This window comes from uncultured Nostoc sp. (genome assembly GCF_937863485.1).
Classification (GTDB): domain Bacteria; phylum Cyanobacteriota; class Cyanobacteriia; order Cyanobacteriales; family Nostocaceae; genus Nostoc.
Window position 1 is genome coordinate 1 of the sequence record NZ_CALMFY010000183.1, and the last position, 44,199, is coordinate 44,199.

General features: G+C 42.9%; 36 protein-coding genes and 3 pseudogenes. 17 read left to right on the forward strand and 22 right to left on the reverse strand.

Going from position 1 to position 44,199, the window contains the following annotated elements; translation table 11 throughout:
• Positions 1 to 53: 53 nt before the first annotated feature.
• The 5 genes and pseudogenes from Q0541_RS24180 to Q0541_RS24200 all read left to right on the forward strand — a co-directional run.
• Positions 54 to 194 (forward strand): annotated as a pseudogene (locus Q0541_RS24180) (YjbQ family protein); the annotation flags it as partial.
• Positions 195 to 377: 183 nt separating this feature from the next.
• The gene (locus Q0541_RS24185) at positions 378 to 1,430 is read left to right on the forward strand and encodes an aromatic ring-hydroxylating dioxygenase subunit alpha (RefSeq protein ID WP_298916611.1); all 1,053 of its coding nucleotides are present in this window, start codon (positions 378 to 380) and stop codon (positions 1,428 to 1,430) included.
• 362 nt (positions 1,431 to 1,792) lie between these two features.
• A complete protein-coding gene (locus Q0541_RS24190) occupies positions 1,793 to 2,506 on the forward strand; it encodes a 2Fe-2S iron-sulfur cluster-binding protein (protein ID WP_298916614.1) in 714 nt (237 codons plus the stop codon).
• Positions 2,503 to 3,498, forward strand: a complete 996-nt coding sequence (locus Q0541_RS24195) for a xanthine dehydrogenase family protein subunit M (protein WP_298916617.1) — start codon at positions 2,503 to 2,505, stop codon at positions 3,496 to 3,498. The genes Q0541_RS24190 and Q0541_RS24195 overlap by 4 nt, the downstream gene beginning before the upstream one ends.
• Positions 3,495 to 5,609, forward strand: coding sequence for a xanthine dehydrogenase family protein molybdopterin-binding subunit (locus Q0541_RS24200; RefSeq protein WP_298916620.1), 2,115 nt, complete (start codon positions 3,495 to 3,497; stop codon positions 5,607 to 5,609). The genes Q0541_RS24195 and Q0541_RS24200 overlap by 4 nt, the downstream gene beginning before the upstream one ends.
• A 35-nt stretch (positions 5,610 to 5,644) precedes the next feature.
• Here Q0541_RS24200 and Q0541_RS24205 read toward each other — a convergent pair whose 3' ends face one another.
• From Q0541_RS24205 to Q0541_RS24225, 5 genes are all read right to left on the reverse strand, one after another.
• Entirely contained in the window at positions 5,645 to 6,322 is a 678-nt protein-coding gene (locus tag Q0541_RS24205) for an SDR family oxidoreductase (RefSeq protein ID WP_298916623.1), read from the reverse strand.
• 11 nt (positions 6,323 to 6,333) lie between these two features.
• Positions 6,334 to 7,314, reverse strand: coding sequence for a dienelactone hydrolase (locus tag Q0541_RS24210; RefSeq protein WP_298916626.1), 981 nt, complete (start codon positions 7,312 to 7,314; stop codon positions 6,334 to 6,336).
• A gap of 437 nt (positions 7,315 to 7,751) precedes the next feature.
• Positions 7,752 to 8,270 carry a hypothetical protein gene (locus Q0541_RS24215; protein WP_298916629.1) on the reverse strand — a complete coding sequence of 173 codons (519 nt, stop codon included), beginning with the start codon at positions 8,268 to 8,270 and terminating at the stop codon, positions 7,752 to 7,754.
• A gap of 191 nt (positions 8,271 to 8,461) precedes the next feature.
• Entirely contained in the window at positions 8,462 to 9,040 is a 579-nt protein-coding gene (locus Q0541_RS24220) for a hypothetical protein (RefSeq protein WP_298916632.1), read from the reverse strand.
• A gap of 79 nt (positions 9,041 to 9,119) precedes the next feature.
• A complete protein-coding gene (locus tag Q0541_RS24225; protein WP_298916635.1) occupies positions 9,120 to 9,914 on the reverse strand; it encodes a TIGR04255 family protein in 795 nt (264 codons plus the stop codon).
• Between the two features lie 1,065 nt (positions 9,915 to 10,979).
• Between Q0541_RS24225 and Q0541_RS24230 the strand changes: the two genes are divergently transcribed.
• From Q0541_RS24230 to Q0541_RS24255, 6 genes are all read left to right on the forward strand, one after another.
• Positions 10,980 to 11,375, forward strand: a complete 396-nt coding sequence (locus Q0541_RS24230; RefSeq protein ID WP_298916638.1) for a hypothetical protein — start codon at positions 10,980 to 10,982, stop codon at positions 11,373 to 11,375.
• 402 nt (positions 11,376 to 11,777) lie between these two features.
• Entirely contained in the window at positions 11,778 to 13,547 is a 1,770-nt protein-coding gene (locus Q0541_RS24235; RefSeq protein WP_298916641.1) for a WD40 repeat domain-containing protein, read from the forward strand.
• 762 nt (positions 13,548 to 14,309) lie between these two features.
• Entirely contained in the window at positions 14,310 to 17,462 is a 3,153-nt protein-coding gene (locus Q0541_RS24240; RefSeq protein ID WP_298916644.1) for a pentapeptide repeat-containing protein, read from the forward strand.
• A 176-nt stretch (positions 17,463 to 17,638) separates the two neighbouring features.
• Complete coding sequence (locus tag Q0541_RS24245) at positions 17,639 to 18,199, forward strand: Uma2 family endonuclease (protein WP_298916648.1); 561 nt, start codon at positions 17,639 to 17,641, stop codon at positions 18,197 to 18,199.
• Positions 18,200 to 18,318: 119 nt separating this feature from the next.
• Positions 18,319 to 18,510, forward strand: a complete 192-nt coding sequence (locus tag Q0541_RS24250; RefSeq protein WP_298916652.1) for a hypothetical protein — start codon at positions 18,319 to 18,321, stop codon at positions 18,508 to 18,510.
• A gap of 91 nt (positions 18,511 to 18,601) precedes the next feature.
• On the forward strand, positions 18,602 to 19,753 hold the full coding sequence (locus Q0541_RS24255; RefSeq protein ID WP_298916655.1) for an AI-2E family transporter: 1,152 nt from the start codon (positions 18,602 to 18,604) through the stop codon (positions 19,751 to 19,753).
• 565 nt (positions 19,754 to 20,318) lie between these two features.
• Here Q0541_RS24255 and Q0541_RS24260 read toward each other — a convergent pair.
• The 5 genes from Q0541_RS24260 to Q0541_RS24280 all read right to left on the reverse strand — a co-directional run bounded on the left by Q0541_RS24260 (position 20,319) and on the right by Q0541_RS24280 (position 29,773).
• On the reverse strand, positions 20,319 to 21,131 hold the full coding sequence (locus tag Q0541_RS24260) for a DUF928 domain-containing protein (protein WP_298916658.1): 813 nt from the start codon (positions 21,129 to 21,131) through the stop codon (positions 20,319 to 20,321).
• 77 nt (positions 21,132 to 21,208) lie between these two features.
• On the reverse strand, positions 21,209 to 23,539 hold the full coding sequence (locus Q0541_RS24265; RefSeq protein WP_298916661.1) for a CHASE2 domain-containing protein: 2,331 nt from the start codon (positions 23,537 to 23,539) through the stop codon (positions 21,209 to 21,211).
• Positions 23,540 to 23,723: 184 nt separating this feature from the next.
• The gene (locus Q0541_RS24270; RefSeq protein WP_298916664.1) at positions 23,724 to 24,692 is read right to left on the reverse strand and encodes a DUF1822 family protein; all 969 of its coding nucleotides are present in this window, start codon (positions 24,690 to 24,692) and stop codon (positions 23,724 to 23,726) included.
• 212 nt (positions 24,693 to 24,904) lie between these two features.
• Positions 24,905 to 27,628 (reverse strand): CHAT domain-containing protein, encoded by a 2,724-nt coding sequence (locus Q0541_RS24275; protein WP_298916668.1) that lies wholly within the window; start codon positions 27,626 to 27,628, stop codon positions 24,905 to 24,907.
• A 1,188-nt stretch (positions 27,629 to 28,816) separates the two neighbouring features.
• The gene (locus tag Q0541_RS24280) at positions 28,817 to 29,773 is read right to left on the reverse strand and encodes an aldo/keto reductase (RefSeq protein WP_298916671.1); all 957 of its coding nucleotides are present in this window, start codon (positions 29,771 to 29,773) and stop codon (positions 28,817 to 28,819) included.
• Positions 29,774 to 29,852: 79 nt separating this feature from the next.
• On the opposite strand from Q0541_RS24280, the gene Q0541_RS24285 reads away from it, so the two are divergent.
• On the forward strand, positions 29,853 to 30,449 hold the full coding sequence (locus Q0541_RS24285; RefSeq protein WP_298916674.1) for a DUF1802 family protein: 597 nt from the start codon (positions 29,853 to 29,855) through the stop codon (positions 30,447 to 30,449).
• Positions 30,450 to 30,524: 75 nt separating this feature from the next.
• On the opposite strand, the gene Q0541_RS24290 is transcribed toward Q0541_RS24285, so the two are convergent.
• The 10 genes and pseudogenes from Q0541_RS24290 to Q0541_RS24335 all read right to left on the reverse strand — a co-directional run bounded on the left by Q0541_RS24290 (position 30,525) and on the right by Q0541_RS24335 (position 37,960).
• The gene (locus tag Q0541_RS24290; protein ID WP_298916676.1) at positions 30,525 to 30,878 is read right to left on the reverse strand and encodes a hypothetical protein; all 354 of its coding nucleotides are present in this window, start codon (positions 30,876 to 30,878) and stop codon (positions 30,525 to 30,527) included.
• 272 nt (positions 30,879 to 31,150) lie between these two features.
• Positions 31,151 to 33,022 carry an ArsA family ATPase gene (locus Q0541_RS24295; protein WP_298916679.1) on the reverse strand — a complete coding sequence of 624 codons (1,872 nt, stop codon included), beginning with the start codon at positions 33,020 to 33,022 and terminating at the stop codon, positions 31,151 to 31,153.
• Between the two features lie 177 nt (positions 33,023 to 33,199).
• A complete protein-coding gene (locus Q0541_RS24300; RefSeq protein WP_298916684.1) occupies positions 33,200 to 33,883 on the reverse strand; it encodes a GvpL/GvpF family gas vesicle protein in 684 nt (227 codons plus the stop codon).
• A gap of 58 nt (positions 33,884 to 33,941) precedes the next feature.
• Positions 33,942 to 34,181, reverse strand: a complete 240-nt coding sequence (locus Q0541_RS24305; RefSeq protein ID WP_298916687.1) for a gas vesicle protein GvpG — start codon at positions 34,179 to 34,181, stop codon at positions 33,942 to 33,944.
• 14 nt (positions 34,182 to 34,195) lie between these two features.
• Positions 34,196 to 34,930 carry a GvpL/GvpF family gas vesicle protein gene (locus Q0541_RS24310; protein ID WP_298916690.1) on the reverse strand — a complete coding sequence of 245 codons (735 nt, stop codon included), beginning with the start codon at positions 34,928 to 34,930 and terminating at the stop codon, positions 34,196 to 34,198.
• 22 nt (positions 34,931 to 34,952) lie between these two features.
• Positions 34,953 to 35,426 carry a gas vesicle protein K gene (locus tag Q0541_RS24315; RefSeq protein ID WP_298916693.1) on the reverse strand — a complete coding sequence of 158 codons (474 nt, stop codon included), beginning with the start codon at positions 35,424 to 35,426 and terminating at the stop codon, positions 34,953 to 34,955.
• A gap of 113 nt (positions 35,427 to 35,539) precedes the next feature.
• Positions 35,540 to 35,890, reverse strand: coding sequence for a gas vesicle protein GvpJ (gene gvpJ / locus Q0541_RS24320; RefSeq protein ID WP_298916696.1), 351 nt, complete (start codon positions 35,888 to 35,890; stop codon positions 35,540 to 35,542).
• Between the two features lie 237 nt (positions 35,891 to 36,127).
• Positions 36,128 to 36,355, reverse strand: coding sequence for a gas vesicle structural protein GvpA (gvpA, locus tag Q0541_RS24325; protein WP_298916699.1), 228 nt, complete (start codon positions 36,353 to 36,355; stop codon positions 36,128 to 36,130).
• Between the two features lie 321 nt (positions 36,356 to 36,676).
• Positions 36,677 to 37,829, reverse strand: a pseudogene (locus Q0541_RS24330) (IS4 family transposase).
• Positions 37,778 to 37,960: a hypothetical protein gene (locus tag Q0541_RS24335; protein ID WP_298916723.1), complete on the reverse strand. Its 183-nt coding sequence runs from the start codon at positions 37,958 to 37,960 to the stop codon at positions 37,778 to 37,780. Before Q0541_RS24335 ends, Q0541_RS24330 begins: the two are co-directional and overlap by 52 nt.
• Before the next feature lie 401 nt (positions 37,961 to 38,361).
• On the opposite strand from Q0541_RS24335, the gene Q0541_RS24340 reads away from it, so the two are divergent.
• Positions 38,362 to 38,625: a hypothetical protein gene (locus tag Q0541_RS24340; protein WP_298916704.1), complete on the forward strand. Its 264-nt coding sequence runs from the start codon at positions 38,362 to 38,364 to the stop codon at positions 38,623 to 38,625.
• A 55-nt stretch (positions 38,626 to 38,680) separates the two neighbouring features.
• Here Q0541_RS24340 and ggt read toward each other — a convergent pair whose 3' ends face one another.
• Positions 38,681 to 40,492, reverse strand: coding sequence for a gamma-glutamyltransferase (gene ggt, locus Q0541_RS24345; protein WP_298916707.1), 1,812 nt, complete (start codon positions 40,490 to 40,492; stop codon positions 38,681 to 38,683).
• Positions 40,493 to 40,695: 203 nt separating this feature from the next.
• Between ggt and Q0541_RS24350 the strand changes: the two genes are divergently transcribed.
• The 3 genes from Q0541_RS24350 (at position 40,696) to Q0541_RS24360 (ending at position 42,220) form a co-directional block, all read left to right on the forward strand.
• The gene (locus Q0541_RS24350; RefSeq protein ID WP_298916710.1) at positions 40,696 to 41,007 is read left to right on the forward strand and encodes a DUF1778 domain-containing protein; all 312 of its coding nucleotides are present in this window, start codon (positions 40,696 to 40,698) and stop codon (positions 41,005 to 41,007) included.
• The gene (locus Q0541_RS24355) at positions 41,008 to 41,523 is read left to right on the forward strand and encodes a GNAT family N-acetyltransferase (protein ID WP_298916713.1); all 516 of its coding nucleotides are present in this window, start codon (positions 41,008 to 41,010) and stop codon (positions 41,521 to 41,523) included.
• Positions 41,524 to 41,593: 70 nt separating this feature from the next.
• Positions 41,594 to 42,220, forward strand: coding sequence for a Uma2 family endonuclease (locus Q0541_RS24360; RefSeq protein WP_298916719.1), 627 nt, complete (start codon positions 41,594 to 41,596; stop codon positions 42,218 to 42,220).
• A gap of 129 nt (positions 42,221 to 42,349) precedes the next feature.
• Here Q0541_RS24360 and Q0541_RS24365 read toward each other — a convergent pair.
• Positions 42,350 to 43,252: pseudogene (locus tag Q0541_RS24365) on the reverse strand (glycine betaine ABC transporter substrate-binding protein).
• Between the two features lie 183 nt (positions 43,253 to 43,435).
• Between Q0541_RS24365 and Q0541_RS24370 the strand changes: the two are divergent.
• On the forward strand, positions 43,436 to 44,199 hold a 764-nt coding region (locus Q0541_RS24370; protein ID WP_298916716.1), incomplete at its 3' end, for a WD40 repeat domain-containing protein.

Sequence of the window (44,199 nt, forward strand, 5' to 3'; positions counted from 1 at the left end):
TACCTTAATGGATTATTGTCGGTTTGAGGTACTTCAAAAACTGAGATGCTCCCATGGCAATGATGCTGACTACTAGTGAGATAATTCCTGTTGTAGATGGTAAATTAGCTTTGGGAACCTGGCAATCTGTGTTGTTTTTTGAGTTGGATGGGCCGCGCAAAAGAACGGTATTTGTGCAAATTTCTGGCGAATAATGCAACTTCACACCTGGAGCGATCGCAGATTATCCCAAATCTGAGAGAATTACGAACACGACCAACAAGTGTATCAGTTGAATTTACTTACAGCAATTAAAAATTTGAAAGAATGTTTTCAAGCATAACCTTCCTTTCCACAAACCAGGACTTTCGTTGTGTCAAAGGCAGACGCAATTAGCTATGAAAAATAACGATAACTTTGTATTACGTAATACTTGGTACTATGCTCTGCCTAGTAATCAGATCAAGCCAGGTATGATGATCAGCCGCATTTTCTTGGGAGAACCGGTGCTGCTAGTCCGCGACCAGGATGGCAAAGTCTCAGCGATGCGGGACATTTGTCCTCATCGAGCCGTGCCCTTGAGCTGTGGTAGATTTGATGGGCAGGAAGTGGAATGCTGCTACCACGGTTGGCGCTTTAACTCCGGTGGGCGCTGTACTGCGATCCCGTCTCTTGTAGAAGAACAGCAGATGGATTTGAGTCGCTTCGACGTCCAATCCTATGCAATTCGGGAAGCCCAAGGGAATATCTGGATATATATAACTGATCCCGATAACCCTCAGCCTGCTTCTGAGATGGAGATTCCGGTCATTCCAGGGTTTGATGAGCGCTCGCATCAATTCGTAGAGATCATGAAATTCCCCTGTTTTATAGATCATGCAGTGGTAGGTCTGATGGACCCTGCTCATTCACCCTATGTTCATCGCGCTTGGTGGTGGCGAAATGAGCAACTGCACGAGGAAGTAAAGCAATTCGACGCTTCGCCCTACGGCTTCACGATGCGACGACACCGATTACCAGCAAATGGAGGTCGATTATACTGGCTGATTGGCGGTGGTGTGCCGGAAACGGAAATTTCTTTTCGTTTACCTGGAGTCAGAATTGAAGAAACCACGATTGGCAAGCATCGAGTCGTTAATTTAACGGCAGTTACACCCATTTCAGACACAGAAACCGAGGTAACTTTTGCTCTTTACTGGACACTGCCTTGGGCAGGATTTTTCAAGCCATTGATGCACGTACTAACACAAACCTTCCTCGGTCAAGACCGAACGGTTGTGGAAAAGCAGCAGATTGGTCTGAAATATAATCCTGTGCTGCGACTGATTAAGGACTCAGATATGCAGGCGCAGTGGTACTACCAGTTAAAGCGAGAGTATGCTCGGTCTGTCGCTGAAGGACGAGAATTTGTGAATCCTGTCAAGGGTCAAATACTCCGCTGGCGTGCTTAAAATTGAGATTTACGGCGTTGCTCCCTTTGCAGGATTGATTTAGCAACTAAGGCTGATCTTTCCTGCTTGCCCAAATTCATCTCACTGTCTGCAACGCCAGATCTACTTCTCTTGCCACGTCAACAATACTAATGAATGACGCTCCAAAACTGAGAATTTAGCCTCAAACAGCAATATCATCCTAAATCCACGGCTGAGAAGATGATCCGGCTATTTGGGTAAGCATACTTTGTCTGATTTTTTCCTTATTTCCTCAAACTATTACCTGCACTTAACCTGAAATTATGTACACAATACTAAATAGCTATGCATATCCCTAAGTTCTCAGAATTACCGGATTATTCAATCTAGAAGTACGAATTATGGAACACAAAAAAAGGGCAGAAATAACATCCCAACCCGATTTTTCGGGACAGGCACTGACTGCTGCCGGAACAGCTATAGCCGCTCCTTCATTACTCAATCAGGCAACTATAGCAAAGGAAGCTAGCCAAAGTAACCCTGGTGAGATGAGCGTAAAACTTACTGTTAACGGTGAGCAGCAAACCCTTGACCTTGAGCCGCGTGTCACACTCTTAGATGCCCTGCGCGATCGCTTGGGGCTAGTGGGCAGTAAAAAGGGATGCGATCACGGGCAATGTGGGGCCTGTACTGTTCTGATCGATGGTGAGCGAGTTTATTCCTGCCTGGCTCTGGCAGTGATGCAGGAAGACAAGGCGATCGTCACCATTGAAGGGCTGGCGAAGGGCGATACTCTCCATCCAGTGCAGGCAGCATTCATTGATAACGATGGCTTCCAGTGCGGCTATTGTACCCCAGGACAGATTTGTGCTTCTGTTGCCTTACTTGATGAAGTCAAACGCGGCTGTGCCAGCGTTGTCACGCCAGATTTGACTCGTCCCCCACAGTTGGCTGAACTCTCTGAAGCTGAAATCAAGGAGCGACTGAGTGGTAATCTCTGTCGATGTAGCGCTTACAACGGCATTGTGGCAGCAGTCCAGCAGGTAACGGGACAAAAACCGCCCTCTCCTGCCGCAGATGTAATGGTCAATGAACCCCAGGAGATGCTCAGATGAACAACTTCGCTTACACCCGTGCTACCTCTGTGAAAGATGCGGTTCAACGGGCAACGAATGACCAAAATGCGATATTGATTGCGGGCGGTACGAATTTGGTTGACCGTCTCAAAGTCTTCCTAGATGAGCCATCGCAACTTATCGATATTTCTAGATTAGAGATGAAACGCATTGAACGGACAAGTGAGGGTGGTCTGAGCCTTGGAGCGCTGGTAACTAACACAGCAGTGGCAGACCATCCTGATGTTCGCCGCGATTATCCAATACTGTCTCGGGCGATTCTTTCTGGTGCGTCTCAGCAAATCCGCAATATGGCAACCGTAGGGGGCAACCTACTGCAACGCACTCGCTGTCCCTACTACTACGATACCGCCTTCCCTTGCAACAAACGGCAACCGGGAAGCGGCTGTCCAGCAGCAACGGGGATCAACCGGATGCACGCCATTCTTGGGGCCAGTGACCAATGCGTGGCAGTTCAACCCTCGGATATGTGTGTTCCTCTTGCGGCTCTAGATGCTGTTGTTGTTGTGGAAGGCCCCAAGGGTAAGCGGCAGATACCATTGACAGACTTTCACCGACTACCAGGGGACACACCCCAGCGAGATACAAACTTAGAGCCAGGTGAGTTGATTACCTCTGTGGTTCTGCCCCCAGTGCCGTTTGCCAAATCAGGGGTTTACCTAAAGTTACGCGATCGCACTTCCTATGCCTTTGCGTTAGTCTCTGTGGCAGCTGCTATTGACTTGGCGGGTGAGCAGATTCAGAATGTGCGCTTGGCAATGGGTGGTGTAGCCCATAAACCTTGGCGCTCAAAAGAAGCAGAAAAGTTTTTGATCGGCAAGAGTGCCAATACTGCAACGTATCAACAGGCGGCAGAAATTGCACTTCAAGAAGCGAAACCATTAACTTATAACAGTTTCAAAGTTGACTTGGCAAAGCGGGCAATTCGCCGCGCACTCACGGTGTCAGCCAAAGGAGGAGGCGTAGCATGAACAAAGTAATTGGGACTGCCATCAACCGCAAGGATGGACGGGCAAAGGTTACGGGCACGGCAACCTACGCCGCAGAACATGAAATTCCAGGTCTGGTTCACGGTTATCTTGTCACCGCCAGCATTGCCAATGGGCAAATTAAAAATATCGACACCAGTGTGGCAGAAAAGGCAATAGGTGTGATAGATGTTTTCACGCATAAAAACTCGCCTAAAATGTTTATGCCAGCCAACGACTTTATGACCTCGAAAATCTACGAGGCTCGTCTGCCGTTGTCGGATGACAAAATTCACTATGCAGGGCAAATTATCGGTTTGGTAGTAGCAGACACCTTCGAGCGGGCGCGTGATGCGGCGCATTTGGTCAAGGTGGAATACACAAGCCAAAAGCCAGTCGTGGAAGCTGCACTCGCCACCTTCAAGGAGGCACCACCACAGATGGGTGAGGAGCTAAAGTTTGAAAAGGGGAATTTTGCGGCAGGGGTGGCGAGTGCAACAACGAAACTTACAGCTACCTACAAGACAGCCATCGAACTGCACGCGCCGATGGAACCCCATGCGATCATTGCCCACTGGCAAGATGCAAACTCACTCACTGTTTACGAACCGTCCCAGTGGGTGTTGGGAACTCAGCGCACCTATGCACAACTCTTTGGAGTGCCAACTGAACAGGTTCATGTCGTCACACCTTTTTTGGGTGGAGCTTTCGGCTCTAAAGCCTTTCCCTGGCCCCACGGTATTCTCTGTGCAGCGGCTGCCCGTGAACTTCAGCGTCCTCTGAGAGTCGTCCTCAGCCGACGGCAAATGACAGCGAACGCCGGACACCGCTCCGAAACCGAGCAAACTATGCGCTTGGGAGCAACTGCTGATGGTAGTTTAACTGCGATCGCCCATGAGGTTAAATCCTGTACCTCGCCTGTGGATGTCTTTACAGAACCCTGTACTTCGGTCACGCCAGTTATGTACACAGCGCCGAATTTGCAACTGAAGCAGGAACTAGCGGTGCTGAACATCGGTACACCAACATTCATGCGCGCCCCAGGAGAGAATCCTGGGATGTGGGCGATGGAGTCAGCGATGGACGAGCTCGCCTGGATGCTAAAGATTGACCCGGTAGAACTGCGCCTAAAAAACCAAACTAAAGAACATCAGCGCAATGGTCAGCCATTCTCAGCCAAACATTTTGCTGACTGTTTGCTCTTGGGTGCGGAGCAATTTGGCTGGAAAGACAGACCAAAACAGCCGCGTTCTTTGACACGCGATGGCAAACTCGTTGGTTGGGGGATGGCGGCAGCAACCTACCCTGGCAGGCGAGGTGCAGCATCAGCCAAGGTAAGGCTGCTATCAGATGGTACTGCCCATGTTCTCACTGCTGGGAATGACATGGGCACTGGCGCATATACCGTTGTTGCGGCCACAGCAGCAGATGCATTGGGGCTACCCGTCGAACAGATACATGTAGAGTTAGGCGACTCCTTACTACCAGATGGAGGCATGGCGGGTGGTTCCATGATGACAGCATCTCTCCTGCCGGCGGTCATGTCAGCTTGTGAGCAAGTTCTGAAAACTGCTAATGCTAAGACCGCACAGGAGGCGTTTGCAACTCTGAGTCAGTCCGGCCAAACAGCAATTGAAGTCACAGCATCCTCCGCTCCTGGCGATGAAACCAAGAAATGGGCGTTCCAATCTTGGGGCGCACATTTTTGCGAAGTCAGCGTGGATGAAGAAATCGGACGTTTGCGGGTGACGCGCTGGGTGTCAGTGATGGATATCGGGCGAGTGATCAACTCTAAGACAGTAGCCAGTCAAGTTCGTGGTGGCGTGATCATGGGTATTGGGCAAGCCTTAATGGAGGAGTGCCAAGTTGATCCAAACATCGGCTATCCTGTGGTTTATGACCTTGCTACCTATCACTTCCCAGCCCATGCAGATATTCCTCGCATTCAGGTGGCCTTCGTCGGCGAACCTGACCTCAACTTCAACCCAGCAGGTGTACGAGGTGTAGGCGAAATTGGGATCACAGGTGTTTCAGCTGCGATCGCCAATGCAGTTTACCATGCCACAGGTAAGCGCATCCGTGATTTACCTATTACACCTGACAAGTTGATCTAAAAGACATTGGGCATTGAGAAGAAGCTTTAGGGGCACTAATCCAAACTAAATTCTGCAAATTCTCTTTGCCCAAACAGCATGTTTCGGTCTACTGCTGACAAAATTTTATTATTGGCGTGTTGGCTATTTAAACAGCGACCAACTAACTGCGCGACATCTGCACGATTAATGCTACCAATAATCTGCGGATCTTCGGTTAAAACGCCATTGCCCGTTGCTGGTTCTGACTTGAGTCCACCAGGACGGATGATTGTATAAGTGAGTCCACTGGCAATTAAGTGTTGTTCAGCTTTGTCTTTCTCAGCTAAAACTTTTCCTAGTACCTCTAAAACTTGGGGTGACGCTGCAACAACACTATTGCCAGCGCCAATGGAAGATACAAGAATAAACTTTTGCACCCCAGCCTTAACTGCTGCATCGATCAGATTTCTATTACCAGGGTAATCCGGCCTTTCTACATCTGTTGGTAAACCGCCAATTGTACTGATAACAGTGTCAATAGGTTCATCTGTCAGCATTGCCCGTTCTACATCGCCAATATTCAAGGCATCTCCCAGAACTACCTCAATACCGATTCCTTCTAGTTGAGCAGCAACTGCTGCCGTTCTCAGGAGTGCTTTGACCTTTAACTGTTGCGCTGTGAGGGATTGGGCAATTTCTCGACCAACACCGCGACTTGCTCCAGCCAGAAAAATATAAGATGCATTTGTCATAATCAGCCTAACTACTTACGCTCAAAGGATTTTATCAGAGGATTGGCAGTATTTAATAATTGCTCAAGCAACTCAGATGCTTCTGGTTGATAGCGAACATAAGTGTCAATAAACAAACCAATAATTTCACTCATCAGCAAACGCAAGTTTTCTTGGGGTTGAGTAGCTTCTAAGTCGAGAGAGGGTCCAACTGTAGTGGAGTCTGGCTGATCAACTATCGAAAAGTGATTTGCTCCTTCTAAAATTACTAGATAGGTGTCATTTCGTCCCCCAGTAATTGCTTCTTGGAATGTACGGATGACTGGGGTGGCAGCATCCCCAGGACTTACACCATAGAGTTCGCTACTCTTAACCATGAATTCATCACGGGTTCCTCCCATCAGTAGCATTGGTAGAGAATCTGGTAAAGCCAAGATAGTTCCTGGTTCATACCCTATTCTTAAAAGTCCTCTGCTAGTTGCGCCATAAGAAAAAGATGCAGCAACTCCAGGGAAAAACCGAGGGTCAGCATTTTCGATAGATACTATACCACCCGCAGAGTGTCCACCGAGAATGATCCGTTGTAAATCCAGCATTCCTGCTAAAATTCCCTGATTTTGTAACTGTTCGAGTTTAGCTAGAAGTGCTGGCAAAGCCGAAGCTGTGGGAGCAGTACGATAAATTGTGGGTTTCATCTTTTCAAAATCAATCCCAGGTGTGAGGCTAATTACGCCTGGTAGACTTTCGGTAATCCAATTAAACAGAACCACTACTAATCCACGTTCAGCCAATTTAACCGCTAACCATTGGTATTGTTGAGCATCACAGTTAAAGCCGTTGAATAAAATCACTACTGGAAAAGGTGCCTTTTCTGGATTAGCTGGCTCAATTTTGGTACTTTTTTCTAACTGATCCGGTATCTGTGCTGGGTAGAGAATTTTCAGGTGAATGGTATCGTAAGGTGACTGGAAACCCTCAACTTTGGCAGCTTCAAAAAAAGCCCGAACTGTCATCTGTACCTTCCTGACTATCACTTCTAGAAAATCTTCCTCTCAGTTTACAACTGTTCCTTGCAAGCAAAATCTAATCATCTAAAATAACGAAGTAACTAAGTAGAAAGCAGAAGGCAGCAGTGAAGACGCGATTAATCATGTCTGTTTACAGGGCGAACGCATCTAAATATTAAAGATTGATGAGGCAGATGGAATTCCCCAATGCTTGATCACACAGGACTTTCAGAAAATTAGGTATTAAAGCTGGATAATAATGATAATCGTTGTAGGGGGAGTTTGTGGGGGCGGGAATGTGAAGAGTTTCAAGGCTAGATTTATTCTCGTTCTGCCTGTTATTGAATGTAAGCCTTCACTACTACTGCTGGAATTCCGTTATTTAAAGCTTAACGATATCTTCTATAGATATCTCGGTGACAAAATTTTTATACGACCTCGATTTATCCTTGTGCCACGTATTGAAGAGTTTCAATTTGCTCAGATGCTGTCAGGTCTTTACCATTTGCCCAACTAGTAGGAGGTTTAGAGTGATTCAATGCTCCAAACATTTTAAGGCAGTGCGAGTACGTGATGGCCCACATAAGCCGATAATTTACATTGTATTTTTTATCATTTGCAATAAAAGTAGATTTGATAGTTTGATCGCGAATACCATTTAGGATTGTAATTGCTAGTTCTTCCGAATCCTTGATATCTAGATCGAAATGGCGATGGTTAGCTGGATAAAAATTTAAATTATTTTGAGGAGTAAATTCATAGCGGGTTGTTTTTGGGAGACAGTTTACTGGAATAATTAAAGAGCCTCTAGTAGCCTTTGAGTCTCGTTTGTTGCCTTTGCTAGCACGAAGCTTGCTTTGATTTATACCTTCTGCTACTACCCCAAGAGCGTGTCCGATATCAAAAGGATCGATTGTATCGGCTTCATAAGTAGAGATACCTGAAGCTTCACCTCCTAACACTTGCTCAATAACTTGTTGGATTAAATCCTGACTCCAGAGGCTCTCGACAGAGCTATTTACCTCACTTACAATCGGTTCAAAATCTCCTAAGCTCCTACAAAGACGTACTAGGTATTTAGGTCGCTTAGATCCTTGGTATAACTTTCTGAAGTACCAAGGTATGGCGTTCAATTTCATGAAATGAGGGGATATTAACTTAATAGTCCCATTATGCCTTGAATCAATCGAGAGTGTGGCAAATCCTGAGAGTATAGTGCTGTTTGCACTATACTCTCACCTAAAGAACCACCACAAGCTAAAAGGCAGGCCGCAGAGGACTGAGCTAAAAGTTTATCCGTAGATTCTAAAAACGAACCGATGGCATAAAGTAAATTGTTGTTACTGATTTGGAATTCTGCATTCCGTAACGACACTATGAGAATACGGCTAGCGGTTGAAGGCATTTTGCAAAGTTCTATAGCTAGTCTGGTTTGATATTCTTCTGGGCTATCACTCAGCCACTGAACTACTGCTTCTGCAATTTCATATAGGGTATCTTTGTCTTTTTTATTTGCAAGCAACTCATCAAGATAGTCTTTGATTTCGTCAGGAAAATCATTTAGTCCTATCACCCTCATCGCAGGAACGGCTGATGTAAGAGATGATAATGCTTTCTCCCAGTTTTGAACTGCTATAGCTTTTGGCTCAAATAAATTCAAAAGAGTGTAGTAGTCAATTGAAAACTCCTCTTTGGCATGTTGAACATAGTTTATTAATACGTTCAGTAACACAGGTAATGGCGAAATATTTGTTAGTTCGTCACTCTCACAAGATATAGGTATCGATCTCTTCGCCGAGGTTTGGCCGTATCTATCCTGGAATCGATTTCGGTTGTAAAGATTGATGTAAGCTGGGAGTGACACACCATTGGAAGAAGTTTCCAGCTTCTCGGTTGAATTGGTCAAGATAGATTGTGGCATCTTTTATCTCCGTTATCTTCTCAGTGTTAAAATCAGCATCTATGAAATAGCCCACTTCATTAGTTGCATTAAGTGCATTTTTTAGTCCAAGTCCGCACCGAACACGCACCATTGCATCTGGATAATCAAGACGACACCCAAAATGCAAAAATGCTTCAGGTAAGTCTTTCTCTGACAAATCCTCAGTTACAAATACTCCTAAAACTGGGGGATTGAGCAACTCCCGCCACGGGCGATTTTCTAAGCCAAGCTCAGAGCGCATAATAAAGTTTTGGTATCTCAAACCAATCCTCGTAAAGTATGAGGGATTGTAGTATTTAGTGAGTACCTCAACAGCGCTCAATAATCGTTTTCTGAAATCCTCCCAGCTTTCATATTTCGGCGTAGAAAGAGCTATAAAATCACTTCCTAAAGTAAGTTTCCATTCTCCTGTTTTATCAGCGAACTCATAGGAAAAACTTTGCCCTAACATGATTGGTGGTGAGTTAGGCTGTGGACTTGACAAAAACGACAAATCGATTGATTGAGGAGTATTGAAAACTGGATATTCTAATCTCACCGCTTCCTGAAAATCTACAGGAGCTTCTTTTTCGATTATTAAAATCTTCGGAAATCGAAGCTGGCAGATTACTTCCACAAGAGGATTGCGGGTATATCTGACACGGGGTGATTCGGGAAACTTCATGCAGTTGTTGAACTTGGGTAGCTGGCAATAGAACGCAAAGAACTGCTTAGGCAGTGATAAATGTATGCTAAAAAATAATTTCTAGAGTAAATAACAAGACTCAGTAAAGAAGATTCTTCACCTTGACAAACTAAATTGATTGTCTTGTCTCATCTTATTGTAAGACGACAATGGATTGCTGTCTTCCGCACTGGAAGTAAGTATTTTATAATTTCTTTATAAAATTCTCAATAGATAATTTAAGGCAAAAGCCAGTCTAGCAATGACTTTTAACGTTTAAACCCTAACTGTATTTTTCTTAAAAATTTTATAATCTTCAAGTATGATGACTTGCACTTGCGCTTGTCTGTTATCTGTCTTGTCAGTAAATGTCTTCTTTGTCGTTACTGCTTCTAGATCGCCTCTACCCTTCTATATTGATTTGTCTTCTTAGCTCAGTTGCATTGAAAACAAGCGATCGGTCGTTTTATAATTGGATTTGTGCTATCCAATCAAGTAGAGCCTTAGAGACAAAGCGATCGCTTCACTAAGAAGAATTTTTCAATCACTGTGCCTCGTTATATCTCATACCAAGCATCGAGATATTGCGACGGTGGCGATTGCCCTCGCCCAAATCCCCCATTTCCGCTTCCTGTTTTGAGTAACTTAAAGTTATTGAATCTTGCTCTCTTTTTGCTTGGATATCTAGGTATCCAATAAACTAGGCAAATATTGTGTGGGCATAGCCAGCCCTTCATGCCATCCCTTTCGCCACATCCATGCCAAGGGGCAATTCGTGGGTGCAAGATTGTGAAAAGTTTTTCAGGAATGGAGACTAGAACTTACGCATTGACAGAAAAATGATAATGTGCCAGGACTTACGCACGACGGGTTATGAAAGAATGAACCACAGAGTACACGGAGGAATAATTTGAGAGGTTTTTTGCGTAAGTCCTAATGTTGAATTCTGTTTACCTATTGGTAATTAAAAATATTAGTACAATAATTATACTTAACCCAATTGTAGGAAGTATTTTAATAAACAATTGTGCCAATCTAGCAAATAACTTTTCAAGGGATTTACTTATGGCTAAAAAATCTCAACCTAATGTAGAACAATATCAAGATGTCAGATTATCTGCCACCACAAGAATTTGGGTAATTACAGTTGCCATTCTCGGAGTTTGCGTCCCACTGTCAGCAGTTACCAGAAGCGGTGCTATTCTTCCTTTAGTTGCTATTGGTGGCGCAGCTGTTGGTACAGTTGCTGTTTGGCGTTCTGATCAGCAAAAATCAAAAACTAACTATTTGCAACAACAGCAAATAGAACTGTTAGAGCAAAGATTAGCGAATTTAGAAACAATTGTTAGCAGTGATGACTTGAACTTGCAAATGAAAATTAAACATATAGAGGCAAGGGATACTTTTGGCAACTCCTCTGATGTAAGTACTACACCCAGACAACCAAAACGCAAAGGTTAAAATTAACCAATCTTCACCATTTATACTGATTTCAGATGATCTCCCTTAAAATCAGTGCTACTAGGTTATTTTTATGTAGGTATTTATTGACTTAGCGTTACTACAACCTTTGAAATGTCTCTCAGATTAAACTTTTCTTTGCAACTAGAACTGTTTCTGGGGAAACAGTATCTCGCTCTCCATCTCCGTTAGAATTAACTGACATCAACTAATTCTATATACTTCAGTTGCATCAGTGAATGAAATGTTTAAGTGCTATCCATCTCTCTCCCGCAAACATCTGCCAATGGCTGTGTTTTATTAGACTGCTAACATTACTGAATTTTTAATTAACTAAGGTTATAAACTTGAGTAATTGCATTGGTATAGCTTACCTTAGGTATGCAATAGTTTGCCGCAGGAATGCAGATGGATTGGATTAGCTTACTCAAAGCTCAACAAACTGACTTCCTTCAACGTGTGAAAAAACCTAAAACTTATGACTTATCTTTGCTGGAAAGTCAAGTTAAAGGTTCTCACACTGAAATAATCGGATTTCGGGGTGAGCCTTTGGCAAAACTCCAAGAACTTTCTCGCCAACAAGCAGAAGTTCTCGCCAAAAATCCGCCGCCGACGCCGCCTGAATATCCTGAACCTCCCGACTGGACGATACCTTTTCCCAAATACTTCCAACGACAAGCGGAAGATTATTTTTTGCGGGAGCAAATCGTTGACAGGGTGATAACTGAACGCTTGGGGAAGTTGGTAAAAAAGGTATCACAAGATACCTTGCAAAACATGATTTTAGATGATGAGGGAAATTTGTGTGGCGAAAGTAAATTTCCTTATGTCCTAAAAGATAATCCTCAGCTAAGTGTTCAAGTTTATGTTGCTGATGGAGAAAGTTTTAATGGTATTAAGAAAGACAAAATTAGGTGGTCAGTTACTCAAGAAGATTTGAGAAATCACCAAGGATTAATTTTTCTTTGTTTGTTTTATCCATCTACAGGTAAATTAGGTTTCGAGAAGCAAAGTATAATAACAGGCTTTTTACCTACAAATATCCTTGAACTTACTGAACCAAAACTGGATATCAGTCCGAGTAATTTGTTATATGCGGGGGGGTTAAGTTGGTATTTAGAATCACTAGTTGCTAAAAAAGACACGTCGCCAGTAATTAATGAGAAAGCGATCGCAGAGACAATACAAACTCTACCATCAGAGCATTGCCTTAAGGGTATAGTCGGTGATTGGGAATGCTGGCAGACTTTGCAAGGGCACAATAGAGGGATTAATTGCTTGGCTTTCAGTTCTGCGTGTAAGAATGGCAAAGCTTTACCCATATTGGCAAGTGGTAGTCGGGGAGAGACGAAGCTCTGGGATTTAAGCAAGGGTGAATTAATAGATACATTATCAGAGTATCCTTGGGTGATATCTGGGCTGGTGGATGAAGTGAATTCTCTGGCTTTTAGTTCAGATGGGCAGACTTTAGTGAGTTGCGGTGCAGATTCCACAATTAAACTTTGGCACGTCGGCGCTTTAGACTTGATAGATATTTTGCACAAACATAATGGGGTAGTGCGGTGTGCTGCCTTCACCCCAGATGGCAGAATGTTAGCTACAGGCGGAGATGATCGGAAAATTTTGTTTTGGGATTTGATGCAACGTCAGGTTGCGATCGCACTTTCTTTAGATGATACAGCAGCTCATTCCCTGGTTTTGAGTCGAGACGGGGAAACTCTGGTGACAGGTAGCTACCGCAAAATCAAAGTCTGGCGCACCTCACTTTTGATGGGAGTCAAAAGTTTAAAGGACGCACAACCGCTGCATACCCTGATGGGTCATTCTCACATTGTTGGTTCCTTGGCGATCAGTGCAGATGGTAAAATGCTCGTGAGTGGTAGCTGGGATCAAACGATTAAAATTTGGCAATTGGAGACTGGGGAATTACTTCATACTCTGAGAGGACATAGAGATAGAGTATATGCGATCGCATTAAGTCCCGATGGTCAAATTATCGCCAGCGGTAGTGCTGATAAAACCATCAAATTGTGGCATCTACAAACTGGGGAATTGCTGGGTACCTTTACAGGTCATACTCATATAGTCACAGCATTAGCTTTCACAGCTTCCGGCGAGATGTTAGTTAGCGGGAGTTTGGATAAGACGATTAAAATTTGGCAACGGAATTGAAGTTAGGAGTAGAGACGCGATTAATCGCGTCTGTACAGGAGTTAGGAGTTAAAAAACTCCGTTCATCCACCTTTAATACTCGTTAACGAGTCTTTGAACTGGATTCATCCACCTTTGATACTCATTAACGAGTCTTTGATACTCGTTCATCCACCTTTAATACTCGTTAACGAGTCTTTGATACTCGTTCATCCACCTTTAATACTCATTAACGAGTCTTTGATACTCGTTCATCCACCTTTGATACTCATTAACGAGTCTTTGATACTCCTGGACAACAAACTTTAAAAACTCTTTGCGTTTGGGTGCCTCTGCGTGAAACTTAAAACTCTGCTATAGTGATTCCCATTCAGATGCGATACAACATTATGCTGCGAGGTGTAGGGGCACGGCAGTGCCGTGCCCCTACGGGTGTACTCACGTAAACGAGAACCGCTATAACAGCGTTTACCAAGTAGCGAGTGAAATTATATACAATAGCTTATCAGTTGCCTATACTCAATGATACCGAGTTAGAACTGACAGTTAAACAAGTTTTTAGCTGGTTGACTATGAGTTAAGTAATATAGCGGTTCTCAGTTGAGTCCAATATAAACCTAACCCCCAGCCCCTTCCCTACAAGCGTTGGGGAGTAAATTTCAAAGCCTCTCTCCTAAAAGGAGAGAGGTTTGGAGAGAGGTCAAAGTCTATTGCATACAAACGAGAAGCGCTATACAGGTGCATTTTTACCAAATTGATGCTGTTGGAGAATAGTCTATGGCGATGATAAAGCTCTGGAAGTTTTTGCGAAACATTCAAGATTTGAATTGGGGACAAGGCGTAGAGGTAACAAAGACTGGAGCCGAAGCAGCTAAAGCCGTGCTTGATTTGGCAAAAGCAATCAAAGAGCAAAAACCCAATGTTCAAAACTTCAAACCATATCTAGAACAGATTTCGTCGCTATTAGATGTATTTAATTCTCCTCTCGGTCAAATTACCAAAGAAGTAATTCCCTTTGCACCCATCGCCATTACCATCCTCAAGTTCATTATTGATGCAACCCACAAAGAGCCAAGTTTAGAAAACTGTGTACTACTAGTTAGTCAGGCTGCTTACATAGACAGCTTTCAGGATATTCTCAAACAAGATTCCGAATTCCTCAAGAAAATTGATCCAGACCGCCCAGCTTCTCATGGTTTAGCTTCGCAGATTCAGAAATTAGGTGAGCAAGAATTTAATGCGCGGGAAGTAAAAAAAGCCATCCTCTATTTCCACGAATCTCAACTAGCAGAATCATTTAATCAGATTTTACAGCAACGCTTGCAAGAAGCCGGATTAACCGAGGCAGAAGCAAAAACCTTCACTGGAAGGGTAGCGCGTCACACCGATGAAAATATGCAAGACGCATTGGTAGAAGTCGGAGAGAAAGCGGACAAACTTTGGAAGTGGTATAGCGCCGGAGGAAAAGAAAAGCTAGAGAAAAATCTGAATATTGAAGATTATTTAGAACAGATAATTAAACCAAAGCCAGAAGAAAACATTTTTGATGAAACCCATATTACTTTTCGGGATTTGTATGTACCTTTGCAAGTCAAAGAACTGGATGCTAAAGACAATGCAAATGTTGAATTGGAAGAGTTGGTTAAGGGAATACTGAATGATCCAGATACAAAACCCAAACAAGTTTTGTTTATTCAGGGCGAAACCGGACGTGGTAATAGTGTCTTTTGTCGGATGTTTGCCGATTGGGTACGACGCGAATTACATCCTAGCTTTACCCCAATTTTGATTCGGTTGCGATATTTGCGCGTACTAAAAGATAATTTAACTGATACTCTAGAGAACTATTTAGAAAACTTTGATTTTGTCACCAGTGATCCAGGCTGGCTGACAGATAAAAATACTCGGTTTTTGTTTTTACTAGATGGGTTTGACGAGTTATTACTAGAAGGACGAGCCAGTGGCGGCTTGAAGGAATTTCTGGAACAGGTGGAACAGTTTCAGAAAAACCCCTTTTGCCATCATCAGTTTTTGATTACTGGTCGTCCCCTAGCGCTGCAAGGAATTGAGCGGCTACTTTCACAAACCAAAAGCTTGAAGCGCGTCGAACTTCAGCCAATGGATGACTCACTTCGGCAAACATGGCTGGAAAAATGGTCAGTTGCGGCTCAAGTTAACAAGAGTGAGTTTGAAGAATTTTTGCAGGCTTGCCCTGATGAAGTCAAAAACAACCTAGCACGAGAACCTTTACTACTCTATTTACTGGCACGGATGCACCGAGACAACCGTCTCAATGTCCAAATGTTTGCAGGCGCAGACGCTATTAAGGCAAAAATCCGCATTTATGACGAATCGGTGAAGTGGGTACTAGAAAAACAACGTGACAGTGAAAATCAGAATGATAACTCCCGCTTGACTGGATTAGAGAGTGAGGATTTACGGCAGTTTCTCACGGAAGCCGCTTTGTGTGTGGTGCAGTCTGGGAATGAATCTGCCAGAGTGACGATGTTAGAAGCACGGCTCAAAGACAGCAACAACCCAGCTGCAAAGTTAATTCAGGATGTCAGACAGGAGAATGCCTCCCAAAAAAATCAACAAGATAAGCTACTCAATAACCTGTTAACGGCATTTTATATTAAACCAGCCTCCGGTGATAAAGGCGGCTCTGTGGAGTTTGTCCACAAGAGTTTTGGCGAGTTTTTATTTGCAGAACGGTTACTAGAAAGCTTTGTGGATTGGATAACCAAGGTAAGCAAGCGTGACTTTATTACCACGGAGGTAATAGATAAGCAGATTTACGATTTATTCGGGTATGGGAATTTAACACTTGAGATTGTCGAATATTTGATGGGGTTGTTGGCTGAGAGTTCAGAATTTCACGATGTAGAACGCTTGTCTCAACTTTTTCAAAGATTAGAGGATTTCTATTTCCGTTGGTGCGATGGGGAATTTATTGATGCAGAAGATGCAAACCTGCCTCTGATAAAGAAAAAACAATTGCGGGAGCAATTACCAGAGCGAAAAATTGAGTTGGGATTGCGTCAGGTGGATGTGTATACAGGGCTGAATGTGATGATTTTGCTTCTAGAGTTGCATCGCTATGCCCAAAGAAAAGACGACCTCAAAGACAAAATTACCTTTCACCCCTGCGGTAAACCTAATACCGATCAATTTGACTCAGAACGCTTGCTCCGTATTATCGGCTATAGTCACTGCCTGAGTATCTCTGCTTTTAGAGAAAACTTAAGATTATTTCTCAGCGGTGCCGACCTCAGCGGTGCCAACCTCAGCGGTGCCAATCTCAGCGGTGCCAACCTCAGCGGTGCCAACCTCATCGGTGCCAACCTCAGCGGTGCCCACCTCAGCAGTGCCAACCTCAGCAATGCCGACCTCAGAGGTGCCAGCCTCCAAAAAGTTGTATGGAACAGTGACACAAAATGGCTCAATGCTAGGGGGCTGCATGAAGTAGTCGCTGTATCTCCAGAGTTGGCGCAAGACTCAGCTTTTGCGGCTGCGGTTGCCTTGAGTCAGGGCATCAGTTGGGTGAGAGAAGGCAAAATTAAAGAAGCACAGGAAGCTTTCAAGCAAGCCCAAATATTTGACCGTAGTTTTATAAACTCTGCTGAATCTTTGAATAGCATCTGCTGGGTTAGCTGTTTACACGGTTATGCTAAAAATTTTCTCTTCATCTGTGAAAAAGCTGTTACCTTAGACCCTGACAAGAAAATCTATCAAGATAGTCGAGGACTGGCTAGAGTTTTGACTGGCGACTTGGCAGGGGCATTAGAAGACTTTCAAGCTGCTGTAGACAGTGGTGCACTTAATTACTCAAATGATGTGAAGCAGCGACGGCTACGCTGGATAGAAGCACTGAAGTCAGGAAATAATCCCCTCACGCCAGAGGAATTGGAGAAGTTGCGAAAAGCTGAGGGCTAGGCTAATTCGTAATTCGGGCGTAGTCTCACGCAAAGACGCAAAGATAAGATGCCATGCTGATGCCTACGGCGGGCTGCGCCAACGCACTTTCTGCCAAAATCTCTGTCACTTGGCGATGCCTGCGGTGAGCTTGGCTAACGCACATAATAAAACCATCCCCTCTATTTCACTCACTTATGGCGATCGCAACTCAACCCCAACTAACTTTAGAAGAGTTCCTGAAACTGCCGGAAACTGAGCCAGCATCAGATTTTATCAACGGGGAAATTATTCAAAAACCAATGCCTCAAGGTGAACATGGTCTGATCCAGACAATTTTATCTGAAGTGATTAACGGCGTAGCGAGAAATCAAAAAATTGCTGTAGCTATCACAGAACTGCGTTGCACCTTCGGCGGCGCTGCGATCGTTCCTGATGTCTCTGTGTTTCGCTGGGATAGAATTCCCAAAACTTCAACTGGCAGAATTGTTAATCGCTTTGAAATTCATCCCGACTGGGCAATTGAGATTCTTTCTCCAGACCAAAGGTTAAAAAAAGTGTTGAGTAAGTTATTGCATTGTTCGCGCAATGGTACTGAATTAGGCTGGTTAATCAACCCAGAAGACGAAAGTGTGCTGGGGATTTTTCCGGGACAACGATTGGAATTATATGAAGGTGCTGATAAATTACCCATCCTGGAGGGTATCGAATTGGAACTGACTGTAGAACAAGTTTTTGGCTGGTTGAGTTTGACGTAAAAAAGCGATCGCATTTCCTAGAGAAAGTTGGAAAGGATTGTATCTGTAGGTTTATTGTAGAAACTGGACGGTACAGCGCAAATTCGTATGTACCATAAAAATTTGTATGCCGTGCTTTTATGGAAAATCAATTAGGATTTGTTCTGAAACTGCTTTTACTCTCGGCTTTGTTATCGTTATTAATTAAGTATGCAGGGCCAAGTCTATCAATTCCGCCGACAGCAACCAACGCGCTGATTATAATATTTTTGCCGATTGTGATTATGGCGATCGCGCTACTGTGGCGATTCCAAGCACAGAAACAAAATTAACTCGGGAGCATTTACGCACAAGTTACTAAAATCAGCTAACCTAGCTGAATTACAACAAAATTGCATCTCGCCAACCGTTGGGAGTCAGCCTGTGAAACTCGGTCAATGGATCGGCTTAATCGCCATAGTTCTTTCTTTATACATCCTGTGGCAAATTCGAGAAGTGCTTTTGCTCGTGTTTGCCGCAGTTGTGTTAGCCACCACCTTAAATCGGCTAGCGAAACGCTTCCAACGCTCAGGTATGAAGCGTGGATTCGCTGTCCTTCTCTCAGTAGCTATCTTTTTTGCCGGAATCGTGGGTTTTTTCTGGCTAATTGTGCCACCTTTTGCCCAGCAGTTTCAAGAACTAACCTATCGGGTTCCCCAAGGTTTTGGACGCTTTAATAGTTGGCTTGACGGTCTGAGAACCCGCATTCCTACTGAATTGATTCCTTACATCCCAGATTTAAACAGCCTGATCCAACAAGCACAGCCCATCGCCAATCGGGTATTAGGAAACTCGTTCGCCTTTGTATCTGGCTCCTTGGAAATTGTCCTCAAGGTTTTACTAGTGCTAGTTTTAACAGGAATGACATTAGCCAACCCCGTGGCTTACCGCAAAGTCTTTGTGCGGCTTTTCCCCTCATTTTATCGGCGACGAGTCGAAGGGATTTTAGATCAATGCGAAGTCTCCTTGGGGGGATGGGTAATAGGCGCTCTCATTGCTATGGGTGTAGTCGGGTTGATGAGTGTAATTGGCTTATCTATTTTGGGTGTAAAAGCAGCACTTGCTTTAGGGGTTTTGGCAGGATTTTTGAACTTAATTCCCAACCTCGGCCCAACGCTGAGTGTAGTACCAGCAATGGCGATCGCTCTGTTGGATGAACCCTGGAAAGCAGTTGCTGTCTTGATTCTCTACTTTTTTATTCAACAGATTGAGAGTAATTTTATCACGCCCATTGTCATGGCGCATCAAGTCTCATTGCTACCAGCTGTAACCTTAATTTCCCAGTTATTTTTCGTGACTTTCTTTGGCTTTTTAGGATTATTTCTAGCACTACCTCTAACTGTCGTCGCTAAAATTTGGGTGCAAGAGGTGTTAATTAAAGATGTTTTGGATCAATGGGGAGATAACCATAGAAAAGAGACTGAGTTTGTGATGGTTTCTGAATCTCCTGAAGTAGATGACTATTGGACAGCAGGAAGTCCTGATATTAAAAAGGAGCGACCGATTGATCATGATATCTTGCAAAAAGAAGATTAGTTATATAGCAATCCGATTTGATTTGTGAGAATTGCAACCCGCAGATCCCCGACTTATTTAAAAAGTCGGGGATCTTGTTTCTGCGCGTTTGATATCATGTCCGGTAAATTACTTGTGATTCCTACCTCACTTCTCAACAGCAGTCTCTCCCCTAGTGGCTACCGTGTACATACAAGTCAGAAAACCTTACATATTGGCTTGGATCTCGTAGGGTGCATTATGGACATTAGTCCTAATACCAATTCTGCATGAAGATGCGCCAAACGAAATGAGGAACGAACCGCAAAGGACGCATTCGCGTAGCGTCTCGTAGAGAAGGACACAAAGGGAGAAAGAAATAAGAAGCCAAGAAAATTTGGCGCAGCCTCACAAAGAAATGGTATAATACACCGAAAATCTGTGATGGTGCAGTACCTTCAGGAATAATACTAATTAGCGATCGCTTTCCTACTCTTGGGTAAACCGAAAATCTGAGATAGTGCCGTACCCTCAGGAATAACACACCCTAAAAAACTAGGTTTTTAGGACTTGTGTGTACACCGTAGTATTTTTTGTGTTTCTTAGTCTAAGGTTGCTTTGAGAGAATCGGTTCTGGTGCAATATCATCTAAATGGATCTGATTTAACAAATGCCGCCACTCTGCTTGCAGTGCTGCATCTTTAGGATTTTTCTGACGCAGTTGAGCCAGTATCGTCAGTGCGTCGTACCATATCCCGTTTTCAGCATAGATAGCATACTGCTTTAGAAGTTCTGGTGTTTGTAGCTTTTTGACTACGGTTGGATTTAGTTCGACTCGGACAATCACCCCTTCGACGAAAGTCGGGGGCGAAATCGTTTGCTTGTTACAGTTAATCGTGAAAAACCAGCGATATTGTTTGTTTAGTGCCAAAGCAGGAGCTGTGGAAGGTAGAGAAACGCTGATGACTCCTGGTTTATCTGGTAGAGCGATCAGTGGGCGGGAAATCTCGTTAGAGTCCTGATCTTGCAGCACAAATTCAACTTCATAGGGCGAATTTTTGGTATATGGCACATAGAAAAACCAACTTGGGCGTTCTAGGGTTGTCTGTCCCCAGACATTGATCACTGAGTCAGCTGACTCAGTAAAGGGCACTAAAGCAGTCAGCTTAGGTTTAGTAAGTGGACATATCGGTTCCCCACGCTTCGCTCCACCACGAACCCGACCTCCAGGAGGGGGGCCAGGTGGAAGTGGAGGTTGATTAAAGGTTGTGGCTTGAGCAAGGGTCGTTTTAGCATTACGATCGCTAAGTGAAGAACTAAGAGTTGGTTTTGCAAGGACTGGAGTCAGGCTAACTAGTAAACTGGTGCAGCTAAAAGCTACTACTACAAACAGTTTTATCGGTTGTGAATTTGACTTCATAAAAACCTTACCTTAAGTATGTAAACCTTGTAGATTTATCTGCTGGTTATCCAAAAATTTCATAAAAAAATCTTTACCTATTCCCTATTCGCCACCCGAACTTTTGTTTTTGAATCATAAATTGACATCAAGGCAACCGTAGCTGCCAACGACAAAACCGAAGGTATAAACGGCACCCAAGCGCCCGAAATTAACAGATTAAAGCAAATTATATACAGAACACTAGAGGTAATACTGATTGCCAATGCCAACCAAGGGAACGAAAGCCTTCGCCAAGCCAGGACTCCCCCCACCAAAGACCAGCCCCAAATCCAGACCACCTCAACCCACAGTGACCAAACCCGTAGCAACGGCCGCCCATCCTGGACAGCACTGAGGATCTGGCTGGCCATATGCGCTTGTACCAACACTCCTGGCATTTTCTTTAAAGCAGCGCCATAGGGTGTAGCCCAGGCGTCTGGAGAATCCCCCTTTGCTACCACACCAATCAAAACAATCTTGTCTTTGATAACACTGGGGTCAATCGGATTAGAAGATAAAAATTTGGTTAGCTTTATCTGTTGGGCTATCTCTTTTGAGGAACGGTAGTTGAGCAAGATTTGACCGCCATTAGCATCAATATTTTGATAGCCACCAGTACGAGATTTCAGATTTGGAAAAATAGTTTTACCCAGCTGCAAATTCCCTTGAGTGATCTTTCGTTCAATTCCTAAGGGTTGTAGATAGAGAGAGGCCAGTTCTACACTGAATGCATAACGAGCAGGACACAACGATGTCGGCTCTGGGTTCATGAACAGGAGATGCCGACGGATAACTTCATCACTATCATTAATAAAGTCACTGAATCCCAAATTTGTTGTGGGGATTTCTGGTGGCGGCTTAAAGCCTGGGATATTTTCTGTGACATCGCTCCCCTTACATACGCCAATCAAGTTCTGAGTTTTTTGGAGACGAGTAATTAAATCTGGTTGTGTGGCTTTAAAATCACGGTAGATATCCAAGCCGATCGCGCGGGGTTGGTACTGATTCAGTTTTTCCAGGAGTTTATTGAGTGATTTTTCGGAAATCGAAGCGCCGATCAAAAACTCGCCATTTTGTCGTTGAGTTGCTATATCGTCATCATCAATTGTGATTACTAGCAGGCGCGAATCTAGTCCTTCCGCAGGGCGCGATCGCATCATCTGGTCAAAGGCTTGCATCTCTGGACTTTCCACCAATCCTAGCCATCTCACCCCACAAACCAAGGCTGTAATCGCCAAACTCGATAACAAGGTTATCGTAAATCTGCGTTTGTGAGAGTAAGCTAAATTCGGTATATCTTCAGTTTTTGTAGACCTTAATTCATCCCAAGTGGGTGGTATCTGGGCTGGATTTTGGCAAATCATTGGTAGCCAAGTCGCACAGGGAAATCGATCCTCAAGTCCTTGCAATCGTTCCCGCCCTTGGCGTACCGCTTGATATAAAGACTTCCCATTGGCAAAGCCTTCGAGAAAATACTGTAAAAACTCTTTAGCAACCTGGTCTGGAACCGGTTCGCGCATGACGATCATTTGAGGAATTTGCAAATCAGCTAATTCTCGCGCCAATCCTAATCCATCACAGGAGTTGAATATAGCTAGTTGCAAACCGTTTTCAATGGCTTTCCTAAGAGCATACTTTAACTCGCCAATGGTAAGGCTATCAGTTTTATTCAGGTAAATTCGTCCGCTTTCTGCATTCTTGTTACTGGAACTGTGCCCAGCAAAGAAGAGAATATCCCAGTTTTTTCCCCAGAGATGATCAGTCAATTCCTTACGTTGTGGTTCTACCAGAAAGCTGACCTCTGCATTCGCACACTGTTGCAGTAAAGCTAGATCAGCCTGGGTGTCAATCCCCTGACTATTGCCTACAATTGCTAAAATGTTGACTAATTTATTTGGAGTGCGTGGCTTGTGAATGCGATCGTAGGATGGTGAAGAAAGGGCGATTTCAGCCTTGGGGTAGCGTTCTAACAAATCCCACAGATGCCAGGGTAATAGTTGCAATTGGCTATTTTCTGTTTGCAGAATCACCCGCACTTCTTCCGTGGACGACAATCTTTCTAACCATTTTTCCCTCAAAGGGCGAAACTCCTCTGCTCGCAGCCAGGTATTAAAACGTGCCCGCAAAATATGGGAAGTGTTTTCGCAGTCTTGAATCATCGATACATTCGTCACCTGCATTTGGTCAGCATGGAGGCGATAACGATTGCCTATCTGCCGATAACTAGACTGCCAATGACTGTAATAGAGCGGCATTTCAGGGAATGAAGGTAGCCTCCCCGTGATTTCTGTTGCAGCACGCTCGTGTTCTTCACCAATTTGGAGAGTAACAGCAAACCCCTGCTCAAAACTACCCTCTCCGAATTTCAGAACCACTAACTTACCCATGACTGTCACTAATCTCCCTGTGCAAAATCATGCCCTGTTCTAATGTCTCATAACAAGCTCCACAAGCTTTTACAGACTTTTTGAAAAATCTCCAAAAGTCGGCTTGAATTTTTCACTTTTAATTTTTAATTAACCAATTACCACTTAATAAATTACCAACAAAGAGGGAAGATAGCTATATGTTTCAAATCCGAAAATATTCGGTAATGCTAATATCATTGATAGCTACCCTAACGCTAAATTGCTCTGTAGGTTCACCGCGAAACTGCAACTGAATATAATTGTCTAATTTTCTCGATTGAGCATTTAGAAATACTGCTCCCGAACTATCTAGAACGGTGAGATGAACTCCTGGGGGCAAGTAGATTTGATTCCCAGTGGCGTGCAATTGGAGACGAATACTGGTTTGTTGATCTTCTTCTAGGCTGATTTCCACAATCAACATGACGGGTTGGTTGAGAATTTGGATACCCAAATCAATCAGTTTTGCCCGTTTAGTAATTGATTCTGGTTCGTTAAGGGTATTTAGTTCTAAAGTTTCAATACTGCGAAAGGCATAAGCTGGTCTGAGTTCCGGCAAGTTCCACAGAGATTCAATAGTCTGCCAACCTGTCTCAAATATACCAGCAAACCACTGACTTAAATTCACCAGTGAACTAACTGGGGATTGGCGCAGTTGACTCAGGTGGTCGATAAACGCTTCCAATGGTTGCAGTTGTTCTAAAGGCAGTGTTTCAGTTGCGACACTAGGCATAAAACCAAGCAGCCTCGCTTCTTGGAGCGATTCATCAAATTGAACTACTAAATAACCTACCCGTTCTTCCCAGGTTTCTGGAGGAATGGAACATATCTGCTGGTGTTCCTGCACAGGGCGACATTCTAGAGGACCAACTGAGGGCACCTCTAAGTCAGCTATATTCCCACAGAGGCGCATGACACAGTTCCAGCTGTCACTAGCTTGGAGGTCAGTAGGAATATCCATCATTTCCAAGTAGTCATTCACTACCCACACAGCCAGCGTATTCAGCCGAACTTGTTCTGCTTTTTCAGGATTTGGCTGCTGGTTAGCAAATTGCTGGGCAGTTATGCGAGCTGATTGGGAAATCGGCAATGTTAAAGCGAAATCGTCTAGCTGATAGGTGGAGTTATTCATAAGTCAATCCCTAGTGATCAATGCTGCTATGTAGATATCACCCGCATTCACTAAATTTATGCCACAAAACAGAGAATGATTATTAAAAAATTGGGGATTGAGAGGTTTGAGGTTGTGAGGTGGATGAAGGGAGTTCTCAAACAGATGAACGGAGTTCTTAAAGAGATGAATGAGTCTCTAATTTTCTTTGTTCCCAGTCCCCAATCCCCAAATCACAACCAATTGCCAATCAACACATAGGCAGACCAAAAGCTTGGCACTCTGTAGTTGGGATGGTTCAGCAGTTGTAGCTGGGCAAGTTGGACAGCTTTGGCTTTGGTAATTTTGCTACTGTTGAGTTTTTGATAGAAGGCACTAACAAACATTGCTGTCGATTCATCATCAATCTGCCACAGCGAGGCTATGGTACTGCGTGCCCCAGCTCGGACAGCTGCTCCTGCAAGACCCAGTGCTGCACGTTTGTCTCCTGTTGCTGTTTGGCAAGCACTCAAAACTAATAGTTCTACTATGGTTTTACCCTGACTGCTGAAGAGAGTATCAAAATCCTTAACATTGATCTCACCATCAAAATCCAAAATAAAAGTGTCTTCAAGGCGGGAACTAAACTGACCGTGGGTTGCTAAATGCACTATGTTGAATGGAGCAGCACCAATTTTACTCTCTAAATTCTTTTTCTTAAAATCTTTATCTAGTAGGCTAGTTGTCGAGATTCCTGCTTTGCTAATGCCGTCAAATTCAGATTCGATCGCAAACAACGGTGCAAAGTTGGAAAAACCTGGTGGCGGCTTAGTCAGTCCTGCGGTTAGCGCTCTTAGTTGCTGTTTTACCAGTGGTTTAGGGCTGAGGAGTTGCAGACCGACGCTTAGAGCAATTGCATATTTCTCTACCAAGTATTTCTTGCCATCGTAGAGAGCTGCCATTGGTAAATTGCGTAACGGGCCATCTAAGACGAACACTAGGGTATCTACCCGACTTTTTTGCAATTCTGACTCAATCGGTTTGAGTAGCCAGTTATAAACTTGGTGCGAGTGGGTTTGGACGGCTTTGGTAGCGGTGGGATCAACAAGATTTTTTTGCAGTTTTACTAAGAGTTCCTCTACTTCTGGACGGGAAATCTGAGTAGTGTAGCTTTGCAGGGGTTGTTTGGGAATTTTGACAATTACCTGGAGTTCTTTTTGAAGAATAATCGGATAGAGGATGGCAGCCGTGGCATTTTCTTTTTCTACCACTTGATCGAGGGCTACTCTCTGACCTTGCAGGCAAGCTTCCTGGAAGAAGTTGTCCAATTCTGCTAGTTGGAGTGCTTCAATCCGCTCTCGTGCTTTCTCCAATATTTTTTCATCTGATTTTTCTTTTTGGGATTTCAGTAGTAACTCTACTGACTCTCGGTAGACGGGTTCTACGCTGTCCCGGAAGGTGAATTGCACATCCTGATTCACTACATTACTGACTATTAAATCTCTGCGGAGAGACTGGAGAGTTTCCACAGCAAGATCATATGCCCTAATCGCACCATTAATATCTTTTTGTGCCCGGAGCAATCTACCTAATTGCCACTCCAAGGTATAGATAATTTCTGGTGCATTGCTGCTCTGTGCCAAAGCTAATCCTTGCAGGGTCAGGTCTTGCGCTTTTGACCACTCTCCGGTTTCTTCGTACAAACCGCCTAAGCTTTTCAGAGCATAGGCTTCTGCCCGCTTGTCCCCTAAACTGCGGGATTGCTGGATGGCCCTGGTGAGTAATACTGTTGAGTCTTTTGTGCTGAATCCAGAGTAGTAATTCTGACTAGATGCTGGCAACACACCACTCTTGATTTTTAAGATACTTTGTGAGTAATTAATTTGAGCGTAAATACTAGCACGGCTGAGGGGAAGTTGATCGAGTTGGGACTCAATCAATGGTGAGAGAGTGTAAACCTCTGCCCATCGTTGATCTTCAATGAGTAGGCTTAGTTGATTGAGTTGCGCTTGGACTTTTGTCAGGAGTGAAGGAGATGCTGTGACTGTTCGTTGATAATAGGCGATCGCTTGTATATTGTCTTGTTTTCTACGGGCATGATTCCCCAGACTGAACAGACTTGCCGCAATATCAGTGCTTGATTGCAGATGTTGAGCAATCATTAGACTTTCTTCTAGCGCCTGGTATGAGTCTTTCAAATCCCCCACTACCAAAAGGGCATCACCGAGCGATCGCAAACTCACTGTCTTTTCTCTAGAGTCTGCTTGAGATTTTAACGTCAGACTTACCTCTTCGAGTGTTTTGACAGCCCGAGGGTAAAGTCCTTGGCTTCGCAACGCCTGTGCTTGATTGATTAGCGATCGCACCACACCGCTTTGATCATCTGCTTGCCTGTAAATTTTTTCCGTCTGCCGCCAAGTTTCTAAAGCCTCCTCGGCCTGTCCCATTGTTAGTTGGAGACGACCTTGAATATCCAGTGATTGGGCAAATATTTTTTGCAGATTTTGGTTTTCATCCTGTTGTTTGAGCAAATTTAAGCCCTCTGTAATTGCCTGCTGTGCCTGAATCCATGCACCCAGTTGCTGGTAAGCTAGGGAAAGATTACTTAGTGTTACTGCCAGACTGAGGCTGTCCCCTTGCTGCTTATATGCTTGGACAGCCTGTTGTAACACTTCTACCGCCTTGGCAAAGTTTCCAGCCTTGTATAAAATTTGGCCCTGCTCTAATAGTGAGGCGGGGTCAGCGGCCACAGCCAGCGACATAAAACTATTAATTGGTAGTTGGGATGAGGAATTAATTGAGCCAGGAACTTTTGCCAGTACGGGTGAACCAAGGATGCATAGCAAAGCTATTAGGAAGTACAAAGGCAAACGTAAAAAGTGAGCTAGCCTGGTCTTCTCCCAACACCCTAGCTGCTTTTGCCTTTTAACTTTTACAGAATTCGCGCCAAAAATCGTAGTTGGTTTAGTCACAAGCATGACAAAAGGTAAGTGATAACCAAGAACGCACAGGATTAACTGTAGGTGTTTGGGCTACCAGGGTAATGTTACCATTCGCATCCATTACTTATCCCTGAGCCTTCCACAATCTTATTTTTCGTGGGTTGGATCAGGTTTTACTGGCTAAATCTCTACTTACCGGGGCCGTTCGATCTCTTTGAGACTTAGGCAGACTCTACGAATTATTATGGTGCGATCACCCCTTAGGGGAAGTGTTCTTAGTACACCAGTCGCCTCAACGGCGGGAAAGAAAGGAAGTTTGGATGCCTGGGGCTGTGCCAACGGAGGAACAGTCTTATTTGAGTTGATACTGTAAAAAACAAGCCCACATCAGTGGGCTTGTTTTTCTAAGCAAAATTAAGTGAAGTACCCTAACCAAAAGGCTTTAGGTTTCTTGGGCACATTAACTGTCTTTTGTTAATGTTATCCTAGTCTCACAACTAGCTCCTCAAGCGTGAATTCCGGCACTCCCTGCCGTAATTAAAAAATTTTATCATAATAAAATACCAAAAACCTGGTCGGGGTTGACCAGGTTTTATCAAGTTCACAGGTTTCAAATTGTTAAACTAATTAAGTAATTGAAAGTTAATAACTAAGGTGGACTAAAAACTAACAAACTCAGCATTCTTGCATTTTTCCACTTTGGGATTTGGCTTTGCCTTTTACATTCAGCTTTTTGCCACTTATATAATGTTTGATATGCTGAAATTTACTTGGGTTGATGACAAGGGGACACTAAGTCATTGACCCTATTGTTTGGTTTTATTTTGTTTGGTGTCCTACTATTTAAATTATCAGTTAGTTGGTAGATCGCAACTCTTAGTTTACTAAAATTGACGTTTTGTTAGATTTTGCAATCTAGCTCCAATTTGATCCCCGACTATCTTTTTTAGAACTTACGCACTGTACAAATTAATCATGGTATAAATTTACCAAAATAGGTCGTTTCAAGCTTTGATAGCGATCGCTTGTACCCTGCTTTAAGCCGCTACGCGTCTATGGATGCTCTGACCTCTCTCCTTTCATTCATATTTAGTATTTCCTGTCAATGCGTAAGTCCTATTTTTAAGAGAGTTGAGGGGATCTTTGTACCCCTACTCAAAAGCCAGCTAGGCGTAGCCTCTCCAAAAGAGAGAGATTAGCATGGTTAACCAAACTGCATTGTAATCAATTCCACATAATTGGACTGTTATCAAGATGGTCGGTGACAATACGGCCGATCGCATCAATTTCTGCCAATTGGGACGCAGAAAGTTGAATTTGGGCAGCTAATGTGTTGTCTAGTGCTTGTTCGGGATAACGCGCCCCGGCGATCGCATTTGTTTGGGGTTGAGCAATTAACCACGCTAAAGCTAACTGAGCAAGGGTACAATTATGAAGAAGGGCTATGGGACGCAGTTTTTCTAGCGCTTGTTGAGCATGTTCAAAGTTATCGCCTTGAAACAGTTTATTTTTAGCACGGTTATCTGTTAGGTCAAATTTATGACCGAAAGCAAATCTTCCTGTTAACAACCCCTGTGCTAAAGGCGAATAAGCAAGGATAGAAATATTATTTTTGATACAATAGGGCAACGCATCTTGTTCTACCTGTCTCCAGAATAAAGAATAAGGTGGTTGTAAACTATCAATACGTCCATAATTTGCTGCTTCTGCCAACTGGGTGTGGGAAAAATTGGAAACACCAATGGCTCGAATTTTACCTTGCTCTTTAAGAAAGTTTAGAGCGCTCATAGTTTCTTCGATAGGTACTATTTCACTTTTGAAAGCACCGGAGGGCCAATGTATTTGGTAAAGATCAATGTAATCAGTTTTCAGGTTGGTTAGGGAACGATCGCAAGCTTCAATCACTTGTTCATACTTTAGATGGTTAGGCAAAACTTTCGTGGCATACTCCACACGAGTTCGTACATCAGATAAAGCTTCAGCGACAATTCGCTCAGAGTGTCCTTCACCATAAGCTTCAGCGGTATCAATTGTGGTGATACCAGCTTCAAATGCGGCTCGGATCGTTTTAATCGAGTCAGCATCCTCAATTCCTACCCACATTCTTTTACCAGCTTGCCAAGTTCCCATAAGGATAGGTGTAATTTGGACTTCAGTTGTACCTAGCGATCGCTTTTCCATAACTGCTTCCTAATTCATTTCCTTGGATAGTTTCACACTTTATCGGTTTTAGGTTGAAATTAAATCAGAGTTATAGTAGATGCTGATGGAATTGACCACAACTTTTCATGCTCTCAAAGAATGGGCAGTCGCCATAAATGCTTTGGAAAATGGCAAAACAATTATGTTGCTCCGCAAAGGCGGTATCCATGAACGAAATGGACATTTCCAAGTTGCCCACAAGCAAATTTTGCTTTACCCTACTTGTGAACATCAACAAGCTTTCATGTTGAAAGCAGAGTATGCCAATCATGTTTATCCAGTAACATCATGTTGGCATCCAGAGACAGTTCGCATCGGCAGTTGGGCTGAAATTACGGATATTTTGCCAGTTAGTGACGAATTTCTTGTCAACGCCTTGCTTCCCTTCCATATTTGGAACGAGCATTTTATTAGCGATCGCCTCAAATGGAAACCACGCCAGCCGCTTTATGTTCTCCTCCTGCGGACATATCAACTACCTCAACAAGAAATTCCCTACCATTCTAAATACGGCGGTTGCAAGTCATGGATTGATTTAGATGAACCAATTCAGTTGCAAGGAGCAAAACCAGTTTTGTCTGACTTTGCATACACCCAATTAGTAGAGACAATTCGCAAGATTGTCGGCGATAAGTTGTATGCTCCATCTTTCTAATAACCCAACTTGCTGCCCAGATCCCCGACTTCTTCAAGAAGTCGGGGATCTAAATCTAGGTTAAGTAACGCCATTCTACCCTACAATTAATTTGATTTTTACAATACAATCAGCAGTCAGTTTGGATTGAACGAAAAATAAAAATAGCTCACTCTCTTGAGGTAAAAAAATACCGTAGGGAGTTAAAGTTGGGCAATCGGAAAAGTCATGATCCAACGCAACAGTAGCGACACGAGTTTTTCCTCCTCTGTCAAATTCCCCAACTTTTATCCCCACCTTTGCATCCATAGAAATTCGTAGTGTCGTTGGCTGATCATCAGCTTCTTGATTAATACGATTAACTTCTTTAAAGATAGCTCCAGTTTCTGGTATCTCTTTTATCGGTTTGGTTTTAGCAACCTGCTTTAAGCCATAGCCTAATTGGTTCAAATCGTTGTCTAATAACCTCAATTGAAGGCAGTTCTTCATGCTGGTATCCTTTGAGTTCAATTAGTTGACGACGAACCTCTGCTGCCCAGAGGCGAGTATATAGCTTAATACTATTGAAAGTTAGGTCTATTTGGCTTGTATTGGCATCTCTTTTGTCAGCATAGAGGTGAGTATTGCTTTGTTATTTGTTGTGCCTATGCTGTACATCATACCAAACCCCATTAACCGTTACTAAACACTCACTGTGCCAGTTGCTGTATCGAAAATACTTTTTAAAACAGGAGATTAGCCGCCGCTTTAATTCGGTCTAGCGGTTCCACAGAACGGGGTAAAATTGGTAAGCGAATTATAGTTTGCCCAGCAAATAATTTAGCATGGATTGACCTATCCTGGCTGTAGCGGTTATGCACCACGTAACGCTGCTGAACTCCCATTTTCTGTAAAGACTCAGTTAACCGCACTTGTTCTGCAATAATTGCAGCTTGAGCTTGGATGACACCAATAAATTCAGTGTGGTGGGGGTCTTTTAATTTTTTCTGTACTTGTACAACTTGTTGTCGCAAATTCCGCAGCCGCCCCATCAAATCTACCCTACCTAAAACATTTTGATACTTCATCCACAGCTTGAATATCCAAGCTAGCCAGTCAGCTAATGCAGATGGCATTTCCAGAAAGCGAAGAAGATGACCAGTAGGGGCAGTATCCAGGATAATTAAATCTTGCTGTTTGCGGTCTAATAAATCCATTATTGTGATGAGGGACAGCATTTCATTAATACCAGGTAAAGCATGCGCTACAATTTGTCGCCAAGCTTGGGGAGTGTAAGCAATTTTTATCGCCCCTGCTTCAGTCCCTTCTCCACTCATCATTTCTGCTAATTCCCAAAGATAATCATTGCGGAACTGTTCTAATACTATGTCGGCATCGATTTCTTGACCGCTCAAATTTGCGGTTAGCTGAGTGGGTTCATGTCCCAATTTTTCCCCAAAAGCATCTCCCAAAGAATGGGCCGGGTCAATGGAAATTAGACGAATATTTTTATCAGGATAACGACTTGCTAACGCCCACCCTATAGCGGCTGCAACTGTCGTTTTTCCTACTCCACCTTTGCCACCAACAAGGATCAGTTGCCGTCTTTCAGTGATAAAATCGCTGAAGCTGGGTAGTAGTTTAGCAGGCCATTGTATGGGTGGCGGTGGAGCAATTGCAACTGTATCAATTTTTTGAATTTGGGTAATAATATTATCTAACGCTTTACCGCCAAGGGGTTCTGATGTCTGTTGCGGTACGATAAAAACCGGATGGTTACCTGGTAGTTTTAGAAATTTCTCCAGTAATTGTTGTTGTTCGCTATAGCGGTCTAAATCTGTAGGAGCATTTGTCAAAAACTGGTTAACGAATAAGCCACCGCAAGGAATGGACAATGCTTGCAAGCTTTTTAAAAGTCGTGACGTTTCTAAAAGACTCATGGATTCGGCGATCGCCACCACCAAGAGTGCGCTTATATCTTTATTTTGCAGCAAGCGTCTGCCTTGAGCTAATTCAGATTTCATGTTTACCAGAAACTCATCGACTTCATCTGCAGTATACTTTCCCCTAAAACTTGTGGCGATCTGACGATGTTTTTCTTGAAATAACTCCAAAGAATTTAAAACTATATCTAAAAAATCTTTAATTCCTAATAAGTTTAACGTGTGACCGGAAGGAGCCATATCTACTACTACGCGGTCTACCACTTTTTCTGTAAGCAGGCGTTGAATTTCTAGTAAACTCATGACTTCATCTAAACCAGGCCAGTCTAAATCCCAAACAGGCGTTAAATCTTCACCCTCTACAAAACTTCCGCGCTCAACTAATAGCTCTAAAAACCTGCCGGATTTTGCCTGAAATTCTAGAAGTAATTCTTTAGCATCTAACGCCCGAACGCTCAAGTTAGGTAGATCGGGTAAAGGTGAGGCGTTGTGTTCAACTTTTATTTGTAGCACATCGCCTAAAGAATGTGCCGGATCTGTAGATATTAACAGTATTTGTTCGTTGGTAAATAATCTTGCCCAGCGCCGAGCGAAACTACAGGAAAGGGTTGTTTTCCCTACTCCACCTTTACCAGTAAACATTGCTATTTGAAGTGAATCGTACTCGCTCATAGTATTTATACTAATTGCTAATTGTGAGTCCAGTTCCCTACGGCGGGAAACCCGCCGTAGGGAACTGGCGAACCCGAAGGGCTAATTGCTAATAGCTAATTGCTAATTGCAATGAACAATTAGCTATTAGCAATTAGCACCTTCACAGATAACATAAGTATTCAACCGAAACTGATATTATATAAAGTTATAAGGAGGTAGGGCGAGTCCTAACTGTAATTCCCAACGATCGCACGCGAGTTGCCAAGCTAGAAATTGTTCGGCGAGTAAGGGTTCGTCTTGGCGACTGACTAAAAGATAAATCCGCGCTTCTTCACCCTGCGGTTGAACAACAATTGCCGACTTATATATCTGGGTAATCAGATGAACTGCCCGATCCCATTGGGCAGTTTGAGCGTTTTGAAAGTCTTGCTGTGTTTGATAGCGTTGTTTCTTGGCTAAAAAATACTGTCTTCCTGCTGATGGCGGCGTTATGACTGGTTCATCTGGAGTTCGGGGAATAAACTTCAAAATATATTCAGCTTTACCATTTAATTGGCGTATCTTTTCTAGATATTCCTCAGTGTGAGATTCTAGATAAGTTAGTAAGCTTTCTTTTGAAGCAAAGGAGGTACCGAATCGTAATGGTAAAACTGTAGTCTGGCGAAACAGTTCACCTATAACACGATCGTGTGACAAAACCGCTTGGATTAATAGTTCGTTATCGTTCTGCAATAATTCTAGGGATACCTCTGGTTCCACCAAAGCTGAAACGCCTGCGTTACTAATTAGAAGTACGCGCGAACAGATACCTATGGGTAACTCTAGGGTAGCGGCTGGTGTATTTAAAAAGGCGTAAGTATAGACATTGTACAGTTCCACACTAGTTAAGGTAAAGATTTTTCAACTGTTTAGCTCCGTAACAAAGGCGATACCTTATTTACCCAGATTCTTCAGCTTCCAGTGCTTGAATTTTTAGCAACAGTTCCTCTTCCTGAACTTCAAACTCCTCTTCGGAAATCTCACCAAGATCAAATGCTAATTGCAAAGTTAATAACTGTTTTTGCAAATTTTCTGTATCATCTAATTCAGCATTCTTCAACTCTAAAAGTTGTTCTGCTATCCAAATGATTCCGCCAAGTGGTCCGGAAACCGGAAAGGTTAATAGTTCCAAAAGCATAACTTGAGTTCACCTTAAGAAAGCTGGGCAAATGTATAAGGTGCTGTAAAATTGTTGTAGCGAATTCGCAGGCGATCGCCAAACTTCTGGTCGATTGCTTCTACTGTTTCGCTAAAATTAGATTCACTTGACCAAGGAATCAAATAAGCCGCATTATAAATCATCTCTTCCGTCATTATATCGTTTTCCACAAATTCCTCTGCCAAAACCTGCAATTGGGAGCAGAAAACATTAATTACTGCTTCCTTACGCAGTTGCAAACCACTTTCAATGAGCTTGCCAATTTCGATTATTTCCGACTGACTTAAAGCTTTACCTAACCTAGCATCGCGTTTTGCTTTCAAGCTGACATTTGATTCTAGTAAAGCCTGCATCTCCGACGTGCTATTCCAAAATACCTTAACGCTAACTTCTCTGCGTCCCTCCAATTTTTGAAATAACTCTTCTAGTTTTTCCTTATAAGGACAAGTCAATTGGTCACTCACCGTGTCCCAGGTTTTCACTACCAATCCAAAGCGGAGAGGTAGTAGGGTACAGAATCCCTCATCCATCGCGGATTCTAAAACTTTTTCATGGCACAATAAATTACGTCTGGAAGTGAGATATTTTTCTTGTTTAGCTGTAGAGTATAAAAAGTTAAACCCGTCCACATTATAGTTCTGTACTGGTTGTTTATCTAGTCCGAGTAATACCACTTTTTCTGAAATAGGTGCGGGTAAAATGCCGTAAAGATAAAGACCATTATTCATAAAAATCCCCCACATATAATATTTATATCGGCTTTGATGTTAAAATCAGCCGTAGCTTCGCGTGAATCAAGTTCAGGTTACCCAAACCTAAATCAACATCACCATGCACCACAATTCCAATATTTAAAAGTCTATCCAGCAGTTCCAATATAGAAGGATTGTTGCTAGTTTCCCCCGGATAGTAACTTCCATGTGGTGGTAATAGAGTACCGAATTCTCCCAGATTCACATTCAATTCTGCTGGTTCGATTTCAAAAATTTCGCATAAGCGCAGCACTTGTTCTTCCAGCTTTTGTAGACTTAGAGCTGCGCTGTCTAAGTCAGACTCGCTGAGAAGTTGTTCTTCCATGCGGCGAATGACTTGTGCTTCCATTAACTGGCGAACTAATTCCACTACTGTTAACAGTAAAGAAGCCAACCCTGCCTTACTGTTTAATTTGTTAATATTAGGAGCTATTTCAGGGGAGTTATCAGAGGATACGCCAACTAATGCCATAATGCCACTTTTTACGTTTCATTTAGAGGGTTTATGTCCTCTTCAGGAGAGAGAGGATTTTTCGGCATATAATAAGGATTTTGTAACGGCTGGCACCAAACTCTATTTGACTGCTAGCTAAAGCTTCTCATAGAACGTATTTCTGCTTCTAAACTTTGCAACCGTTCTTGAAGTTGACGATTTTCGTCAATTAAAGTTTGTGCCTTGCTGGTTAGATAAGGATCGTTCTCCCACCAATTTATTCCCATCTCTCGCGCTTTATCAACTGAGGAAATCAACAAACGAATTCGGATATGCAGGAGTTCGGTAGAGGCGACAGAAATAGAGATATCACCTGCAATCACAATTCCCTTATCCAAAACTCGTTCAAGAATATCCGCTAAAGTTGAGCCTTGGGTAGATGTAGTAATTGCTCGGGTAGAGTTCTTTTGGGAACTTGTTGGTATTATAGGGGTAGAAGTCATGATTATTTCAACTCCAAAATAGTGTAAAAACGGTTCTGCTGGCTAACCAAGTTTTTTACACAACTTAGTATCAATTCTGTTTGTTCAGCCGTTAAAAAGTTGAATGAAGCTTCTGCCATTCTAGCACCGCACTCGTATAAAGAGGGTCTTCATAAATCATTGAAAGCTAAAGAAAAGCCGAAGAATTTTTAGAATTTAAAATGCTTTCAATCCCGCTATTTCCTTATAATTAGTAATTTATTCTAAGGAAATAGCAGGAACCGCTGCTGACTGAGTTAGACCAACTGCTTGAGCGTATTTCAGATAGGTTTCAACAGAAGCGATAACGATGCGGGCTTCAATTGTCAACAATTCGATCCCAACCAAAGAAATACGAATCCAAACGTCTATAACAATACCTTTATCGAGAATGCGATCAATAACTTCGACTAAGCTAGAGGAAGAATTGACTTTTTCTATTACCATAGTTTTGCTCTTTAACTAAATTATTGTTTATGTGGCTGGGTAATTGCTTATAACACCTGACATTATGAATTCTATCAGACGAAAAAATAAGTTATGTATGTTAGCGCACACAAGCATATACTAGTTATATGCCAATACGCTTGGGTTAAGGCTATGCAGTGCTTAAAACAACAAACACAGGAGGATTGGTTATTATTCCAGTGCCTCTGTGTTTAACTTTTTTAGAGCGAAATTTTGCTCCAGGCTTTTTAACAACCCTTGGGTTATTTCTATGAACCCTTTCAGGTAAAACTTGGTCGAGGATTTCCACAGTTAACCAACTCAAAAAAAGGGGAAATATTGTGGTTGCAAACGCTGAAATTTTGGGAGGGCACGACGAACAACTCGTAATGTTCCAGTGAAACTTAGACGCAAGGGTGCAACTTCTGCACTGGTGGCAGCTTGAAAAATTAACAACCGGATAGCCCAATGTCCTAATAATAAACCGTAAATTTCTTGCACCACTTCTCGTGGTTTTTGAGAACGAATATGAGTTCTTCGTCCTAGAAGATGTACTTTGAGTTCATCAATCGTATTCTCGACTTCAAGGGCGTTGATGGTACTCACAAGCTAGCAACTGGGCTGGGAATTTTACTCTTGTCCAATAAGCTTGTAATTAAACGATATTTGATTTCTTCTTCTGAGTTATCAGGATTCTCAATTGTGTACTCAATGACTCGTACTTATATTGGTTCAAAACCTTTTTTTCTCAGTTTGCCAGAAGGATAAATATAACTTAAATAAGAACCATCCTCTAAAGCTTCTTCATTTAAAAATTTAACGTTTTTCTGGTATTCTTCCTAAATAATCACAACCCTTACTTACTGTTGCTTGTACCATAGCGTAGGAGTGCAAACCTCTATCCCACATTAACAACATTCCGGATGTTACTGAGCGTAATAATTTTAGTGATCTAACTCGCTCTCCAATCTTATATGGGCACATTAATGCATCAAAAATTAAATGTGTCCCTGCCTCTACCAAAATAACTAATCTAAATGAGTGGAAATGCCGCTCGTGTAACCAGGACGACCAAAAACCCTTGCATTTTCATCACTATCTGGGATATCTAAGCAAGTTCCATCAATCACTACAATTCTCAGTCCGTTTAGAAAACTTCCAATTGTTTCGCTGTTTGCCATTGGTCGCACCAACTGATGAAACAATTGCGTCATTACCCCTGCACAACCGTCGCTGTCTGCCTTGGGTGATAGCTGATTTACAAGGGATACGCCAATATTTACCAACTTTTCCCCATGCCTCTGAAAGACCATCAATGAGACTTTTTAGTACATCTGGCATTGAATCTCAAGGGCCACAGGCTCATTGCTATTATTAGACAAATGACCAGATGTGCTGGTAACGAACGATGGCGTTCCTCTTCTACTTTAGTTTTAGTGGTAAGCGTTCGCGGAGCGTCTCGTAGAGAAGCCATGCCGTAGGCTTATCGCTTGTTTGATTGAAGTTGCTGGGATAGCAACCTCTATCGCTTTGAATATCTCCGTACTTTGTATTTTGGGAGACACTAATGAGAATTCTTTGAGATGCACCGTGCTTGATTTCCATTTTTGGAAAAAATGCCCATTTTACAGCTATTCTAGCCTTAACCCAAGCGTATTGCTTTATAATTAATTTCTAAAATCTGCGCTTATGTAACCATAAATACAAATAGTCTGATTGTCAACTCTAGCTAAAATAGTAGTTATTGTTACACACACTCATCAAAAGCGCGGATAACATTAGAAAAATCTCTCCTAGAAGGATGGTGAAAGAAAGCTGTTGATCTTTGTGTCCTACAGCAGCTTTCTCAGGGTATGACTTGTTAAGTAATTATCCTGTAGTGGATAGAACTTAATTACACTTTGTCTAAAGTATTAGGCAAAAAAGTACTCCACAAAGGTGAGATTTAGCTTGACAAAAATCTGCCATTATGCGTTAGTTATTAGCTCAAAGCAAAGGAGTTTGCAATGCATCGACAAATGTGCTGGTTATCTAAGTCTGGTGGTGACGGAGAGAAAATTTTGTATTTGCAGACAGAACCCAATCAGCCTTGGCGTCCTTACACAGCTTTTGGACATTTCGCAGTCCCAGATTATCAAATACCAGGTGGTTCTAAAGGTTGGGCAACTTATCAAAAACTTCTCAAAGCAGGTTGGACACTAGTACCTAGCACACGGGCAAACGAGTTTGGCGGCAGCAGCTATGCAGAGTCAACAGCTCAAAATCAATAGAGAGACGCGATTAATCGCGTCTGTACAAGGAGTTATTATTCTCCTTGTAGCTGGCTCACAAGCCTTTTGGGGAACCTTCACCGCGAGGATCAGCCGCCCCTTCTAAAGTTCCATCGGCTGTAACAGCGATCGCGTTACCATTACCCCAAGGAGCAGTTTCCTTAATTTTGTGTCCTCGACGGCGTAAGTCTTGCACAGTGAGAGCATCCAAACCCCAAGATTCGACGCGCAATTCATCGGGAAGCCATTGATGATGTATGCGTGGAACAGAAACAGCCGCACCAACATCCATGTTGTATTCCAGCACATTCAGGATCACTTGTAAAACCTGGGTGATAATGGTGCTACCACCAGGCGCACCTGCTGCCATGCGGAAATGACCATTTTCTGTGACAATTGTGGGAGTCATGCTGGATAGAGGAGTTTTACGGGGGGCAATGCTGTTGGCATCGTTACCAACCAAACCAAAGGCATTAGGCACTCCTGGCGCAGAAGCAAAATCATCCATCTCATTGTTGAGGACAATTCCAGTTCCCGGTGTCACCACACCAGCACCAAAAATCAGATTAACCGTGAAAGTCAGACTCACAGCGTTGCGTTCTTCATCCACAACAGTAAGATGAGTGGTTTGGGGAGATTCATACCGAGTTGCGTGCAGTTTCAGAGATTGAGCAGATAACGGAATGATATTTTCTCCTAAACTCTGATTATTAGCTTGACTAAAACGTTGTAGTGTTTCTTTATCTACTGGCTTGACCTCGGTCGAGGGTCGAGCCACTTGCATATTAATTTCTTGACGGCGTTTTTTGGCGTAAGCTGGACTGAGCAGTTCTTGTACAGGGACTTTGACAAAATCTGGATCGCCTAAATATTCTGAGCGATCGGCGTAAGCAATCTTCATTGCTTCTACCATTAAATGTATAGCATCGGGATGATGCCATCCTAAAGATTTTAAATCAGTGTCACCGATAATATTTAAAATCTGCAATAGATGAACACCTCCCGATGAAGGTGGTGGCATTGAGCAAATTTTAGCTTTACGAAAATTGCCACAAACGGGAGTGCGCCAGATTGGTTTGTAGGCTTTCAAGTCTTCTAGAGTAATTAAACCACCATTTTTTCCCATATCAGAGGCGATCGCCCGAGCAATACTTCCGGTGTAAAAACTTTGGGGATTTTGGGCGATTGCTGTTAAGGTGCGGGCCAAATCACTCTGCACTAGCTTCTCACCTGGTTGGTAAAATTCGCCGTTATGAGTGAAAATTTCCCGCAGTGCTGGATTCTTGAGAAGTGCTTGCTTGTAAGATTGGTTTGTTTGCAGAGAACGCCAAGTTGCCACATCGCCAATAACAAAGCCATATGCAGCCAGTGCGATCGCAGGCTTCACCACCTCTTGCCAAGGTAGCTTACCATAGCGACGATGCACTTCATAAAGTCCCGCTACCGTTCCTGGTGTCCCTACTGCTAAATAACCATTGATACTTGCATTCGGGCGCACCTTTCCTTCTGCATCTAGATACATATTTCTTGTAGCTTTTAAGGGTGCGCGTTCCCGAAAATCTAGCGCTTTCATCTCGCCAGTTTTTTCAGAATGCATCAGTAAAAATCCGCCGCCGCCGATTCCTGCTGAAAAAGGCTCAACTACTGATATTGCAAAGGTTGTGGCTACGGCTGCATCAACTGCATTACCACCTTTGCGTAACATCAAAATTCCCGCTTCACTTGCTAGGGGATGGGCTGAAACTACCATTCCCTTTTTGCTATGTAAGGGTAAAGTTAAAGCGGCTGAGGCAACTTGGCTGTAAAGTAAGACGGTGAAAGAAAAGATTGCGATGGCTACTCGCTTGGGTTTGGCAACAGTAAGCATTTTTATGCATTTTGTTTGATATTTATTAGCCTACCGTTAAGGTGTGCATTTGATACACTGCTTGCTTGTTGGTTGAGCAGTTGCAGGGCGATCGCTAAATTCTGTTGAAATTTGTTCTATGTTTGTTACTATTAATTTGTAAGGAAAACTGCCGTACACTTGATTTTTTTGGTAAAAATTATTTGTATCATATAAAGGCTATTATGGCTGATACTGTGGGTCAAAGCCGCCAAGTGAATTTAACGCGCTCCAAGGCTGAACGTCTGGAAGTTCGCATCACTAAAGAACAAAAAGAAATTTTCCAGCGGGCTGCTGAAATTCAAGGTCGAACATTAACAGATTTTGTGATTAGCAGCGTTATGAACGTTGCCAAACAGATTATCCAGGAAAATGAAATGATGATTTTAAGCAGAGAAGACCAAGAAGTTTTTGTGGAAGCACTACTCAATCCACCAGAACCAAGTGCAAAATTAAAAACCGCAGCTCAACGCTATAAACAAAACATGGGTGTATAAGTGGCGTTACCTGATACTTTTGATGATTATTTAATAGAGCCGCTGGGAAAGCAAGACCGGGCGGCTTTTTCTTGCGATGTTGAAAAACTCGATATTTATTTAAAGCAGCAAGCAGGACAAGATGCCCGTAAACGGATGGCTGGTCCCTTTGTTTTAATTGAAAAAAGTTCTGGAATCGTTGCTGGGTATTACACACTATCATCAACAGGTATTAAATTCGATGAATTGCCAATTGAGATCACAAAGAAGCTACCAAAATATCCAAATGTTCCTGCAACTCTTTTAGGTCGATTAGCAGTTGATAAAAACCATCGAAAAAAAGGGCTGGGGGAAATGCTGTTAATGGATGCACTGTATCGCAGTCTACAAAGCGAAATTGCCACAATAGCTGTAGTGGTTGATGCCAAAGACGACGCAGCTCGCTCTTTTTATGAGCATTATAATTTTATTCAATTTCCTAATTTTCCTTATCGGCTGTTTCTAATGATGGAAACAATCGAAAAAATGTTTGCATAAGTAATTCCAAATAACTTTTTAATGTATCTTGTAATCAACTAGCTAACTGAAATGGGTGAAACAGCCGAATATGGATACCGTAATTACCCCAGAAAGAATCGAGTTACCACCTGGCGCGGTGTTGAAACTTTTAGGAGACTGGCAAGACTATCAAGTATTGAGTCAGCAACTAGGCGATCGCTCCTCGCCTCGGATAAAATATCGACCTGGAGAGATTTTGCTGATGGCACCACTACCTGAGCATGGAAGAGATGCGAGTTTGTTGGCATTGATAGTAATAGCTCTACTTGACCACTTGAACCGCATATACGAGTCATTTACGCCCATCACCATGAGCTTGCCAGAAGTTAGTGGTATTGAACCAGACTATTGCTTTTACATTGAAAATTGGAGAGCAGTAGTAGGCAAAAAAAGAATTGATTGGCAGTCAGCACCACCAGATTTAGCAATTGAAATAGATGTTACAAGCTACACCGACATTAATGATTACTTGCCTTATCGAGTGCCAGAGGTCTGGATATTAAAAAGTAATCGGTTATTAATTTATAGATTGCTCTTAGAAAGTTATGTGCTTACAGAAAGCAGCTACTTTCCTAACGTTAGAGAAATAGTGCAGCAATGTCTCCAAATTGCAAACGAGCAAACAACAAGTGAAGCGATTAGGTGGTTAAGGAACTTTTTGCGTGGACAACAGTAGACAGGCGTTAAGCTGTAGTGTTACGGCTTCGGTAACGCACCATTTCAAGTTTTCGGTGCGTTACGCTAACGCGGTAACACACCCTACACTATCTTCTAAATATTTGCGCCTACTTACTTATCCTTGAGATTAACCTAATCCTTTGGATTTGCGAAACTCGCGTACAACATCTTTAATATCTTGCAATTCACCCTCAACTAAATAGTTTAATTGCCGCATTTCATCTGCCGAAATCTTTCCGCCAAGTGAAGCGATCGCTTTTTTTAATTCAGGATATTTTTTTTAAGTTCCTTGTCGAACAATTGGTGTAGCTTCGTAAGGAGGAAAATATTTTTTATCGTCCTTGAGTACAACTAAACCCAAGCGAGCAATCTGTCCGTCAGTAGAGTTACCCGCTACCATATCCACCTGTTTTTGAATCAAAGCACGATATATTAAACCCAAGTCCATGATTTGGGGTGATTTAGCAAAACGTAAATCGTAAGCTTTAGCTAATCCTGGAAAACCATCTTCCCGTTCTAAAAATTCGTAGCCAAAACCACCACGCCACTGCGGTGTATATTGAGTAGCTTGGGAGAGAGTTTGAATATTGTAGCGCTTGGCATCATCACCCCGGACAATCATCGCAAAAGTGTTTTCAAAACCCAAGCTTGGCATCACTTCCAGATTGAATTGCTGGGCATATGCTTGTTTTAATCTTTGATAAACTTCTTTAGGATCATTAACAGCTTTTTGCTTCAAAATTCCAGTAAAAGCTGTGCCTGTATACTCAATATAGGCGTCAATTTTGCCAGCAGTAATAGCGCTATGACAAACAAAAGAACCACCCAAACGGAAACGACGATCCACTTTTAAATTAGTTTTCGTCTCAATTTGCTGTGCTAGAAGTTCACCTAAAATATCTTGTTCAGTAAAGTCTTTGGAAGCAACGATAATATTGCCATTGCTGCTACTATTTAAATTCGGTGTGCAACTAGTGATTAGCAGTAACAAAGCAAAAGTTAAAAAGCAAAATGTTAAAAATCTTTTCATTAGAGACCATTTATAAATTCAATCTTAAGTAGCTTAACGCACCGTTATATAACATGGTGCGTTAGGCGGATAATATCGTTTGTATTCTGGATATTTTTACGTCAGCGAATCTTGAACCAGGAACATTATTAGACAAAAAGGCTCTGAAAAATTATGGTAAATCTTCTGTTTCATGGAGGCAAAATGAAAAAACGACAAATATTGACGCAAGCAAAGGAGCAGCCAAAGCAGGTGTTGTCAGAGACGAACCAGAAAGCAAATCGGCGGATTCGGTTGGGGGCAATTGCGCTGAGGGTGATGCTGACAGGCGCGATCGCAGCCGGATTTGCGGCTTGGCATCCGAAAACAATGATTGCTGTCAATGGCGATCGCGCAGTTGCAGCGGTTGAAACAGCCCGCCCAGAGAACAAACACTTATTGAAACAGTCAGCAGACTCTAAGCAAAATTTGAAAGTCGCAAGTCAGAAGCAGGGGGTTAATCAGGTGAGTGAGCAAAACAGCTTGGATCTCAGTGGTATCAATCCCCTGAGTGGTTTCGATCCCCTTGCTATAGTAAACAGTGTCAGCTTCAGCCCGGATGGACAAACGATCGTCTCTGGCAATGCAGATGGCATTATCAAGCTGTGGAAGCCAGATGGCACACTGATCACCACGCTAAGTGGACACGGACACAAGATTGCTGTTAAAAGTGTCACCTTCAGCCCAGATGGAGAAATGATCGCCTCTGGTGGTGGGGATAACACTATCAAGCTATGGAAGCCAGATGGCACACTGATCAAGACGCTGACGGGACACACTGATAGTATAAACAGTGTCAGCTTCAGCCCGGATGGACAAAAGATCGCCTCTGGCAGTGCAGAAGGCACAATCAAACTGTGGAAGCCAGGCGGCAAGATGATCAAGACACTGAAGGGGCATTATGATGGTGTGGAGGATGCCAGATTCCC

Bases quoted from the DNA above. Each gene is read 5' to 3' on its own strand.
- Q0541_RS24185 (WP_298916611.1), top strand. From the start codon at position 378: ATGAAAAATAACGATAACTTTGTATTACGTAATACTTGGTACTATGCT.
- Q0541_RS24190 (WP_298916614.1), top strand. From the start codon at position 1,793: ATGGAACACAAAAAAAGGGCAGAAATAACATCCCAACCCGATTTTTCG.
- Q0541_RS24195 (WP_298916617.1), top strand. From the start codon at position 2,503: ATGAACAACTTCGCTTACACCCGTGCTACCTCTGTGAAAGATGCGGTT.
- Q0541_RS24200 (WP_298916620.1), top strand. From the start codon at position 3,495: ATGAACAAAGTAATTGGGACTGCCATCAACCGCAAGGATGGACGGGCA.
- Q0541_RS24205 (WP_298916623.1), bottom strand. From the start codon at position 6,322: ATGACAAATGCATCTTATATTTTTCTGGCTGGAGCAAGTCGCGGTGTT.
- Q0541_RS24210 (WP_298916626.1), bottom strand. From the start codon at position 7,314: ATGACAGTTCGGGCTTTTTTTGAAGCTGCCAAAGTTGAGGGTTTCCAG.
- Q0541_RS24225 (WP_298916635.1), bottom strand. From the start codon at position 9,914: ATGAAGTTTCCCGAATCACCCCGTGTCAGATATACCCGCAATCCTCTT.
- Q0541_RS24230 (WP_298916638.1), top strand. From the start codon at position 10,980: ATGGCTAAAAAATCTCAACCTAATGTAGAACAATATCAAGATGTCAGA.
- Q0541_RS24235 (WP_298916641.1), top strand. From the start codon at position 11,778: ATGCAGATGGATTGGATTAGCTTACTCAAAGCTCAACAAACTGACTTC.
- Q0541_RS24240 (WP_298916644.1), top strand. From the start codon at position 14,310: ATGATAAAGCTCTGGAAGTTTTTGCGAAACATTCAAGATTTGAATTGG.
- Q0541_RS24245 (WP_298916648.1), top strand. From the start codon at position 17,639: ATGGCGATCGCAACTCAACCCCAACTAACTTTAGAAGAGTTCCTGAAA.
- Q0541_RS24250 (WP_298916652.1), top strand. From the start codon at position 18,319: ATGGAAAATCAATTAGGATTTGTTCTGAAACTGCTTTTACTCTCGGCT.
- Q0541_RS24260 (WP_298916658.1), bottom strand. From the start codon at position 21,131: ATGAAGTCAAATTCACAACCGATAAAACTGTTTGTAGTAGTAGCTTTT.
- Q0541_RS24265 (WP_298916661.1), bottom strand. From the start codon at position 23,539: ATGGGTAAGTTAGTGGTTCTGAAATTCGGAGAGGGTAGTTTTGAGCAG.
- Q0541_RS24270 (WP_298916664.1), bottom strand. From the start codon at position 24,692: ATGAATAACTCCACCTATCAGCTAGACGATTTCGCTTTAACATTGCCG.
- Q0541_RS24275 (WP_298916668.1), bottom strand. From the start codon at position 27,628: ATGCTTGTGACTAAACCAACTACGATTTTTGGCGCGAATTCTGTAAAA.
- Q0541_RS24280 (WP_298916671.1), bottom strand. From the start codon at position 29,773: ATGGAAAAGCGATCGCTAGGTACAACTGAAGTCCAAATTACACCTATC.
- Q0541_RS24285 (WP_298916674.1), top strand. From the start codon at position 29,853: ATGCTGATGGAATTGACCACAACTTTTCATGCTCTCAAAGAATGGGCA.
- Q0541_RS24295 (WP_298916679.1), bottom strand. From the start codon at position 33,022: ATGAGCGAGTACGATTCACTTCAAATAGCAATGTTTACTGGTAAAGGT.
- Q0541_RS24305 (WP_298916687.1), bottom strand. From the start codon at position 34,181: ATGCTTTTGGAACTATTAACCTTTCCGGTTTCCGGACCACTTGGCGGA.
- Q0541_RS24310 (WP_298916690.1), bottom strand. From the start codon at position 34,930: ATGAATAATGGTCTTTATCTTTACGGCATTTTACCCGCACCTATTTCA.
- Q0541_RS24315 (WP_298916693.1), bottom strand. From the start codon at position 35,426: ATGGCATTAGTTGGCGTATCCTCTGATAACTCCCCTGAAATAGCTCCT.
- gvpJ (WP_298916696.1), bottom strand. From the start codon at position 35,890: ATGACTTCTACCCCTATAATACCAACAAGTTCCCAAAAGAACTCTACC.
- gvpA (WP_298916699.1), bottom strand. From the start codon at position 36,355: ATGGTAATAGAAAAAGTCAATTCTTCCTCTAGCTTAGTCGAAGTTATT.
- Q0541_RS24335 (WP_298916723.1), bottom strand. From the start codon at position 37,960: ATGGAAATCAAGCACGGTGCATCTCAAAGAATTCTCATTAGTGTCTCC.
- Q0541_RS24340 (WP_298916704.1), top strand. From the start codon at position 38,362: ATGCATCGACAAATGTGCTGGTTATCTAAGTCTGGTGGTGACGGAGAG.
- ggt (WP_298916707.1), bottom strand. From the start codon at position 40,492: ATGCTTACTGTTGCCAAACCCAAGCGAGTAGCCATCGCAATCTTTTCT.
- Q0541_RS24350 (WP_298916710.1), top strand. From the start codon at position 40,696: ATGGCTGATACTGTGGGTCAAAGCCGCCAAGTGAATTTAACGCGCTCC.
- Q0541_RS24360 (WP_298916719.1), top strand. From the start codon at position 41,594: ATGGATACCGTAATTACCCCAGAAAGAATCGAGTTACCACCTGGCGCG.